The 56821-nt window shown below is 66.0% G+C and carries 51 protein-coding genes, 1 tRNA gene and 1 riboswitch (2 of these 53 cut by a window edge); of the genes, 31 read left to right on the plus strand and 21 right to left on the minus strand.

The window, feature by feature from the left end; genetic code table 11:
* On the plus strand, positions 1-1263 hold the 3' portion of the coding sequence (miaB, locus tag ACOXXX_RS03650) for a tRNA (N6-isopentenyl adenosine(37)-C2)-methylthiotransferase MiaB (protein ID WP_422825191.1). The gene continues 57 nt to the left of window position 1, outside the view; only the last 1263 of its 1320 coding nucleotides appear in the window; its start codon lies off the left edge, out of view; its stop codon occupies positions 1261-1263.
* A gap of 19 nt (positions 1264-1282) precedes the next feature.
* Here the strand turns inward: miaB and ACOXXX_RS03655 are convergent, their stop codons facing one another.
* Positions 1283-1636 carry a hypothetical protein gene (locus ACOXXX_RS03655; protein WP_422825192.1) on the minus strand — a complete coding sequence of 118 codons (354 nt, stop codon included), beginning with the start codon at positions 1634-1636 and terminating at the stop codon, positions 1283-1285.
* A 524-nt stretch (positions 1637-2160) separates the two neighbouring features.
* On the opposite strand from ACOXXX_RS03655, the gene ACOXXX_RS03660 reads away from it, so the two are divergent.
* The 12 genes from ACOXXX_RS03660 (at position 2161) to ACOXXX_RS03715 (ending at position 12788) form a co-directional block, all read left to right on the plus strand.
* The gene (locus ACOXXX_RS03660) at positions 2161-2748 is read left to right on the plus strand and encodes an OmpA family protein (RefSeq protein ID WP_422825418.1); all 588 of its coding nucleotides are present in this window, start codon (positions 2161-2163) and stop codon (positions 2746-2748) included.
* A gap of 11 nt (positions 2749-2759) precedes the next feature.
* Positions 2760-3077, plus strand: coding sequence for a hypothetical protein (locus tag ACOXXX_RS03665; protein WP_422825193.1), 318 nt, complete (start codon positions 2760-2762; stop codon positions 3075-3077).
* Positions 3078-3225: 148 nt separating this feature from the next.
* A complete protein-coding gene (locus tag ACOXXX_RS03670) occupies positions 3226-4215 on the plus strand; it encodes a PhoH family protein (protein WP_422825194.1) in 990 nt (329 codons plus the stop codon).
* A gap of 26 nt (positions 4216-4241) precedes the next feature.
* Positions 4242-4781: an rRNA maturation RNase YbeY gene (gene ybeY, locus ACOXXX_RS03675; RefSeq protein ID WP_422825195.1), complete on the plus strand. Its 540-nt coding sequence runs from the start codon at positions 4242-4244 to the stop codon at positions 4779-4781.
* A complete protein-coding gene (locus ACOXXX_RS03680) occupies positions 4781-5725 on the plus strand; it encodes a hemolysin family protein (protein WP_422825196.1) in 945 nt (314 codons plus the stop codon). Before ybeY ends, ACOXXX_RS03680 begins: the two co-directional genes overlap by 1 nt.
* The gene (gene lnt / locus ACOXXX_RS03685) at positions 5718-7205 is read left to right on the plus strand and encodes an apolipoprotein N-acyltransferase (protein WP_422825197.1); all 1488 of its coding nucleotides are present in this window, start codon (positions 5718-5720) and stop codon (positions 7203-7205) included. The genes ACOXXX_RS03680 and lnt overlap by 8 nt, the downstream gene beginning before the upstream one ends.
* Before the next feature lie 38 nt (positions 7206-7243).
* Positions 7244-7291: riboswitch (SAM-SAH riboswitch) on the plus strand.
* Between the two features lie 5 nt (positions 7292-7296).
* Entirely contained in the window at positions 7297-8475 is a 1179-nt protein-coding gene (gene metK / locus ACOXXX_RS03690; protein ID WP_422825198.1) for a methionine adenosyltransferase, read from the plus strand.
* 206 nt (positions 8476-8681) lie between these two features.
* Positions 8682-9428 (plus strand): dienelactone hydrolase family protein, encoded by a 747-nt coding sequence (locus ACOXXX_RS03695; RefSeq protein ID WP_422825199.1) that lies wholly within the window; start codon positions 8682-8684, stop codon positions 9426-9428.
* Positions 9425-9973 (plus strand): histidine phosphatase family protein, encoded by a 549-nt coding sequence (locus ACOXXX_RS03700; protein ID WP_422825200.1) that lies wholly within the window; start codon positions 9425-9427, stop codon positions 9971-9973. The genes ACOXXX_RS03695 and ACOXXX_RS03700 overlap by 4 nt, the downstream gene beginning before the upstream one ends.
* A gap of 42 nt (positions 9974-10015) precedes the next feature.
* A complete protein-coding gene (gene trmB / locus ACOXXX_RS03705) occupies positions 10016-10735 on the plus strand; it encodes a tRNA (guanosine(46)-N7)-methyltransferase TrmB (protein WP_422825201.1) in 720 nt (239 codons plus the stop codon).
* 92 nt (positions 10736-10827) lie between these two features.
* Positions 10828-12174: a 3-phosphoshikimate 1-carboxyvinyltransferase gene (aroA, locus tag ACOXXX_RS03710; RefSeq protein ID WP_422825202.1), complete on the plus strand. Its 1347-nt coding sequence runs from the start codon at positions 10828-10830 to the stop codon at positions 12172-12174.
* Positions 12171-12788, plus strand: a complete 618-nt coding sequence (locus tag ACOXXX_RS03715; protein ID WP_422825203.1) for a (d)CMP kinase — start codon at positions 12171-12173, stop codon at positions 12786-12788. The genes aroA and ACOXXX_RS03715 overlap by 4 nt, the downstream gene beginning before the upstream one ends.
* Positions 12789-12870: 82 nt before the next feature.
* Here ACOXXX_RS03715 and ACOXXX_RS03720 read toward each other — a convergent pair whose 3' ends face one another.
* The 3 genes from ACOXXX_RS03720 to ACOXXX_RS03730 all read right to left on the minus strand — a co-directional run bounded on the left by ACOXXX_RS03720 (position 12871) and on the right by ACOXXX_RS03730 (position 15834).
* Positions 12871-13656 (minus strand): ATP-binding cassette domain-containing protein, encoded by a 786-nt coding sequence (locus ACOXXX_RS03720; RefSeq protein WP_422825204.1) that lies wholly within the window; start codon positions 13654-13656, stop codon positions 12871-12873.
* Positions 13653-14720, minus strand: coding sequence for an ABC transporter permease (locus ACOXXX_RS03725; protein ID WP_422825205.1), 1068 nt, complete (start codon positions 14718-14720; stop codon positions 13653-13655). Before ACOXXX_RS03725 ends, ACOXXX_RS03720 begins: the two co-directional genes overlap by 4 nt.
* A 76-nt stretch (positions 14721-14796) precedes the next feature.
* Positions 14797-15834, minus strand: a complete 1038-nt coding sequence (locus ACOXXX_RS03730) for a sugar ABC transporter substrate-binding protein (protein ID WP_422825206.1) — start codon at positions 15832-15834, stop codon at positions 14797-14799.
* A gap of 274 nt (positions 15835-16108) precedes the next feature.
* Here ACOXXX_RS03730 and ACOXXX_RS03735 point away from each other — a divergent pair, with 274 nt between their 5' ends.
* On the plus strand, positions 16109-17254 hold the full coding sequence (locus ACOXXX_RS03735; RefSeq protein WP_422825419.1) for an ROK family transcriptional regulator: 1146 nt from the start codon (positions 16109-16111) through the stop codon (positions 17252-17254).
* Between the two features lie 16 nt (positions 17255-17270).
* On the opposite strand, the gene ACOXXX_RS03740 is transcribed toward ACOXXX_RS03735, so the two are convergent.
* The 7 genes from ACOXXX_RS03740 to ACOXXX_RS03770 all read right to left on the minus strand — a co-directional run bounded on the left by ACOXXX_RS03740 (position 17271) and on the right by ACOXXX_RS03770 (position 25189).
* Complete coding sequence (locus tag ACOXXX_RS03740) at positions 17271-17564, minus strand: hypothetical protein (protein WP_422825207.1); 294 nt, start codon at positions 17562-17564, stop codon at positions 17271-17273.
* A complete protein-coding gene (locus tag ACOXXX_RS03745) occupies positions 17548-18591 on the minus strand; it encodes a hypothetical protein (RefSeq protein ID WP_422825208.1) in 1044 nt (347 codons plus the stop codon). The genes ACOXXX_RS03740 and ACOXXX_RS03745 overlap by 17 nt, the downstream gene beginning before the upstream one ends.
* Positions 18591-18995, minus strand: coding sequence for a hypothetical protein (locus ACOXXX_RS03750; RefSeq protein ID WP_422825209.1), 405 nt, complete (start codon positions 18993-18995; stop codon positions 18591-18593). The genes ACOXXX_RS03745 and ACOXXX_RS03750 overlap by 1 nt, the downstream gene beginning before the upstream one ends.
* Positions 18992-20479, minus strand: a complete 1488-nt coding sequence (locus ACOXXX_RS03755) for an FAD-binding oxidoreductase (protein ID WP_422825210.1) — start codon at positions 20477-20479, stop codon at positions 18992-18994. Before ACOXXX_RS03755 ends, ACOXXX_RS03750 begins: the two co-directional genes overlap by 4 nt.
* A gap of 198 nt (positions 20480-20677) precedes the next feature.
* Positions 20678-21751 (minus strand): 2Fe-2S iron-sulfur cluster-binding protein, encoded by a 1074-nt coding sequence (locus ACOXXX_RS03760; protein ID WP_422825211.1) that lies wholly within the window; start codon positions 21749-21751, stop codon positions 20678-20680.
* Positions 21752-21755: 4 nt separating this feature from the next.
* Entirely contained in the window at positions 21756-22991 is a 1236-nt protein-coding gene (locus ACOXXX_RS03765) for an aromatic ring-hydroxylating oxygenase subunit alpha (protein ID WP_422825212.1), read from the minus strand.
* 137 nt (positions 22992-23128) lie between these two features.
* Positions 23129-25189 carry an FAD-dependent oxidoreductase gene (locus ACOXXX_RS03770; RefSeq protein ID WP_422825213.1) on the minus strand — a complete coding sequence of 687 codons (2061 nt, stop codon included), beginning with the start codon at positions 25187-25189 and terminating at the stop codon, positions 23129-23131.
* Positions 25190-25344: 155 nt separating this feature from the next.
* Between ACOXXX_RS03770 and ACOXXX_RS03775 the strand changes: the two genes are divergently transcribed.
* A complete protein-coding gene (locus ACOXXX_RS03775) occupies positions 25345-26229 on the plus strand; it encodes a LysR substrate-binding domain-containing protein (protein WP_422825214.1) in 885 nt (294 codons plus the stop codon).
* A gap of 44 nt (positions 26230-26273) precedes the next feature.
* On the opposite strand, the gene ACOXXX_RS03780 is transcribed toward ACOXXX_RS03775, so the two are convergent.
* Entirely contained in the window at positions 26274-29270 is a 2997-nt protein-coding gene (locus ACOXXX_RS03780) for a hypothetical protein (RefSeq protein ID WP_422825215.1), read from the minus strand.
* Positions 29271-29478: 208 nt separating this feature from the next.
* Here ACOXXX_RS03780 and ACOXXX_RS03785 point away from each other — a divergent pair, with 208 nt between their 5' ends.
* From ACOXXX_RS03785 to ACOXXX_RS03800, 4 genes are all read left to right on the plus strand, one after another.
* The gene (locus ACOXXX_RS03785; RefSeq protein ID WP_422825216.1) at positions 29479-30033 is read left to right on the plus strand and encodes a helix-turn-helix domain-containing protein; all 555 of its coding nucleotides are present in this window, start codon (positions 29479-29481) and stop codon (positions 30031-30033) included.
* A gap of 77 nt (positions 30034-30110) precedes the next feature.
* Entirely contained in the window at positions 30111-30914 is an 804-nt protein-coding gene (locus tag ACOXXX_RS03790) for a TatD family hydrolase (RefSeq protein WP_422825217.1), read from the plus strand.
* Positions 30911-31711 (plus strand): MBL fold metallo-hydrolase, encoded by an 801-nt coding sequence (locus tag ACOXXX_RS03795; protein ID WP_422825218.1) that lies wholly within the window; start codon positions 30911-30913, stop codon positions 31709-31711. Before ACOXXX_RS03790 ends, ACOXXX_RS03795 begins: the two co-directional genes overlap by 4 nt.
* A 33-nt stretch (positions 31712-31744) precedes the next feature.
* Positions 31745-32674: an AEC family transporter gene (locus ACOXXX_RS03800; protein ID WP_422825219.1), complete on the plus strand. Its 930-nt coding sequence runs from the start codon at positions 31745-31747 to the stop codon at positions 32672-32674.
* 78 nt (positions 32675-32752) lie between these two features.
* On the opposite strand, the gene ACOXXX_RS03805 is transcribed toward ACOXXX_RS03800, so the two are convergent.
* The 4 genes from ACOXXX_RS03805 to ACOXXX_RS03820 are packed head-to-tail and all read right to left on the minus strand — an operon-like array spanning position 32753 to position 36617.
* Positions 32753-33877, minus strand: a complete 1125-nt coding sequence (locus tag ACOXXX_RS03805) for a DNA polymerase III subunit delta' (RefSeq protein ID WP_422825220.1) — start codon at positions 33875-33877, stop codon at positions 32753-32755.
* Positions 33874-34500, minus strand: a complete 627-nt coding sequence (gene tmk, locus ACOXXX_RS03810) for a dTMP kinase (RefSeq protein WP_422825221.1) — start codon at positions 34498-34500, stop codon at positions 33874-33876. Before tmk ends, ACOXXX_RS03805 begins: the two co-directional genes overlap by 4 nt.
* Positions 34497-35672: a D-alanyl-D-alanine carboxypeptidase family protein gene (locus ACOXXX_RS03815; protein ID WP_422825222.1), complete on the minus strand. Its 1176-nt coding sequence runs from the start codon at positions 35670-35672 to the stop codon at positions 34497-34499. The genes tmk and ACOXXX_RS03815 overlap by 4 nt, the downstream gene beginning before the upstream one ends.
* 42 nt (positions 35673-35714) lie before the next feature.
* Entirely contained in the window at positions 35715-36617 is a 903-nt protein-coding gene (locus ACOXXX_RS03820; protein ID WP_422825223.1) for an SPOR domain-containing protein, read from the minus strand.
* Positions 36618-36832: 215 nt separating this feature from the next.
* Between ACOXXX_RS03820 and ACOXXX_RS03825 the strand changes: the two genes are divergently transcribed.
* The 6 genes from ACOXXX_RS03825 (at position 36833) to ACOXXX_RS03850 (ending at position 43602) form a co-directional block, all read left to right on the plus strand.
* Positions 36833-36922 (plus strand) — tRNA-Ser (locus ACOXXX_RS03825).
* A 436-nt stretch (positions 36923-37358) separates the two neighbouring features.
* Positions 37359-39458 (plus strand): ATP-binding protein, encoded by a 2100-nt coding sequence (locus ACOXXX_RS03830; RefSeq protein ID WP_422825224.1) that lies wholly within the window; start codon positions 37359-37361, stop codon positions 39456-39458.
* Positions 39455-40111 (plus strand): LuxR C-terminal-related transcriptional regulator, encoded by a 657-nt coding sequence (locus ACOXXX_RS03835; RefSeq protein WP_422825225.1) that lies wholly within the window; start codon positions 39455-39457, stop codon positions 40109-40111. The genes ACOXXX_RS03830 and ACOXXX_RS03835 overlap by 4 nt, the downstream gene beginning before the upstream one ends.
* A 169-nt stretch (positions 40112-40280) precedes the next feature.
* Positions 40281-40967 (plus strand): hypothetical protein, encoded by a 687-nt coding sequence (locus tag ACOXXX_RS03840; protein WP_422825226.1) that lies wholly within the window; start codon positions 40281-40283, stop codon positions 40965-40967.
* 109 nt (positions 40968-41076) lie between these two features.
* The gene (locus tag ACOXXX_RS03845; protein ID WP_422825227.1) at positions 41077-42231 is read left to right on the plus strand and encodes a surface lipoprotein assembly modifier; all 1155 of its coding nucleotides are present in this window, start codon (positions 41077-41079) and stop codon (positions 42229-42231) included.
* Between the two features lie 81 nt (positions 42232-42312).
* Positions 42313-43602, plus strand: coding sequence for a PQQ-dependent sugar dehydrogenase (locus ACOXXX_RS03850; protein ID WP_422825228.1), 1290 nt, complete (start codon positions 42313-42315; stop codon positions 43600-43602).
* Positions 43603-43645: 43 nt separating this feature from the next.
* Here ACOXXX_RS03850 and ACOXXX_RS03855 read toward each other — a convergent pair whose 3' ends face one another.
* Together ACOXXX_RS03855 and ACOXXX_RS03860 are read right to left on the minus strand one after the other, a co-directional pair.
* A complete protein-coding gene (locus tag ACOXXX_RS03855) occupies positions 43646-45538 on the minus strand; it encodes a propionyl-CoA synthetase (protein WP_422825229.1) in 1893 nt (630 codons plus the stop codon).
* A gap of 541 nt (positions 45539-46079) precedes the next feature.
* The gene (locus ACOXXX_RS03860; RefSeq protein ID WP_422825230.1) at positions 46080-48359 is read right to left on the minus strand and encodes an NADP-dependent malic enzyme; all 2280 of its coding nucleotides are present in this window, start codon (positions 48357-48359) and stop codon (positions 46080-46082) included.
* 186 nt (positions 48360-48545) lie between these two features.
* On the opposite strand from ACOXXX_RS03860, the gene ACOXXX_RS03865 reads away from it, so the two are divergent.
* The 6 genes from ACOXXX_RS03865 (at position 48546) to ACOXXX_RS03890 (ending at position 54585) form a co-directional block, all read left to right on the plus strand.
* A complete protein-coding gene (locus tag ACOXXX_RS03865) occupies positions 48546-48938 on the plus strand; it encodes a cytidine deaminase (protein WP_422825231.1) in 393 nt (130 codons plus the stop codon).
* A complete protein-coding gene (locus ACOXXX_RS03870) occupies positions 48938-50239 on the plus strand; it encodes a thymidine phosphorylase (RefSeq protein WP_422825232.1) in 1302 nt (433 codons plus the stop codon). The genes ACOXXX_RS03865 and ACOXXX_RS03870 overlap by 1 nt, the downstream gene beginning before the upstream one ends.
* A gap of 111 nt (positions 50240-50350) precedes the next feature.
* Positions 50351-51556 (plus strand): phosphopentomutase, encoded by a 1206-nt coding sequence (locus ACOXXX_RS03875; protein ID WP_422825233.1) that lies wholly within the window; start codon positions 50351-50353, stop codon positions 51554-51556.
* Positions 51553-52575 (plus strand): adenosine deaminase, encoded by a 1023-nt coding sequence (locus ACOXXX_RS03880; RefSeq protein WP_422825234.1) that lies wholly within the window; start codon positions 51553-51555, stop codon positions 52573-52575. Before ACOXXX_RS03875 ends, ACOXXX_RS03880 begins: the two co-directional genes overlap by 4 nt.
* A complete protein-coding gene (gene upp / locus ACOXXX_RS03885; RefSeq protein WP_422825235.1) occupies positions 52572-53204 on the plus strand; it encodes a uracil phosphoribosyltransferase in 633 nt (210 codons plus the stop codon). Before ACOXXX_RS03880 ends, upp begins: the two co-directional genes overlap by 4 nt.
* Positions 53205-53271: 67 nt before the next feature.
* Positions 53272-54585 (plus strand): SPOR domain-containing protein, encoded by a 1314-nt coding sequence (locus ACOXXX_RS03890; protein WP_422825236.1) that lies wholly within the window; start codon positions 53272-53274, stop codon positions 54583-54585.
* Positions 54586-54976: 391 nt separating this feature from the next.
* Here ACOXXX_RS03890 and ACOXXX_RS03895 read toward each other — a convergent pair whose 3' ends face one another.
* From ACOXXX_RS03895 to ACOXXX_RS03905, 3 genes are all read right to left on the minus strand, one after another.
* Complete coding sequence (locus tag ACOXXX_RS03895) at positions 54977-56002, minus strand: hypothetical protein (RefSeq protein ID WP_422825237.1); 1026 nt, start codon at positions 56000-56002, stop codon at positions 54977-54979.
* Between the two features lie 154 nt (positions 56003-56156).
* Complete coding sequence (locus ACOXXX_RS03900) at positions 56157-56330, minus strand: hypothetical protein (protein ID WP_422825238.1); 174 nt, start codon at positions 56328-56330, stop codon at positions 56157-56159.
* A gap of 3 nt (positions 56331-56333) precedes the next feature.
* On the minus strand, positions 56334-56821 hold the 3' end of the coding sequence (locus ACOXXX_RS03905) for an AMP-binding protein (RefSeq protein WP_422825239.1). Its footprint extends 1141 nt past the window's final position; only the last 488 of its 1629 coding nucleotides appear in the window; its start codon lies beyond the right edge, outside the window; the stop codon is at positions 56334-56336.

Genomic DNA, 56821 nt, shown 5'->3' on the forward strand with positions numbered 1-56821 from the left:
GATTCCGAACGGATGGCCGAAGCACTGGGCGGGCAGGGGTATGTCGCGACCGACACGCCGGACGATGCCGACATGATTCTGCTGAACACCTGCCATATCCGCGAAAAGGCTGCCGAAAAGGTCTATTCCGAACTGGGCCGGTACAAGGGGCTCAAGGCCGAAAACCCCGACCTCAAGATCGGCGTGGCGGGCTGTGTCGCGCAGGCCGAGGGCGAAGAGATCATGCGCCGTCAGCCTCTGGTCGATCTGGTCGTGGGTCCGCAAAGCTATCACCGCTTGCCCGCGCTCGAGGCAAAGGCGCGCAGCGGTGAAAAGGCGCTGGATACCGACTTTCCCGAAGAGGACAAGTTCGAGGTCCTGAAAAGCCGGCCCAAGGCGAAGCGCGGCCCGACGGCGTTCCTGACCGTGCAGGAGGGCTGCGACAAGTTTTGCGCCTTTTGCGTGGTGCCCTACACGCGCGGGGCCGAGGTCAGCCGCCCGGTGGATCGGGTCCTGGCCGAGGCGCGCGATCTGGTCGAACGCGGGGTGCGCGAAATCACCCTGCTGGGCCAGAACGTCAACGCCTATCATGGCGCGGGACCGGGCGGCGACTGGTCGCTGGCACAGCTGATCTGGGCGCTCAACGACATCGACGGGCTGGAGCGGATTCGCTTTACCACCAGCCATCCCAACGACATGACCGACGATCTTTATGCGGCGCACGGTGAATGCCCCAAGCTGATGCCCTACCTGCATCTGCCGGTGCAGGCGGGGTCGGACAAGATCCTCAAGCGGATGAACCGCAGCCACACGGCGGAAAGCTACCTGCGGGTTATCGAGCGGTTGCGGGCGGCGCGGCCCGACATCCTGTTGTCGGGCGATTTCATCGTCGGCTTCCCCGAAGAGACCGAGGCGGATTTTCAGGCCACGCTCGATCTCATCGAAGAGGTCCGTTACGGCTATGCCTACACCTTCAAGTATTCCACCCGCCCCGGCACCCCGGCGGCCGAGCGCGCGCAGGTGCCCGAGGACGAAAAGAACGACCGCCTGCAACGGCTTCAGGCGCTGATCGCCCGCCAGCAGCGCGCCGCGCAGGACGCGATGGTCGGTCAGGAGGTGGGCGTGCTTTTCGAAAAGCCCGGCCGGCTTGCGGGGCAGATGGTCGGCAAGTCCGATCACCTTCACGCGGTCCATGTTCAAGCAACCGGGCTGGAGCCCGGTCACCTGCGCAGGGTCCGGATTGTCGAAAGCGGTCCGAATTCGCTCGGGGGCGTCCTGGTCTGAGACCGGCCCCCGCCGTCGTTCAGTGGTTGCGGTTTCTGTGCGATGCCGCGTCGTGGAAGATGCGTTCCATCGCCGCCTTCATCGCGCCGGGATTGCCGACAAGGCTGTCGTCGCGACAAACCCGCTCGGCAATGGCGTGGGCCGTTGGATAGGTGTATCCGGCGTTGACCAGGCTATCGACGAAGTTCGAATTCGGACGGTCCCAGATGACGTCTTTCCACGGTCCTCTGAAACAACTCACCACAATGGTGGTGCGCTCGTGGACATGTGGCCGCTCAAGATGCGGGTGATCACGCTTGTTGTTCGCACCGTGCGCCCAGACCGGACCGGCAAACGCAGCTGCAAGCGCAGTGACAATAATGGTAACTTTCATGAACAGGTCCCTTGGATTGACGGTTTCGATCTCGTTCAGCGAATCGCGGGTCCGACGTGCCGCAGGTTTTGCGATCGGCCCACGCGCTGCCATAGAATAGCCACAATTCGGGTTGCGACACAGAAATTAACCTTTTTGCAACATGTCCGAAACAATCGGCTTGCGAGAGCGGGTCTGGCCACGTTCCGGAAACAATCCCCGCCTCCTTCCCATTGCAACCACCGCGTCGGGGCGCGCGCATGACGGCCACACGACCTTTGCCAATCCGGCGATCGGTTTAAGAGCATTCCCCAAGCCTCTGGAATCCGTGAATTTCAGACTTGGGCGCGCCCGGTTTTGCCTGTCCTAGGGGCGCATTCGCATTTGGCCACTATATCTGGTGGTTTTCGCTTCACAGACGCGGAATGTTTGCTAAAGTGTTGATTATAGTCAGTTTGCCCGCAGTGCAGCGATTCCGCATGACCGGGCTGGGGGAAGAAACAATAAAAGGGACAAAGGCTGTGGCGAATTTTATTACCAAAGCCATGAGCGCCGCGCTGTCTGTCGCGGTACTTGCTTCCGGGATGTGCCTTGCGGCCGCCGGGGCGGCATCCGCCGAAGAGGGGGCCGCCAACGCGCCCTTCATTTCGACGCAGAACACCCGCACGGTGCGGGGCGAACGCTACATTCCGGGCATCTGGGTCGATCCCGATGGCTGTGAGCATTGGGTCATGGACGACGGTGTCGAGGGCTATATGACCCCGCATGTCACCCGCAAGGGCATCCCGGTCTGCCGCCGGGGCAATGTCTGCGGCGTCATGAACACCGACCAGTTCTTTGCCACCGACAAGTACCGCATCTCAAAGTCCGGTCAGGCCAAGCTGGCGGAATTCTTCCGCTCCGCCTCGGCCACGGCCTACGTGATCGCGGGCCACACCGACAGCCGCGCCAGCGACGAATACAACATGCGCCTCAGCTACAACCGGGCCAATGCGGTCGCAGCCGTGGGCCGTTCCGTCGGCGCCAACATCGTTGACGTACGTGGCTACGGCGAACGCATGCCCGCCGCGACCAACGCCACCACAACCGGCAAAGCGAAGAACCGTCGCGTCGAAATCATCTGCATCCGCTAAGGGGACCGGACATGACATTCGCAAGAACTCTGCTGGCGCTGCCGCTGCTCGCATCTTTGGCGGCGTGTTCGCCGGATATTCCGATCGGCCCCGACAAAAGCCAGGATCGCAACTTTTTCGACCGTGACGATCTGAGCGGGATGCAGGCCGGTGTCTGGATCGACCCCAACGGCTGCGACCACTGGATCATCGACGACGGCGTCGAAGGCTATCTGTCCGCGCGGCTCGACAAATACGGCAAGCCCGTGTGCTCGGGCACCGCGCCGCCGACCGTCGTGACCGGCAATTTCAAGGGTGGGTCCACCAACATCATCGGCGATCCGCTGTAACCTTGCGGAGCCGGAACACAGCAAAGGCCGTGCAGTTGCCCGCTGCGCGGCCTTTTTCCGTCGGGCCCCGGCGTCATCCGGCGCATTCGCTTGCCTTACCCTTCGGGGCTTGGCACCATCGCCACGACTCGCAATCTTGGAGACATGCGTGACCACAGGTATTCAGAGCCCGCCGCTGGCCGAGGCGCTCGTAGAATTTCCCGATAACCGACTTCTCATTGAACTGTGCGGCGAATTCGACCGCAACCTGACCGAAATCGAAACCCGGCTGGGGGTGCAGATCCTGCGCCGGGGCAATCTTCTGGCGGTGCACGGCGATGCCGCCGCCCAGGCCGAGGCGGTGGATGTGCTGCAATCGCTCTACACCCGGCTGGAGCAGGGGCGCAGCGTCGACCCCGGCGACATCGACCGCGAATTCCGCATGGCGGCCCCAGACGCGCCGGGGCCCGACGCGCAGCTTGAGATGTTTCACGGCGGCAAGGTCGAAATCAAGACCCGCAAGAAACTGGTCGAACCGCGCACCGACGCGCAAAAGGCCTATGTCCGCGCGCTCTTTCATAACGAACTGGCCTTCGGGATCGGGCCTGCGGGCACCGGCAAGACCTACCTGGCCGTCGCTGTCGGCGTGAACATGTTCATCACCGGCCAGGTCGACAAGATCATCCTGAGCCGCCCGGCGGTCGAGGCGGGCGAAAAGCTGGGTTATCTGCCCGGTGACATGAAGGACAAGGTCGATCCCTACATGCAGCCGCTTTATGACGCGCTGAACGATTTCCTGCCGGGCAAGCAGCTGGCCAAGATGATCGAGGAAAAGACCGTCGAGATAGCACCCTTGGCCTTCATGCGCGGGCGCACGCTGGCCAATGCCTTTGTGGTGCTGGACGAGGCGCAGAACGCCACTTCGATGCAGATGAAGATGTTCCTGACCCGCCTGGGCGAAGGCAGCCGTATGGTTATCACCGGCGACCGCACGCAGGTCGATTTGCCCCGCGGCATGCCGTCGGGTCTGGCGGATGCCGAACGGCTCTTGGGCAAGATCACGAAGATCAGCTTCAACTACTTCACTTCCAAGGACGTGGTGCGCCACCCGCTGGTCGCCGCGATCATCGAAGCCTACGAGAAAGAGGGCGGGGTCTGAGCGCCGCGTCTCAAGGGATACCGCCCGTGCTGACGGAAACGATCCTCGAGGAGGACGGCTGGCAGGCGCTCGATCTGGAGGCGCTGGCCGAAACCGCCGCCTGCGCGACCCTGAGGCATCTGGGCCTTGATCCCCAGGGCTATGAGATTGCGGTTCTGGGCTGTGACGATGCGCGCATCGCCGTGCTCAACGCCGATTTCCGCGGCAAACCCGTGCCCACCAACGTGCTCAGCTGGCCCGCCTGGGACCTGGCACCCGAGAGCCCTGGCAGTGCGCCCGACATGGTCCCTTCAGGGACCGCGGAGGCGCCTGAACCGCTGGGCGACATCGCCATCGCCCTGCAGACCTGCCTGGCCGAAGCGAAAGCGGCGGAAAAGCGCCCGTCGGATCACGTGACGCATCTTGTCGTTCACGGGGTGTTACATCTGCTGGGCTATGATCATATTCGTGACCCGGATGCCACGTTGATGGAATCGCTTGAACGGTCGATACTTGGCAAACTGGGTATCGCAGACCCATATAGCATGCAGGAAGGGCCGTTGCGGCCCGATAACGGACAGGATTGATGGACGACACAGACGGCTCGTCTAACGCAGCGCACAGCGCGCGTGAGACTGAAGAGAACAGCAAGCACCAGGGTTTTTTCTGGCGGATCGTCGGGGCGCTCAGCCCGTCGGACGATGCCGCCGACGGCGTCAACGGGGCCAAGGCCGACGCGCCCCGACCGGTGACCCACGGCATGATCAACCTGCGCCGCATGCGGGTCGAGGATGTGTCGATCCCCAAGGCCGACATCGTTTCCGTGCCCGACACCATCACCAAGGACGAACTGGTCAAGGTCTTCCGCGAAAGCGGCCTGACCCGGCTGCCGGTCTATTCCGGCACGCTCGATACGCCTGTGGGCCTCGCGCATCTCAAGGATTTCGCGCTCATGCACGGGTTCAACGGCGGCGGCGCGCGGTTCTCGCTCAAGAAGATGCTGCGCCCGCTGCTCTTCGTGCCGCCGTCGATGCCCATCGGGGTGCTGCTGACCAAGATGCAGACCGAACGCCGCCACATGGCGCTGGTGATCGACGAATACGGCGGTGTCGACGGTCTGGTCACGATCGAGGATTTGATCGAACAGGTCATCGGCGAGATCGAGGATGAGCACGATACCGACGAAGGCAAGTTCTGGACGCGCGAGAAATCCGGCTGCTACCTGGCGCAGGCCAAGACTCCGCTCGAGGATTTTGAGGCCGAGATCGGCTTGCGCCTGACCGATCACGAGGAAATCGACGGCGAAGAGATCGACACCCTTGGGGGGCTGATCTTCATGCTGGCGGGCCACGTGCCCGCGCGCGGCGAAATGGTGCCGCATCCCTCGGGCATAGAATTCGAGGTCGTGGACGCCGATCCGCGCCGGATCAAGCGCGTGCGTGCCCGGATGCCGGGCAGCCCCGGCACCGCCGCCGCGGCCGCCGCCAGCGCATCCGCCACAAAACCCGAGGCCGGATTGGGCCGTGCCTGACACCGCATCGCGCTGGCCGCTGTGGCTGCGCCTGCCGCTGGCGATTGCCGCGGGGGCGGTCTTTGCCCTGGGCCAGGCGCCATACGATCTGTGGTACCTGGCGCTGGCCGGGCTGGTGGTCGGCGTGGTCCTGCTGGGCCGCAACCTGGTGCCGGGCCGTGCCACCGGCGTCGGCTGGGGCTTTGGTCTGGGGTATTTTGCCCTGGCGCTTGGCTGGATCATCGAGCCTTTCCAGATCGACGCCGCCGCCACCGGCTGGATGGCCCCCTTCGCGCTGATCGGCCTGTCGGGCGGGCTGGCGCTGTTCTGGGCGCTGGCCTTCTGGTGCACGGCGCAGACCGGGCGGCTTTGGGCGCTGGCGCCGTTCTGGGCCGCGGCAGAGCTCATGCGCAGCTATGTGCTGACCGGCTTTCCCTGGGGGCTCTTGCCCTATGTCTGGGCGCCCAGCGACGCGATCCAGTGGGTGTCGGTGATCGGCCCGCACGGGCTGAGCCTGGCCACCGCGGCACTGGCCGTCCTCGCCGCCACGGCGATCCTGCACCGCAGTGCGATGCCCGCCATCGGGGCCCTGGTGCTTGGCGCGGTGCTCTTGGGCGGGGGCATGCTGATCAAACCGGCGCTGCAGGCAGAGGAGGGGCGGCCCGTGGTCCGCCTCGTGCAGCCCAACGCCGCCCAGCATGAAAAGTGGGACCGCAGGCTGATCCCGATCTTCTTCGACCGTCAGGTCGCGCTGACCGCTCAGTCGCCGCGCCCCGACCTCGTGGTCTGGCCCGAAACGGCCCTGCCGATGCTGCTTGACCAGGCGTCCGAGGCGCTGGCGGTGATCCGCGACGCGGCAGGCCCTGTGCCGGTGGTGGTGGGCGTGCAGCGGCGCGATGGCCCGCGCTATTACAACTCTCTGATCGCGGCCATGGCCGGTACCGAGGTCGTGCAGATCTACGACAAGCACCACCTGGTGCCCTTCGGCGAATACATGCCCGCCGCCGGTGTCTTTGCCCGCTACAACATCTTCGGCCTCGCCTCGCGCGCAGAGGGCGGATATGCGCCTGGCAAGGGGCCGGGGCTGCTGGACCTGGGCCCGCTTGGCATGGCCCTGCCGCTGATCTGTTACGAGGCGGTCTTTCCGCAAGATGTAGGCGGCACGGCGGCGCGGCCGGACATGCTCTTGCAGATCACCAATGACGCGTGGTTCGGCGACTGGTCCGGGCCGTATCAGCACCTGGCGCAGGCCCGGATCCGCGCCATCGAGCAGGGGCTGCCGATGCTGCGGGCGGCCAACACCGGCGTGTCGGCGGTGATCGACGGGGCAGGGCGGGTGCTGGCCGCGCTGCCGCTGGGGCAGGCCGGTGCGCTGGATCATCCGCTGCCGCCGCCGCTGCCGCCCACGCTTTACGCACGCACCGGCGATTTGCCGGCGTTTCTGGTGCTTTGCTTGCTTTCCGGGCTCGCGCTTTGGCGCCGACGCCGGAATGCGCATTGACGCGCCCCCGGCCCCCGCGTACTGAGCGTCAGTCAATAACCCTGTCACAACGGCTTCCTGGCGTGACGGGCGACCCTAATGGAGCGTTTTCATGTCACGTAATAACTATATCTTCACTTCGGAGTCCGTTTCCGAAGGCCATCCGGACAAGGTCTGCGACCGGATTTCCGATGCGGTTCTGGATGCCTTCCTGGCCGAGGATCCGCTGGCCCGCGTTGCCTGCGAAACATTTGCCACCACCAACCGCGTCGTCATCGGCGGCGAGGTCGGGCTGACCGATCAGGCGAAACTGTCGCAATTCATGGCGTCGATCCCCGATATTGCCCGCGAGTGCATCAAGGACATCGGCTATGAGCAGGACAAGTTCCACTGGAACACCTGCGAGATCACCAACCTGCTGCATGAACAGTCCGCGCATATCGCGCAAGGTGTCACCGGTGAACGCGGCGACGAAGGTGCAGGCGATCAGGGCATCATGTTCGGCTATGCCACGGACGAAACCGACGCGCTGATGCCGGCGCCCATCCAGTTCAGCCACGCGATCCTGCGCCGGCTGGCCGAGGTGCGCAAGGACGGCTCTGAGCCGCTGCTGCGCCCCGATGCCAAGTCGCAGCTTTCGGTGCGCTATGAGAATGGCAAGCCCGTGGGCGTGACGCAGATCGTGCTTTCCACTCAGCACGCGGACGAACGCCAAAGCAGCGACGACGTGCGCGCGATTGTCGAGCCCTACATCCGCGAAGTGCTGCCCGACGGCTGGATCACCGATGCGACCGAATGGTGGGTCAACCCGACCGGCACCTTCGTCATTGGCGGCCCCGACGGTGACGCCGGCCTGACAGGCCGCAAGATCATCGTCGACACCTATGGCGGCGCGGCCCCGCACGGCGGCGGCGCGTTCTCGGGCAAGGACCCGACCAAGGTGGACCGTTCGGCGGCTTATGTGGCACGCTATCTGGCCAAAAACGTCGTGGCGGCCGGCATGGCCGGGCGCTGCACCGTGCAGCTTTCCTATGCCATCGGCGTGGCCAAGCCGCTGTCGATCTATGTCGACACCCACGGCACCGGAGAAGTCGACGCCGCGGCGATCGAAAAGGCGATCCCCAAGGTCATCGACCTGACCCCGCGCGGCATCCGCACGCATCTGGAGCTGAACAAGCCGATCTATGCACGCACCGCGGCCTATGGCCACTTCGGCCGCGACCCCGAAGCCGACGGCGGCTTCAGCTGGGAACGCACCGATCTGGCGGACGCGCTGAAAAAAGCGGTCTGAGGCGACATCATAACCAGACAAGGGCGGCCTTCGGGCCGCCCTTTCGCGTTTGGGCATGCGGCGCTTGCGCGACCGGCCGATGCTCCCCCCGGCCCGGCGCGGTCACGGCGGAAAAGGCGCTGGCCAAGACATCGAAGCCCCGCCTTTCCTTTTGCCCCACGGCTCTATCTTTCCCCTAAGGCATCCAAAACCGGGAGGAAAAACAGATGATCCGCACCAGCCTTGCCATGCTCGCGTTGACCGCCGCCACCGCGGCGCAGGCCGAACTGACCGCCGATTACCACCGCTACACCGTCGGTGATCGCGAATACGAAGGCTATGTTGCAACCAACAGTGCGATCACCCCCAAGGGCACGATCCTGATCGTGCACGATTGGGACGGCATGACCGCCTACGAAGAACGCCGGGCCGAGATGCTGGCGGCACTGGGCTACACAGCCTTTGCAATCGACGTCTACGGCGCGGACGAGAACCCGCAAAGTGTGGATGAAAACCGCGCCCTCTCGGGCGCGCTTTACGGCGACCGCGAGGAGTTTCGCGCCCGGCTCATGGGCTCCATCGCAGAGGCGGCGAACATCCCCGGGGCGACCGACGCCATGGTGATCATGGGCTACTGCTTTGGCGGGGCCGCAGTGCTCGAAGCGGCGCGGGCAGGTGCCGAGATGGACGGCTTCGTGAGCTTCCACGGTGGCCTTGGCACACCCGAGGGGCAGGATTATTCCGGCGTCACCGCCCCCGTCATGCTGTTCCACGGCAGCGCCGACCCGGTGTCGGGCATGGGCGATTTGGCGGCCCTGCTGGACCAGCTGCAGGCGGCGGGCGTGACACACGGGGCCGAGGTCTTTGGCGGCGCGCGCCACAGCTTTACCGTCTACGGCTCGAACGATTACGACCTCAACGCCGATCAGGGAAGCTGGGAAGGTCTCCAGGACTTCCTTGACGCGCAGCTTTGAGGCTGCTGGCGCATTTCATCCTGATCCTCGGCTTGCTCTGGCCGGGGATCGTCGCGGCCAATGATTGGGAGGCGTTGGAGCAGCCCGGCGCCTTCGCGATCATGCGCCACGCGCTTGCCCCCGGAACGGGCGATCCGGCGGCCTTTGACTTGGACGACTGCAGCACCCAGCGCAATCTGGATGACGCGGGCAGCGAACAGGCCCGGCGCATCGGCGCGGCGTTTCGCGAAAGGGGCATCGCCTTTGACGCCGTGCTGACCAGCCAGTGGTGCCGCTGCCGCGACACCGCGCAGTTGCTGGAGCTTGGCCCGGTCACCGAGGTGGCGGCCTTCAATTCGTTCTTCCGCGACTTCGATGCGCGCGCGGCGCAGACCGGGGCCGCGCTGGCCGAAATCGACGCCCGTGGCGGGCGGCCTATCATCGTCACCCACCAGGTCAATATCTCGGCGCTGACAGGCACCGGCACTCGGTCGGGCGAGGTGCTGGTGGTGCGGCGCGGCGACACCGGGCTGGATGTGCTGGGCAGCATTCTGATCGCGCCCTGACAGCCGTTGCGCAGGGCCCGCGGCCCCGCTACACCCGCGCCCATGACAAAGATCGCTGACAAACACCCCTCGGGCGCGCCTTGGCGCAACTTTTACGGCCGTTTCAAGGGCAAGACCCTGCGCCCTTCGCAAGAGGCGTATCTGGACGAGGATCTGGCCGCGCTGTCGCCCGGGGCCATCGACTGGGACATAAACCCGGAGCGCGCGCCGGTGGACCCGGAGGGCGTATGCGCCGGCAAGCCGTTGTGGCTCGAGATCGGGTTCGGCGGCGGTGAACATCTGGTGCATCAGGCGGGACAAAATCCGGGGACCGGTATCATCGGATGCGAGCCTTTCATCAACGGCGTCGCCATGCTGCTGGGCAAGGTGCGCAAGGCGGGCGTGGACAATCTGCGCATCTATCCTGGCGACGTGCGCAATCTGTTCGATGTGCTGCCGGATCAAAGCATCGAAAAGGCCTTTCTGCTTTACCCCGATCCCTGGCCCAAGAAACGCCACCACCGCAGGCGCTTTGTCACGCCCGAGTTCCTGGAGCCGCTGCACAGGGTATTGAAGCCCGGAGCGGAGTTCAGGGTGGCCACGGACATTTCCGACTACGTTCGCCAGACGCTGGTCGAGGTGCCCAAGGCCGGCTTTGACTGGCTGGCCGAAGGCCCGGACGACTGGCGGCGGCCCTGGGATGACTGGCTCTCGACCCGATACGAACAAAAGGCCCTGCGCGAAGGCCGGGTGCCGCATTACCTGACCTTTCGCAGACGCTGAGGGCGGCGGTTTATCCGCCGATTTGCCCGCCAGAGCGATGGACGATCCTCAGAGGCGTTGCTATCACGCGTCGAGCAACAAGGAATTTCCGCATGTCCGCACATGGCACCCCGATCCCGATGACCGCCGCGCGGTCCGGCCCGTTGACCGGCACGGCGGATGTGCCGGGGGACAAGTCGATCTCGCACCGCTCGCTGATCCTGGGCGCGATGGCCGTGGGCGAAACGCGCATCACCGGGTTGCTGGAAGGGCAGGACGTGCTCGACACCGCCAAGGCGATGCAGGCCTTCGGTGCCGAGGTGACGGATCACGGCGGCGGCGAGTGGTCGGTGCAGGGGGTCGGGGTGGGCGGCTTTGCCGAGCCTGAGAACGTCATAGATTGCGGCAATTCCGGCACCGGCGTACGGCTGATCATGGGGGCGATGGCCACCTCGCCCATCACCGCCACCTTCACCGGCGACGCCAGCCTAAACAAGCGTCCCATGGCGCGGGTCACCGACCCGCTGGCGCTTTTCGGCGCGCGGGCGGTCGGGCGCACGGGCGGGCGGCTTCCGATGACCATTGTGGGTGCCAGCGATCCGGTGCCGGTGCGCTATGCCACGCCGGTGCCGTCGGCGCAGGTGAAATCCGCCGTGCTGCTGGCAGGGCTGAACGCCCCGGGCGACACGGTGGTCATCGAACGCGAAGCGACGCGGGATCATTCCGAACGCATGCTCGCAGGGTTCGGCGCGCAGGTGCAGGTCGAGGACAGCACCCAGGGGCGGGTGATCACCCTGACCGGCCAGCCAGAGCTGAAACCGCAGACAATCGTGGTGCCGCGCGACCCAAGCTCTGCCGCCTTTCCGGTCTGTGCGGCGCTGATCGTCGAAGGCTCTGACGTGCTGGTCCCGAACATCGGGCTCAACCCGACGCGTGCGGGGCTCTTCACCACGTTGCAAGAGATGGGCGCGGATCTCGTCTTTGAGAACATGCGGGAAGAGGGGGGAGAGCCTGTTGCCGATCTGCGCGCAAGGTTTTCGCCCGACCTCAAGGGCATCGAGGTGCCGCCCGGCCGCGCCGCGTCGATGATCGACGAATACCCGATCCTGTCGGTGGTCGCGGCCTGCGCGACCGGGCAGACCGTCATGCGCGGCGTCAAGGAGTTGCGCGTGAAGGAAAGCGACCGGATCGACGCCATGGCCACCGGCCTGCGCGCCTGCGGGGTCGAGGTCGAGGAGGGCGAGGACTGGTGGATCGTCACCGGGCGCGGCCATGGCGGTGTCAGCGGCGGGGCTTTGGTGCAAAGCCATCTGGATCACCGCATCGCCATGTCCTTCCTGATCCTGGGCTTTGCCGCAAAGGCGCCGGTGTCGGTGGACGACGGCGGCCCGATCGCCACGTCCTTCCCGATTTTCGAGCCGCTGATGACCCAGCTTGGCGCGCGGATCGACCGGACATGACCCTCACGGTGGCCATCGACGGGCCTGCGGCGGCGGGCAAGGGCACGATTTCCAAGGCCGTGGCGGCGCATTTCGGTTTCGCGCATCTGGATACCGGCCTGCTATACCGCGCCGTGGGGCGGCGGACCCTGGACGGCACGCCCGCGCTTGACGCAGTACTTGCACTGGTGGCCGCCGATCTTGAGGCGGGCGATCTGCGCAGTCCCGAGGTGGCCCGCGCCGCATCGCAGGTGGCCGCCATCCCCGAGGTGCGCGCCGCGCTGGTGGATTTCCAGCGCGCCTTTGCCCGGCGGCAGGGCGGCGCGGTGCTGGACGGGCGCGATATCGGCACCGTCATCTGCCCCGAAGCCGAGGCAAAGCTGTTCGTCACCGCCAGCGCCGAGGTACGGGCAGAGCGGCGGCTGGCGGAACTTCTGGCCGCCGGGGTGGAAACCGACCTGCCCGAGGTGCTGGCCGATGTCCGCGAACGCGATGCCCGCGACGAGGGCCGGGCCGACGCGCCGATGCGCCCGGCGGATGACGCGCATGTGCTTGATACCTCGACGCTCGACATCGACGCGGCAGTGGCGCGGGCGGTGGCGATTGTCGAGGCCGCGCGCACCGCGCAGGACTGAAGAAACCTGCGGCAAAGCAAGGAAAAACCCCGCCCTTCGCTGTGAAGGACGGGGTCTTGGGTCATTCGGAAAGGTCCGATGATCAGGCCGCCGACATCGCCCCTTCGGGCGGCTTCTTCGCCCCGGTCATGAAGGCCACGGCGTCGGACATGGTGTAATCGCCCGGGCGGACCACGCAGAGCCGTTTGCCCAGCCGGTGCACGTGGATGCGATCGGCCAGTTCGAACACATGCGGCATGTTGTGGCTGATCAGGATGATCGGAATGCCGCGCGATTTCACATCCTGGATCAGCTCCAGCACCCGGCGCGATTCTTTGACGCCAAGCGCCGCCGTCGGTTCGTCGAGGATGATCACCTTGGACCCGAAGGCCGCGGCGCGGGCCACGGCCACGCCCTGCCGCTGACCGCCCGACAGGGTTTCGACCGCCTGATTGATGTTCTGGATCGTCATCAGACCCAGATCGCTCAGCTTCTTGCGGGCGAAATCCTCCATCTTCTTCTTGTCGAGCTGGCGGAACACCTTGCCCATGATGCCTTCCTTGCGGATTTCGCGGCCCATGAACATGTTGTCGGCGATGGACAGCGCAGGCGACATGGCCAGCGTCTGGTACACGGTTTCGATGCCCGCCTCGCGCGCCTCGATGGGGCTGTGAAACAGCACCTTCTTGCCCTCGAGCCAGATTTCGCCGGAGTCGGGGACAACCGCCCCCGACACGGCCTTGATCAGGCTCGACTTGCCGGCGCCGTTGTCGCCGATGACTGCCAGGATTTCACCCGGGTAGAGGTCGAAATCGCAATGGTCGATGGCCGTAACCTTGCCGTAGCGCTTGACCAGGTTGCGAGCCTTGAGAATGGGTTCCTGTGTCATGCCGATACCTTTCTGATCCATTGGTCCACAGCCACGGCAGCGATGATGAGCACGCCGATCAGCAGATAGGTCCACTGCGCATCAGCGCCGGCCAGGCGCAGGCCCATCTCGAAACAGCCGACGATCAGCGCGCCGAGGAACATGCCCACGATCGTGCCGCGCCCGCCAAAGAGCGAGATGCCCCCGATCACCACCGCGGTGATCGCCTGGATGTTGCCCAACTGCCCGGTCGAGGCCGAAGGCGACACCGATCCGAAGCGGCCGATCATCACCCAGCCTGCCAGCGCGCAGAAAAAGCCTGCCAGCGTGTAGACCTGTATGAGCTGTCGCGATCGGTTGACGCCCGAGAGCTGTGCCGCCTCTTCGTCATCGCCCACCGCATAGACATGTCGGCCCCAGGCCGTCTGTCGCAGCACGTAGGCCATGATCGCCACCAGTGCCAGCAACAGCACCACCCCGTAGGTCACGCGCGCGTCGCCAACGTTGAAGGTCGAACCCCAGAATTTCAGCGACGGGGCATTGGCGTCGATGTCCTGGCTGCGGATGGTTTCGTTCGCGGAATAGATATAGTTGGCGGCAAGGAAGATCTGCCAGGTGCCCAGCGTCGTGATGAAGGGCGGGATGCGCAGCTTGGCCACCAGATAGCCGTTGATTGCCCCCATGCAGGCCCCGGCGACCAGCCCGATGCCGATAGCGGCGGCGGGCGGCACCCCGTAGCGGAAGGTGAACTGCCCCATGATCACCGAACTCAGCACCGCCATGGCGCCGACGCTCAGGTCGATGCCCGCGGTCAGGATCACCAGCGACTGCGCGATGCCCAGAATGCCGACGATGCCGATCTGCTGAAAGATCAGCGACAGCGTGGAAACACGCCAGAAATTTTCGTTCAAAAGGCCAAAGATGATCACGGCGACCACGAGAACGATCAGCGGCACCAGCGCCGGGGCCGCATGCAGAACGTTGTGGATTTGCCCAATGACGCCCTTGTGGTTCTGTTCAAATTCGGCCTGCGCATCGGCATCGCCGCCGCGCGTGCTTTCTTCGTAGTTGTCCGCCTCTGCCATCGTCCGTTCCTCCCGAAGTGCGTGGGCGGGAGGCCCGAAGGCCACCCGCATGAGCGTTTTGCGTCAGGGCGTCAGCTCAGCCCCAGCAAAGCTCCAGGCCTTCTTCGACCGAGATCGACTCGACGCCGTCGACGGGCGCGTCGGTGACAAGGGCCACGCCGGTGTCAAAGAAGTCCTTGCCTTCGGTCGGCTCGGGCACGGTGCCGTCTTCGGCGAACTTGGCAATCGCCTCGATGCCCAGCGACGCCATGCGCAGCGGATACTGCTGCGAGGTGGCGCCGATCACGCCGTCCGCGACGTTCTGCACGCCCGGGCAGCCGCCATCGACCGAGGTGATCAGCACGCCGTCGGTGCTGCCCATCTGTTGCAGCGCCTGGTAGGCGCCCGCGGCGGCGGGTTCGTTGATGGTGTAGACGACGTTGATGTCGGGGTCCTTCACCAGCAGGTTTTCCATGGCGGTCCGGCCGCCTTCTTCGTTGCCGGCGGTCACGTCATGGCCAACGATGCGGGCATCGTCTTCGTCGCCCCACTTGTTGGGGTCGCCCAGTTCGATGCCAAAGCCCTGAAGGAAGCCCTGGTCGCGCAGAACGCCGACGGTGGGCTGGCTGATCGCGAGGTCCAGCATGGCGATCTTGGCGTCAGCCGCCGCGTCGCCCATGGTTGCTGCGGCCCATTTGCCGATCAGCTCACCTGCCAGGAAGTTGTCGGTGGCAAAGGTCGCGTGCGCGGCGTCGATGGGGTTGAGCGGCGTGTCGAGCGCGATGACCAGCAGGCCGGCCTCTTTCGCCTTTTCGACAGACGGCACGATGGCGGCGGTGTCCGACGCGGTGATCAGGATGCCGGATGCGCCATCGGCGATGCAGGTTTCGATCGCGGCGATCTGGGTTTCGGTATCGCCGTCGATGCGGCCCGCGAAGGTCTTGAGCGAAACGCCCAGCTCATCCGCCTTGGCCTGCGCACCTTCCTTCATCTTCACGAAGAAGGGGTTGGTGTCGGTCTTGGTGATCAGGCAGGCGCTGGTGCCGTGCGCTGCGGCCTGAGCCTCACCGGCCAGGCTGACGACGCCTGCGGCGGTCATGCCAAGCAGGGCTGCTTTGGTAAAGGACATTTTCATTTGGTTTTCCTCCCGTTTAAATTGCAGGGGGCAAGTGCCCCGGAGCATCCGGATTCTGATTCCCGGCTCTGCCCACACTGTGCACAAAAGAACACGATTCGGACGAAAGTCAATAAATCATTCTCTCTGACTTATTCTTGACAAGGGCGGTTCGACCCGCTCAAGATGTTGTAAAAGGGGGGGAAATCACGTGGACCGAACTGCGGGTCAGCAGGGGGCGGACCGTGACCGGCGCATCGATCAGCCTGGTGTGCGCGGGTCGAACCAGTCCGGCATGCGCGCCCACAACGAACGCCTTGTGCTGTCCATCCTACGCCGACAGGGGCCAATGGCAAAGGCGAATATCGCCCGGCTGACCGGCCTTTCGGCGCAGACCGTATCGGTGATCATGCGCTCGCTCGAGGAAGACGGGCTGCTGAGCAAGGGCGAACCGGTGCGCGGCAAGGTGGGCCAGCCCTCGGTTCCGATGCACCTTGCGCCGGACGGGGCCTTCTTCTTCGGGCTCAAGGTCGGGCGCCGCAGCCTGGTCTTGGTGCTGACGGATTTCCTGGGCCAGGTGCAGGGCCGTCTGCAGCGATTGCATGCCTACCCAACGCCGGATGCGACGATAGACTTCACGCTCAAGGGCATTGCCGAACTGACCGCCGACCTGCCGCCGCGCAGCCGCGCGCGGATCGCCGGACTGGGCATCGCCATGCCGTTCCAGCTGTGGGACTGGGCGAAGGCGCTTGGCCTGTCGCCCGAAGCCATGTCCGCCTGGAAGGACCGCGACACCCGGGCGGAACTGGCCGAGCACCTGAAGATGCCGGTCTATCTGCAAAACGACGCCTCTGCCGCCTGCGGGGCAGAGCTGGTGTTCGGCACCTCGGACCGGCCGCAGGATTTCCTGTACTTCTACATCGGCTATTTCATCGGTGGCGGCGTGGTGCTGAACGGCAGCCTGTTCACCGGCCGGTCGGGCAATGCGGGCGCGCTTGGATCGATGCCGGTGCCCGATGGCCAGGACGTGGTGCAGCTTATTGATATCGCGTCGCTTTCGGTCCTGGAACGGCTCGTGTCCCAAGCCGGGGACAGCGCTGACAGCCTGTGGCCGTCGGCCGACGGATGGGAGATCGACGCCACCATCCTGCAAGGCTGGATCGACCGGACCGCCGCGGGCCTGGCCGCAGCGGTGGTCGCCGCTTGCACGCTGATCGATTTCGAGGCGGCGCTGATCGATGGCTGGATTCCGGCCTCGGTGCGGGCGGCGCTGGTGGCGCGCACCGCGGAGCACTTGCAGGCGCATAACCTGGCGGGAATCCAGCCGCCTCACATCCTGGCAGGCACCGCCGGGCCCGAGGCGCGGGCGCTGGGGGCCGCAAGCCTGCCACTGTCGGAACGCTTCCTGGTCGATCAGAACGCGATCCTGAAACAGACCTGATCCGGGCTTGCCGCGCTTAGTCTGGCAGGGGCAGGCAGCCCGGAAGCCCGGCGGGCAGCACCAGCCGCGCCCCCGCGCCGTAAAGCGCCGCGCCAAGGTCGGGCAGGTCGCTGCGGATGGCGACCCAGTAGGCCCCGCCGCCGACCACCGCGGCACCATCCGGCAGGCGCTGGACGAAATCCCGCGCGGGCAGCAGCGCCACAGCACCGGGTGCGGCGTCGCTCAGCAGCATGACCGTCGCCAGCACCGTCAGCCAGCCTACCACCACCAGCGCGAGGTAGCCGGTCCAGCGTCTAATAGTCGTGAACATGTTCCAGCGTCATCTGTGTGCTTTGCATCGCGCGAATCCGCCCCGCCAATTCACGCACCTTGACCAGAAACAGATGCCGCGTGTCTCCGTATCCCTGTCGCGCAAAGCTGAAAAGCGCCCCATCCGCCTGCGGAAACAGCGATGTCGCGGTAAAGAGGATGTCGTCGTTGCCCGCAATCTCGGTGAAGTCGGCCCCGTTCAGCGCCATGTCGCGCAGCAGCCGGGTCAGCGCGCGGTAGCGCGGCGTCTCGATCTCGATGCCGTCGCTGCGCGGGCCGATGACGGTCACGCCGTCGATCTGCGCAAGCTGATCTGGCGTCAGCCCGGTGACGATCATGCGCAGGGTCAGCTGATCCGCGCCGACACTGTCGACGGCGGCGGCGATGACGCCTGCGTAGGCGGCCTTGAACCGGTATTCCAGGCCGATGGCGACATTGCGTTCGCGGTCGCGCAGCACGTCTGTCGCAGCCGCGGACAGCGCGGCGCGGGCGGCGGTGAAATCCCATTTGTACCAGGGCACCTGCTGCAGGAACTGCGCATAGTCGGCGGCCTGCTGTGCTGTCAGTTCGTCCAGCGGGGCGTGGGTCGGCCCGCGCAGCGCGGTGAAAAGCCGCCCCAGCGTTTCCTCATAGGCGGCCTTGGCCAGCAGTTCGGCGGTAAAGCTGACCCCGATGGTGTAGACCAATTGCTTGGTCGCCGTGGGCACCCCGCCGTGATCGGCGGCGGCGGAAGTAAGCGCGCAAAGAGACGACCAGTAGCCGGTGATCGCGGGCAAATAGGCATAGTCGTGCGGATCGGCGTCGCGGATGACGTGGGCATAATCGTCATAGGCATGCACGATGTGCCATTCGGGGTAGGTCAGCAGGGTCCGGCCTTCGTTGCGGTGATGCTCGGGCGGCAGGGTCGCGTCGTAACTGTCGGGCTTGACCGGCGCGGTGCAGGCCAGTTCGGTATAGGCCACGGGCGCCAACAATCCGGCGATGACGATCACCAGGACCAGCAGCAGCCGAAGCATCCAGCGCAGCATCAGCGGCGGTCCAGTTTCAGGCCCGCCCAAAGCGCAAAGCCCCCCAGCAAAAGGTGCGGTACATTTGCGAAAAGCCGGGGCAGGGTGAACGACAGGCCCGCGCTGGGGTTGGTGAAGATGCCGAAATCCAGGTAGCCGTAGCCGGTGAAGAACCCGAACACCCCGTCGCCCAGGTAAAGCGCGCCGAAGAGCAGCAGGAAAATCTTCGACGCGCGGTGACTGATCAGCGCCGCCGCCAGCGCCCACAGGGCCGACGCCACGTGCAGCGCATCGTCAAAGAGATCAAGTTCGAAGATCCCGAAGGCCAGTCCGTCGTCATCGGTCAGCCCGGGGATGTAGTTCAGCGACGCCGCCCCCAGCAGGGCGACCGTATAGCCAAGGCAGATCTTTTGCAGCGTGGTCATAGCGTCTCCAGATAGCGGTCCCAAAGGGCGTTGCGGTACAGCAGATCGGGGTCGAGTACGCGCTTGGCTTCGGCGAATTCGATGCTGCGGGGGTAGGCGCGGGCGAACTGGTTCACCGTCGCGTGCGGGCGGTAGGGCAGGTAATAGGTGCCGCCGATATCGGTGATCCCCTCGATCAGCGCGCGGGTCATGCGCGCCATGTCGGCCTCGGCCCGCTGGGTCAATTCCTGGCTGAAGGACATGACCGCGGCGATCCGGGGGACCGGCGCGTAGGACAGCCAACTGGTGGCGTCGGTGTCGATGTAGCGCAGCGTGACGTTCAGAAACTCCTGATACGATGCCGGGATCACATCGCGGCAGACCTGCAAAAACTCTGGAAAGCGGTCGGGGCTGACGAAATATTCGTGCAGGATGTCGGTCCGGTCGGGGTTGCGGTCATCCAGCGTGACCACCGGTTCGTTGATCAGCGAATTGCGCGTGAACGGGCCGCCCGCAATGGCCGGGCCGACGGTGGTTTCGGTCCACCAGCGGAACCGCTTGAGCCGCTCGTTGCCCAGCTGCGCGCGATAAAGATAGGACGCGAGTTTCGACACCGCCCCCGATCCGGAGGCGGGCGGGATGTCGGACTGGTCGGCCGAGGGGCGCATGGTGATCATCAGCGCCTCTTGAAAGAAATCCGCGCGACCGACGTTGAGCCGCCCGTAGGCCATGTTGACCTCGGGGTCGTTGATGGCCTCGATGAAGCGGGTGCCGAACTCTTCGGCGGCAAAGGTTTCATAGCTGGGATCGAGGTTGCGGTTCGGCGCCACCTCGACCTCCATCGCGGTGATTGCGCCCGTCAGACCGTAGCCGCCCATGGACATGGCGAACAGCTGCGGGTTTTCGCTGCGCGAACAGGTGACCAATTCGCCCGAAGGCAGGATCAGGTCAAAGGCGCGCACGGTGGCGCCCATCGGGCCCAGCTTGACCGGCCAGCCATGGGCGTTGACGCAGAAGGTCGCGGCGACACCGAAATCGTGGTTCGACTGCATGACCTTGGGCCCGAACCCCTGCGGGTCGAGCGCGGCGATGACCTGGGACCAGCGCGCACCGGCATTGACCCGCATGGTCTGGTTGGCGCTGTCAAGCTCCACGAACCCGTTGTCGAGGGTGAGGGCGTGGCCGTCGCGGGGGATCGCCTGGCCCCCCATCGAATGCCGCGCGGCGGACAGGTTGACCGGCCGGCCCGCCGCGCGCGCCTCGGTCATTTCGGCGCGGATGGCGTCGGTCAGCGCGGCACCGGGATCCTGCGTAAGCGTGGTATGGCGGAAGATCGGCGTTTCGCTCAGGCCGCTGGCGTCGTTGAGCGTGTTTTCGGCGGCAGGGGGCTTGAGGCTTTGCGTTCCGGCAAGGCTGGGGTTGGACGCGGTATAGCGCTGGGTGAGCCATCCGCCGATGACAGCGCCGGTGCCGAACAGGGCGGCGCGTCTGGTAAAGGTCTTCATGCCCAAAAACAGTCTTTGTTGTCGTTCCAGGCAGTTTGGCGGGCTTGGCTGTCCGGCGCAAGACGGCTGGCGGTCGGGTATTCCCGACTGCGCTGACGCCTGTCATCATTTCGAATTGGCGCACAGACCGGGGTCGCCCTGTTCGACACGCCAGAAGGCTCTGACCCGTACTCCGGTTCTGCCGATGCGACTCCGGCCTTAGACCGCCACCTCGACCTTGCCGACGGGTTTGGAACAGCAGGCGAGGATATAGCCGTCGGCGATGTCATCCTCGGAAATGCCGCCGTTGTGGACCATGTGCACCTCACCGGCGGTCTTGCGCACCTTGCAGGTGCCACACACGCCGAAGTTGCAGCCCGACGGGATGTTGAGCCCGGACGCCTTGGCAATCGCCAGAACGGTGTCCGTTTCCAGGCATTCCGCGGTGACGCCCGAGGTGCCAAAGACGATTTCGGCCTTCGCTTCTTCGCCCGGCACATAGTCGTCGAGGTCGGGCACCTCGTCGATAGTGGTGGCAGCGGCGTGGAAGTTTTCCTGGTGATACCGGTCCATGTCGAAGCCGAGCGAGATCAGCATCTCGCGCACCGAATCCATGAACGCCTCGGGCCCGCAGCAATAGACGTCGCGGTCCAGGTAGTCGGGCGCCATCAGACCCAGCATCAGCTGGTTGAAGCGGCCCCGGTAGCCGGTCCAGGCGTCGAAAGGATCCTCGTCCTTGACCACGAAAGCAAGGCGGATGCCCGGCGCGCGGCTGGCCATATGCTCCAACCTGCGGCGAAAGATCAACTCGGACGGGCGGCGCGCGACCGAGATGAAGGTGATGTCCGGCATCTCGCCGCGTTCCCAGAGCGCGGCGGTCATCGAATGCAGCGGCGTCACGCCGGAACCTGCGCCGATGAACAGGTACTTGCCGTCAGGCTGGCGCGGCAGATGAAAGATGCCCGCGGGCCCGTGCGCGGTGATCCGCATCCCGGGCCTGAGGTGATCCAGCATCCAGCGCGACCCGACGCTGCCGTCCTGCGCCTTGACCGTGACCGACACGTAGGCGGTCGAGGTGGGCGAGGACGAGATCGTGTAGGTCCGGCTGACGGGATTACCGGGCACCGGAAGATCAAGCGTCAGGAACTGGCCCGCGCGGAAATGGAACGGCGCGCCGGAGGGCGGGCGAAACCCGAAGGTGACGACATTCGGCGCCTCTGGGATGACGGCCACGCATTCCAGTGGTTCGTCATCGGTCCAGGCGGGGGCGTTTTCGCGCGGCAGCGGAATCATCGGCTCACTCTGCGGCGTAGAGTTTGCGGCCCGTGAGGCGCCGCGTCATGGTGCGGGCGTACCAGTCGACGAACTGGATCACGCCGGATTCCTGCACCGCCGAATAGGGCCCGGGGGTATAGGCTGGGGTGTTCACGCCCTTCTGGTTTTCCTCGACCACGGCGCGGTCTTCGGCGTTGGTGTTCTCCCAGACCTCAGTCAGGCGGGTCAGGTCGTAATCCTGCCCCTCGACCGCGTCCTTGTGCACCAGCCAGGTGGTCGTCACCTCGGTCTGGGTCTCGCTGATCGGCAGCATCCGGAAGATCAGGTTCTGATCAGACAGGAAGTGGTTCCAGGAGTTCGGGAAATGGAAGAACAGCAGCGATCCGGCATTGTCGAAGGGCATGTCACCCACCCGCTTGGACACCGCGGGCTTGCCGTCCATCGTGTAGGACGAGGCATTGCCCAGGAACGGGATGCGGATAAAGCGCCACTGTTCGTCATGCGCGATGGTGAATTTCGACGGCAGACCGGCGTCTTCGCAGCGGGCGATATGCGCCTCGAGCTGGGGGGAGCCCTTGCCATCCGAACCGCCGAAAAGGTTGGGATCCTCGGGGAAGGTGCGGCACAGCGACGGATGCGAGCCCGCGCAGTGATAACATTCGCGGTTGTTCTCCATCACCAGCTTCCAGTTGCCCTGCTCGACAATGGTGGACTGGTGCGCGACCTTGCAGTCGTTCAGCTTTTGCGGCGCCAGGTACTTTTCCGCCTGCGCGCGGAACGGCGCGAAATCGGGGGCGGTGTCGGCAAGACAGATGAACACCATGCCCGCCACCTCTTCGCAATGAACGGATTTCAGCGGGAAATCGGCGGGGTTGAAATCCGCGCCCATCTCGCGCGCATAAAGCAGACGGCCATCCAGCTCATAGGTCCACTGGTGGTAGGGGCAGACCAGTTTCGGCGCGTTGCCGCGGGCCGCCGAACAGATGCGGCTGCCCCGGTGGCGGCAGGAGTTGTGGAACGCGCGGATCTTCTGATCCGCCCCGCGCACGATGATCACCTCGTAGGCACCGATCTTGAGCGTGTTATAGCTGCCGGTCTTTGGCATTTCCGCCGCGGCGGCGGCGACCAGCCAGTCGGCATACCAGATCTTTTGCAGGTCGATCTGGTAGAGGTCGGCATCGGTATAGAAGGGCTGCGCCAGCGAATACCCGGGCTGGCGGGCCATCAACATGGAAAGGACGTCGGCGTCGCGGATCATGGAAAGTGTCCTTGTTGAGTCCCCCCTCTGGGGACGTGTCGTGGGCAGATGTACGGCGCGCGCGGCGCGGGCTCTGGCGGAAATGCGGCGGGTGCAGCGATCTTTCCGACATCGGCGATATCGCACGCCGCCGCGGTTCAGATATCCTTCATCAGCCGCAGCGCGTCATAGACCGCGGCATGGGTGTTGCGGGCACTGACCGCGTCGCCGATGCGGTAAAGCTGGAAACTGCCGTCGTGCTGCCCGGCGGGCTGCGGACGGGCCGCCACCATCGCATCCTGATCCACCGCGCCGCGGTTCGTGCTAAGCGGCTTGAGGTCGAAATACAGCTCGTCCAGCGGAATGGTGCCGTGGTTGACGACGACCTGGTCGAAGTCGCGTTCTTCACGATGGTTCGAATAATCGGTGCCGATCACGGCCGTGAGCATGTTGCCGTTGCGGCGCACATCCATCAGCCGGTAGGTCACGGTAAACTTGACGTCCTTGTCCTGAAGGCTGCGCATGTAGGGCACCAGGTTCATCGCCATCACGTCGGGCGAAAAGCTGCGGTCGGGGGTCATGATCTCGACATGCGCGCCGGTTTTCGCAATCTTTTCGGCAGCTTGCAGGGCAGGGTGGTCGCCAGCGTCGTCATAGACCAGAACTCGGGAGCCTGGCTTCACATCGCCCGATATGATGTCCCAGCTTGACACGACGAGGTCGTTGCCGGTCTCCAGCACCTCGGTATGCGGCATGCCGCCGGTGGCCACGATCACCACGTCCGGGTCGAGCGCGGTGACGTCGTCTGCCTCGGCATAGGTGTTGAAGTGAAAGGCCACATCGCGGGCGGCGCATTGCGCCATGCGCCAGTCGATGATGCTGATCATCTCGCGCCGCCGTTCGGACTGCGCGGTCAGGCGGATCTGCCCGCCCGGGTTGGGGGCGGCTTCGAACACCGTCACATCATGGCCGCGTTCGGCGGCGACACGCGCGGCCTCGAGCCCGGCAGGCCCGGTGCCGACGATGACCACCTTCTTTTTCACCTCAGCAGGGGAAATCTCGTGCGGCATGGTCAGCTCGCGCCCCGTCGCGGCGTTGTGGGTGCAAAGCGCATCGCCCGCCTGGTAGATCCGGTCGAGGCAATAATTCGCACCGACGCAGGGCCGGATGTCGTCCTCGCGGCCCTCCATGATCTTCCTGACCACCATCGGGTCTGCCATGTGCGCGCGGGTCATGCCCACCATGTCCAGCAGGCCCGAGCTGACCGCATGGCGTGCGGTGGCCACATCGGGTATTTTCGCGGCGTGGAACGTGGGCATCCCGGTCTCGCGACGAATGGTGCCGGCGAAATCCAGGTGCGGCGCGTTCTTCATCCCCTGCACGGGAATCACGTCCGTCAGCGCCGCGTCGGTTTCGATATGGCCGCGGATCACGTTGAGGAAGTCCACCTGGCCGGTGTCGCGCAGGCGCTTGGAAATCTCGATCCCTTCTGAGGCGGTGATGCCACCGGGGGCCGCCTCGTCGGCGGTATAGCGCAGGCCGACGATGAACGCGTCGCCGACGCGCCTGCGGATGGCATCGAGCACGTCGAAGGTAAAGCGCAGGCGGTTGTCCAGCGACCCGCCATAGGGCCCGTCCAGCGTGTTGGTCCGCTCGGACCAGAACTGGTCCATCAGGTGGCCGTAGGCCTGCAATTCGATCCCGTCGAGCCCCGCCGCCTGCATCCGCTCTGCCGCATCGGCGTAATCGGTGATGATCCGCGCGATGTCGTAGTCTTCGAGCTTTTTCGGAAACGCCCGGTGCGCCGGTTCGCGTTCGTGGCTGGGGGAAACTGCGGGCAGCCAGTCGCCCTTGTTCCAATGGGTGCGCCGGCCCAGGTGGGTGAGCTGGATCATCACCGCGCAGCCGTGTTCGTGGCAGGCATCGGCCAGCTTTTTCATCCACGGCACCACCTCGTCCTTGTAGGCGAGGATGTTGTTGAAGACGGGCGGAGAGTTGCGCGACACCGCCGCCGACCCGGCGGTCATGGTCAGCGCCACACCGGCCTTGGCGCGCGCCTCGTGGTAGGCGCGGTAGCGGTCCTTGGGCATCCCGTCCTCGGGATAGGCCGGCTCGTGGCTGGTGGTCATGATCCGGTTCTTCAGGGTCAGATGCTTGAGCTGATAGGGCTGAAGCAGTGGGTCGCGGGATTGGACGGCGGCGGTGGCTGGCTGGGACATGGGGACTCCGCTCAAGATGTTTCGCCCTCTCTGCGGCGTGGGGGCTGAGTCGCACAAGCGCGAAAAAATTCATGGAGGCTTAGCCTGAATAATGCTTTCATGCGGCGCGGCATGCTATAGCCACGCGGAACCGGGGTTATGGCGAAGGACACCTAATGGGACGGCGGCCTTACGATCTGCCCTCGCTCAGCGCGCTGACCGCGTTCGAGGCGGCGGCGCGCCATGTGAGTTTCAAGCGCGCGGCTGCCGAACTGAACGTGACCCCCGCCGCCGTCAGCCACCAGATCAAGGCGCTGGAGGCGGAACTGGACCGGGTGCTGTTTCAGCGCAATCCGCGCGGGGTGGAGCTGACCGAGGCAGGCGCGGTGCTGCTGGTGGCCCTGCAGCGCGGGTTCGAACAGATGTCCGACGGCATCGCCCAGATCCGCCTGCAACCGGATGCAGAGGCGGTCAGCATCCAAGTCACCACGGCGATGTCGTCGCTCTGGCTTACTCCGCGGCTGTCGCAGTTCTGGAAAGTACACGGCAACATCCCGGTGTCGCAGAACGTGACCGACACGCCCGGCACGTCGGTGCGCACCGACCTCAGCATTGTCTACGGCGACGTCGGCGACGAAGCGGCGGACCAGCGGTTGCTCTTCAAGGACCGCATTTCCGCCATGGCGAGCCCCGCCTTTGCCGCCACCGCCGACATCCGCGGGCTTGACGATCTGGCGCGGTTACCGCTCATCCATCTGAGCGCCGCGAACCGCAGCTGGACGGGCTGGAACGGTTGGGCCGGGGCGCTGGGCTATGACGGGCGGCTGGGCGGCGGGTTGCAGGTGAACAACTACTTCACCGCGCTGCAGGCGGCCTGCGACGGCATGGGCGTGGTGCTGGTCTGGGAACGGCTGACGCGGGGCATGATCGAAAGCGGCAAGCTGGTGCGGGTGCTGCCCGACGTGGTCGAGGCGCCGCTGGGCTACCGCATCGTGGCCCGGCGCGGTGCGCCCGCGCGGGCGTTGCGCCTGCGCGATTGGCTCGTCGCGTCGGCGGGGTAGGGGCGGCGTTGCCGCCCCTTGGTGCCGTCGCTGCTGCGGACCGGCTATTCCGCCTGGGCCGAGGCTGAGGCCGTCCGCAGTTTCCAACCCTCGATCAGCGTGCCCTCGGTCTTGAGCCGTGAGGCCAGGTAGTAGAGCCGCTGCGTGGCGGGGCCGCCGGGCGCGGTTTCGAACCGTTGTTTGAGGTAATAGGGCGGGATCGCTTGGGAATAGAGCGTCGCCGTCACCGTCACCTGCGTCGGGTCGGTGCCCTGCGGCAGGGCGATCCGGTATTCGGTCTGGTCCGATCCGGGGATGAAATCCGGATCCTGCGTCGCGTTGCCTTCGGGCAGGGTGGCCTTCATGAAGGCGGCGCTGACCTCGCTCTTGCCGAATTTGGCCTCGAACGCGGGCGTGCCCGGCGTCAGCGTGCCCAGCGGGGTCAGGCGGTTGTCCTTGGGGTGGAAATCGCGGTGCACGAAGCTGGTGGTGAACTCCTTTTTGGCGTTCTGGCTCAGCTCTTCATAGATCTGCACCTGGGTCTGGTCGGAAATCACCCGGTGGTGCGGCTGATAAAGCGCCACGGTTTCGCCCGGCGGGACAACATCCAGAAATTCGGTATCAAGCGGCTGGCCATCCGGCCCGGTGATCACCCCGGCGGCGTTGGAACAGCCCGAACACCACAGCGTGTCGCCGTCCTGCCCGACCGCGCGCACCTCGAGGAACGCGCGGCGGAAACCGACGCCCGAGGGCAGCCGATGGCCGGTCTTGTTGCTGACGCCGACCTCTGCCACCAGACCGCCGTAGCCTTGGCTGACCGTCAAAGTCACGTCCGCGGTTTCATTCGCGGCCTGCAGCGCCATGGTGTCGAGCGCCAGCTGCGCCCCGTTGGTGGCCGAGGTCATGGGGTCGGTGCGGCTCATCCCCATCTCGGTCGAGAACTGGCGGATCATCTCGACCATATAGGCGTTGAGCCCGACGAAATTGTGCCGCTTGTAGCCGTCGCGGAAGGGCACCGTCACCTCGTCCGTGGGCAGCAGGTTGGCCACGTCCGGCAGGGTCGCATCCTGGATCGACGCGATCTGCGTGGTGATGCTGTCGAGGCTGATCTTGCCGTCAACGCTCTGGAAACTGCCCTTCATGTGACAGTCCTGACAGGATTGCGCCGTGCCCTCTTCGTTGTAGATCGAATTGACCCATTCAATATAGGTTGCCTGTTCCACCGAATGCTGGAAATCCAGCAGGCCCTGCGGAAAGGTCACGCCGTATTCGGCATTCAGGAACGCGGCGCCATTGGCGGCGGCGTCGTTGAACACCTTCTGATCGGCCTCGGTATAGGGCTCCAGCGGCGTGTCGGTGGGCGCGTCGACATTGGGCAGGTTGATCGTGTGGCACGCGCCGCATAGCTGGCTGTCCTTGATGTAGTCCGACTGCACCGGAGTGATGCCCATGGCGTTCTGCATCGGTTTCACCGCCACGTCCGAAAACGGCCCCTGCAACTCGTCCGACTTGTTCAGACGAAAGACGCCGGTGGTGCCGTTCATCAGGTAGGTGTCCAGCCGGTTGTAGTCTGGCTGGCCTTCGGCTTTTTCCGGCGGGGCGATGTGGTGGCAGACCGCGCAGGAAATGCCTTCGCGCGCCAGATTGCCGTATTCGTGGTAATCGAAGGTTCCGTCGTCTTTCTGCTTTTTCAGCTCCGTCTCGTTCAGCGGATCGTGCAGCAGGGTGTAGGCGACCTTGAAATTGTTCGGATCCAGACCTTTGTCCGGCATCGCATGGGCGTCGATCTGCAACTGCCGCTGGCCCATTGCCCCATGGCAGGACAGGCAGGTCGTGCCCAGGTTCGACGACAGTTCTGGCGTTCCGGCGGCTTCGAGCAGGGCGAATTCGGATTCGAGCTGTGCGAAAAAGATCGGATCGCGCCCCGCAAGGCCCATCGGCGACCACCGCCATTCACCGTATTCCGAGATGTTGTAGCCGTCGCCGTATTTCGGCCCGGTCTGCAGGAACATCGTGTTGCCATAGGGCGCGCCGCCCAACCCGCCGTGACAGCCCAGGCAGTTGTCAGAGCTCAGGAAATGCTGCGGCTCACCGGGGCGCGCGGCGACGTGATCCAGCCATTCGCTGGGCAGGCGCTGCACATCGCCGGGCGGGACATCGACGCCGCCGGTGGGCGGGAACATCTCTAGAAAGACTGGATTGACCGCCACCGGCGACGGTTTCGCCTCGAGGTCGGAAGCGGCCAGCGCTTCGGGGTCGTGGAAATAATCCTCGATCAAGGCGATCTCGCTTTCGCCCATGGCGGGGCGCTGCCAGGGCGGCAGGTTGAAGGGGCCGGGCTTGAAATTCTCGAGCTTGCGCCAGCTTTCGTCGACGCGGAAGATCAGCGGCTCGCCCTCGTAACCTTCGACATTGTCGAGGGAGGAAAAGATCAGTTCTTCTGCGGCAGAGGCGTGACAGCGCATGCAGGTGCCCGCACCGACCTGGCCGGTGGGCGGGGTATAGGGCGGCTCGAAACTGTCAAGTGTCGCCTTCTGATCGACCGAGGCAAAGAACCAGCCGCCGTGACTGACCGAACTGTCCTTGACCATCACCGTCCAGTTGAGCCCGCCAGCCTCGCGCAGGTAGGCCAGCATCTCTTCTTCGACGCGGTCAGGATCGTCGGGGTGTTTGCGCACCAGATCGGCGCGGAATTCGGTGTAATGGGCCGATGGCGAGGCCACCATTTCCTTGACCACCATCGCCCCGTCGGGAATGGCGCCCTTGCGCCCGCCCTCAAGCCAGGTCAGCACCTGCGGGGAATAATAGATGCGCACCGCCGGGTGCACGCCGTAGTTGGTATCAAGGACGAAAGGCCCGGTGTCGCGCCAGGATTTGTCGCGCACCCATCCCAGATCGGCGAATTCGCGGTCCGCGATAAAGGGATAGAGCTGACGTTCGTAGTTCAGCAGCGGCAGGGACGACGGCAGCGGCAGGCCCCCGGCGCCGGTTTGCGTCTGCGCCAGGGCCGGGGCGGTGGCGAACCCCAGAAAAAGAGCGGCGAGGGCGGCAATGCGTGTCATGAAATGGCTCCTTGCTATGGGCGAAGGATGCCGGGACAGGGGCGTTGTGACAACTCCTAATTGCATAAAATGTCGCACCTGCACCGAAGTGGTGCATCCTGGGCTTTTCGGGCGCCCGCAGGCGGCCCCCGAATCCGCCCTTTGCAATGCGGCCCCATCCCCCTAGCATCCCGGATCAGAGAAGACTTCCCAGGAAACCGGAGGCAGAATGGACGATGTCACACAGCGTCTGGCCGACCGGCTGGCGCGGATCCGGGCAGAGCGGAACCTATCGCTGGATCAACTGGCGGCGCTCAGCGGCGTCAGCCGGGCAACCCTGTCGCGGCTGGAAAAGGCCGAAGCCAGCCCCACGACAGCGGTTCTGTCGCGGCTTTGCGCCGCCTACGGCCTGAGCCTGTCGCAGCTCATGGCGACGGTCGAAGACGGATTTGCCGCGCATATCCGCCGCGCGGACCAGTTCGTGGCGCGAGAGGGCGGGCAGGGCTACGTGCGCCGCCAGGTGTCGCCCGCAGGCGGCGGGCTGGCGGCAGAGGTGCAGGATTGCCGCCTGGCCGCCGACACCGAGTTGCGCCAGGACGCGCCATCGGTGCCGGGGCAGGAACACCACCTGATCCTGACCTCGGGCAGTCTGCGGGTCGAGCTGGATGGCCGGGCGCATGACCTCGAACAGGGGGACAGCCTGCGCTACCGGCCGCATGGGCCCTTGCGCATCGCTGCAGGACCGGAGGTGGCCAAGTACCTGCTGATCCGCGTGTCGCACTGACGCGTTTCGGGGCCCGCCTTGACCCTTGCCACCACATCCTAGATATCAGGGCCAACGCGACCCAAGGCGGGACTTTCATGACCCAAAGCGTCATCACGGACAGCCATTGCCACCTGGATTTCCCGGATTTCGACAGCGAAAGGCCGGAGGTGATCGCGCGCGCGGTCGCGGCCGGGGTGCACCGGATGGTCACGATCTGCACGCGCCTGCGGCTGGAACCCCAGGTGCGTGCCATCGCAGAGGCACATGACCCGGTCTTTTACGCCGCTGGCACCCACCCGATGAGTGCGGCGGACGAACCCATGGCCACGGTCGATGAGCTGGTGGCGCTCGCGGAGCATCCCAAGTTCGTGGGCATCGGGGAATCGGGGCTCGACTATCACTACACAGCCGACAGCGCCGAGGTGCAGCAGCGGTCCCTGCGGGTGCATATCGAGGCGGCGCAGGCCACCGGCCTGCCGCTGATCATCCATGCCCGCGCCGCCGACACGGACATGGCGCGGATCCTGACCGAAGGATACCGCGCGCAACCCTACGCCTGCGTCATGCACTGCTTTTCCTCCGGCGCGGAACTGGCGCGTGCGGCGCTTGATCTGGGGTTCTACCTGTCGATGTCGGGCATCGCCGCCTTTCCCAAAAGCCAGGAGCTGCGCGATATCTTCGCCGCCGCCCCGCTGGACCGGGTGCTGGTGGAAACCGACAGTCCCTACCTTGCCCCGCCGCCCTATCGAGGCAAACGCAACGAGCCTGGCTACAGCGTGCACACAGCCGCGGTCGGGGCAGAGGTCTTCGGCATCGACTACGCGGACTTCGCCGCCGCGACCGAACGCAACTTCGAACGCCTGTTCGCCAAGGCCGCCGCGCACAAGGCCGCCGCATGAGCGGCGAGATGCGGTTCACCATCCTGGGCTGCGGCTCCTCGGGCGGGGTCCCGCGGCTGGGCGGGCACTGGGGCGACTGCGACCCAGAAAACCCGCGCAACACCCGGCGCCGCTGTTCGATGCTGGTCGAACGCGAGACAGAGGATGGCCTCACCCGGGTGCTGATCGACACCTCGCCCGATCTGCGCGCGCAGCTTCTGGGCGCAGGCGTCGGAGAGCTTGACGCGGTGGTCTACACCCATGCCCATGCGGATCACGTGCACGGCATTGACGACTTGCGGATGATCGTCTTCAACATGCGCGCGCGGTTGCCGGTCTATGCCGATGCCGACACGCGCGCAGCGCTGCTCGATCGGTTCGGCTATGCTTTCGTGCAGCCCGAGGGCAGTTCCTATCCGCCGATCCTCGACATGAACGACATCGACGGCCCGTTCGAGATTTCCGGCGCGGGCGGGGCGGTGCCCTTCGCGCCATTCCGCGTGAATCACGGTGGCATGGATGCGCTGGGGTTCCGCATCGGCGGGCTGGCCTATCTGCCGGACGTCGCGCAGATCCCCGAGACGGTCTGGCCACAGCTCGACGGGCTGGACTGCTGGGTGCTTGACGCGCTGCGCCGCACGCCGCATCCGACCCATGCGCATCTGGCGCGGTCGCTGGAATGGATCGACCGTGCCGCCCCGCGCCGCGCGGTGCTGACCAACATGCACATCGATCTGGACTATGCCACGGTCGAGGCGGAAACGCCCGACCACATCACACCCGCCTATGACGGCATGGTGCTGCGGTTCGCGCTGTGACCGGACCTGCCGCGCAGGGAACGGAGGTGCGCCGTGCAAGCCCTGCTTGACGTGATCCTGCCGGTTTTTCTGGTGATCGGTTTCGGCTATGCCGCCGTCTGGCGCGGGCTTTTCGCCGACAGCGCCGTCGACGGGCTGATGTCCTTCACCCAGAATTTCGCCATTCCCTGCCTGCTGTTCCGCGCCATCTGGACACTGGACCTGGGGCAGAATTTCGACCCGCTCATGCTGGTCAGCTTCTACACAGGTTCGGCCACCGGCTTTGTCCTCGGCCTGTTGGGCGCGCGCTATGTCTTTGGCCGCGACTGGGAGGATGCGGTGGCCATCGGCTTTTGCTGCCTGTTCGCCAATTCGCTGCTTCTGGGCCTGTCGATCACCGAACGGGCCTACGGCGATGCGGCGCTCGAGGCGAACTATGCCATCATCGCGCTGCATTCGCCGTTCTGTTACGGCATCGGCATCACCGCGATGGAGATCGTGCGGGCGCGCGGCACGTCCGCGGCGCGGCTTCCGGTGACGGTGCTGAAGGCGATGTTCCGCAACGCGCTGGTGATCGGCATCGCTCTCGGGGTGATCTTCAACCTGGGCGGGGTGGACCTGCCCGCGCCGGTCACCGATGCGCTGGACATGATGATCCGCACCGCGCTGCCCGCGGCGCTGTTCGGCATGGGTGGGGTGCTTTACCGCTACCGGCCCGAAGGCGACGGGCGCGTGATCGCCTATGTCTGCGTGGTGGTGCTGATCGTGCACCCGGCGATCACCTGGACACTGGGGCGGGTCTTCGATCTGCCGGTGGCGGCCTTCCGGTCGGCGGTGGTGACGGCGGCGATGGCCCCGGGGATCAACGCCTATGTCTTTGCCAACATGTACGGCCGCGCACGGCGTGTGGCGGCATCTTCGGTGCTGGTGGCGACGGGGCTGTCACTGGGCACAACCTGGGTCTGGCTGGCGATCCTGCCGTAGGGATCGCCCGTACCGGGCGATACGAGAGACGCTGTCTCTCGTGCTCTCTGGAGTTTCAGCCAAGAAGAAGGGGCGACCTCAGGGGCGGGCGGTCGCCTGCATGTGCAGCAGCGTGTCGAGCACGAGGTTGGCCGGGTCGAGGTTGACGGCGCGGCCGTGGCGCAGCCGGTCGCCCGAAGTCTGGGCCAGCTGCGCCCAAAGGCGGCCCGCACGGGCGTCGGGGGCAAGGCGGGACAGGATGCGCGCCTCGTCCGGGGCGGCCTGCAGGTCCGGAGGCGCGCCGATGACGCCGGTGCGCGCCAGCCGGGCCAGCGCGATGTCCAGCAGAGTGACGAGCAGGTCGAGCCGCGCCTCGGCCCCGCGCCCGGCGGTGGACTCTGCCAAGGCGATGGCGCGGGGACGGTCGAGGTCGGGCAGGCTGGCCAGCACCGCCACGAGGCTCGCGTAGAGTGCGAGGCCATCAAGGTTCAGCAGCCGGATCGCATCGCCCACCGACCCGGCGGAGAGCTGCGACAGCGCCGCCGCCTGGTCGGGAAGCACCGTGACCCCCGCCTGTTGCAGGGCCGTCGCCATGTCGTCCGGGCTGAGCGGCGACAGGCGCAGTTCGCGGCAGCGCGAGCGGATGGTGGGCAGAAGCCGCGCGGGCTGGTGGCTGACCAGCAGCAGCGTCGTCCGGGCGGGCGGCTCTTCCAGCAGTTTGAGGATGGCGTTGGCGGCATTGGGGTTCATCTCGTCGGCGGCATCGACGATCACCACCCGGCGCCCGCCGTCGGTCGAGGAGAGCGCGAAGAACTGCTTCACATCGCGCACCTCATCGACCGTGATCACCGCCCGCAGCCGCTTGGCCTTGTCGTCCCAGCCGCGCCGGACCAGTTTCAGCCCTGGTTCGGACATCGCGAGCGTGCGGCGCATCACCGGGTGGTCCGCGGCGATGTCGAGGGTTTGTGGCGGCGGAGGCGCGCCGAAAAGACCGTCGTCGCCCGCGGCTGGGGTGGCCAGCAGGAACCGGGCGATACGCCAGGCCAGCGTCGCCTTGCCGAGGCCGCGCGGGCCGGTGATCAGCCAGCCGTGATGCAGCCGGTCGGCGCCGTAGGCGTCGAGGAAAGCGCGTTCGGCCGGGCCCTGACCGATGAGGGCGGGCGTTTCGCGCGGATGCGGCGCGCCGTCGACGCGGTCGGGTTCCGGATGCACGTCATCGCTCATGCCAGATGCGCCGCGACCGTGGCGGCCACATCGCGGGCCACCGCGTCTTCGTCCCGGTTGCCGTCGATGACGCGGATGCGGTCAGGGAATTCATCCGCCAGCGCCAGGAACCCGGCGCGCATCCGGTCCTGCAGGCCCTGGCCGAAATCCTCGAACCGTTCCTCGAGCGTGGCGCGGGCCTTGGCCCGGCCCAGAGCCTGTTTCGGGTCCATGTCGATGAGCAGGGTCAGGTCGGGCTCTGCCCCGATCATCAGGTCGTGTAGTGCGTCGACCTTGCCGCGCAGATCGCCGCGCGACAGGCCCTGGTACATCCGCGTGCTGTCGGCAAACCGGTCGCAGATCACGATCCGGTCGGCGGCGAGCGCCGGGCGGATGGTGCGTTCCAGGTGGTCGCGGCGCGCCGCAGTGAAAAGCAGAAGCTCGGTTTCCGCCGACCAGCGGTCGGGATCGCCCTGCAGGACAAGGGCGCGGATTTCCTCGGCACCGGTGCTGCCGCCCGGTTCGCGGGTCAGCACGACCTCGCGCCCCGCCGCCTGCAGGGACGCGGCCAGCCGCCGCGCCTGAGTGGATTTGCCGGAGCCGTCGATCCCTTCGAAGCTGACGAAAAGGCCCTGTGCCGTCACATCGTTCCCTCGGGCGCGGGGCCGTTGTTCAGCCGCCGCAGCAGGGCGGTCGAGACGTTGATCATCCGATCGACGAACCCGCCGCGTGGCACGGCGCTTTCGGCCACCAGGCTCACGCGGTGTTCGGGCAGGCCTTCGGGGCGGATGATCAGCTCGGCCAGCTGCTGACCCGCGCTGATCGGCGCCTGTAGCGGGCCGGTATAGACCACCTCGGCATCGAGCGGCGCGCCGGTCAGGACCGGCACCAGCAGGGTCACATCTTCGGTCGTGACCAGCCCCACCGTGTCTTCGGCGCCCATGAAGACCTGCGCATCGGCCACGCGCTGCCCGGCGGTTGTCAGCTTCTTCTCGGCGAATTGGCGAAAGGCCCAGTTCACGATCGCCTCGGATTCCTCGGCGCGTTCGCGCGTGCTGCCCAGCCCGGTGATGGCAAAGATCACCCGGCGGTCGCCCTGCTTGGCCGATCCGACAAGGCCATAACCCGCCGCCTGTGTGTGCCCGGTCTTGAGCCCGTCGGCCCCGATGCCAAGCCCCAGCAGCGGGTTGCGATTGCTGACGTTCTGCGGCGCGCGGCCGTCAAAGGCAAAGGTCTGTTCGGCGAACATCGGGTAGAAGTCGGGAAAGTCGCGGATCAGGTGGCTGGCCAGCAACGTCAGGTCGCGCATCGACATGTGGTGGCCTTCGGCGGGCCAGCCGTTGGAATTCTTGAAGGTCGAACTGGTCATACCCATCTGCTGCGCCCTGCGGGTCATCAGCTCGGCAAAGCCGCGTTCGGTGCCATCGGGGCTCAGCGCCTCGGCGATGACGGCGCAGGCGTCGTTGCCCGACAGGACCACGATGCCGCGCAGCAGATCCTCGACCTTCACCCGGTCGGTGGTGTCGAGGAACATGGTCGAGCCGCCGTAGGACATCGCGTGCTGGGACACCGGCAGACGTTCGTCAAGCTGCAGCCGCCCGTCGCGCACCGCCTCGAACGCCATGTAAAGCGTCATGAGCTTGGACATCGACGCCGGCGGCAGCGCCTCGTCGGCATTCTTGGCCAGCAGCACGGTGCCGGTGGTGAAATCCAGAACGAAGGCGGCGCGCGCCTTGGTGTCGAAGGCCTGTGCCGGCAGCGCAAGGCAGACCAGCGCGGCCAGGGCGGCCAGAAACGGGCGAAGGGCGGGGATCATGGGCAGCTCCCTTGAGGAATGTGGCGTCAGGCCGGGGCGGCGTCAGTCGGTGACGGCATAGGCGTCGCCAAAGCCGCTGGCCTTGATCTTTTTCAACAGTGCGTCGATTTCGGATTTGGTCTGCGCCGGGCCGACCAGCACGCGCCAGAACGTCTTGCCGCTCGACGATTGCTTTTTCACCGTCGGCACCATGCCCGCCTGCCGCATCGCGGTGGCAGTGTTCTCGGCATTGGCCTCGACGCTGAAGATTCCGATCTGAATGAAAGGCTTCGCCAGGCTCGAGGGTTGCGGCTGCGGTCTGGGGGCAGGCGCGGCGGCCGGTGCGGGGGCCGCGGCCGGGGCGGCGGCGATGGCCGCGGCGGCTCCGGTGGCCACCGGATCGGCGGGTTCGATGGTGCCTGCGTCCACGTCCGACGGGGCGGCCAGAGTGGTCGTGGCAGGTTGCGGCGTGGCGGGGGCGTCGGTCACGGGCTCTTCGGCCTCTTCGCGACGCAGAGCGACGACGTTGAGGTTGGTGGGCTGGCCCGCCAGCATGCCAAGGGCCGCGGCGGCGTCCGAGGAGATCTGCAGGCGCGGTCCTGGGGTTTCGCGTTCGCGGCGGAAAAGCGCGCCGATCACGAACTTGCCGTTCTGTTCGTTGCGAATGATGATCCGCTCGGGGGCCTTGACGTCGGGATGCGCGGCCCAGACCCCGCCCAGCGACGGGCGGCCATCCCACAGCCCTGCTTCGGTGGCCTCAAAGACCTCGGGTGCCTCGATGTCACGCTCGACTGTGCGGGAGGCGCGGCTTGCCGGTTCAGAGCCTGCGGCATCCGTCTCACGCGGCTGCAGGAAGCCCGGCATCTGGCCGTCTTCGCAGGCGGTCAGGGCGGTAAGGCCCACGAGCAAAGCCATGCTCCGCAGCGTCCAGCCATGCTGCCGCGTTGTTCCGAAATCCCTGCTCATTCCGTGCCCCTTAGCCTGATATCGTGCATCCGGTCCGGGGCTTCGCTTTGCCGGGTTTTCCCGGTCCTGGACCCCGTTTGCAGATGTAACTGCGCCTCGCGTGCGCGCAGCTTAGCGGCAATGGCGCGCCAAGAAAAGACCACTGCCCCGTCTCGGCGGATTTTCCCGACCACCGGCTTTCAGAATCGCGTGAGCGGGGCTATTCCCGAACGACCGGAGGTTTGGCAGAGTGGTCGAATGCGGCGGTCTTGAAAACCGTTGGGCGTGAGAGCGTCCCGTGGGTTCGAATCCCACAGCCTCCGCCACGACATGCGCTGGCGCACTGAATTCAGATGGTAGCTCTTGGAAGCCTTGGCGTTTCCGCCTTTTTTGAGGTTACCCGATAACGTCCATCTGGATGCGCGCGTTATGACCAAAGACCGACTGCCGCATCTTTGACCGGACAGAGTAGGATTTCCGGCGCCTGCACCAATCGGCGGCACTCTCTGTGTCCATCCGCATCCCCTCAGCCAGGCCAGCGCTGACCGCCTCCCGACGACACTAGCGCGCCTACCCGGGCGAGAGCTGTTTCCGTCAGGGTTGGCGCCGCTGTCCGGGCCACCCGCCAAAATACCGATCTGATGCGTTTTCCGGCTTGTCGGATGCGCGGACCCGTCGCAGATTACGGCACCCCCCATTTCGGGGGATTTACTTTGGTTGTGCGTGGATTACCCGGTTACGATGACACCCCGAAATTACAGATTGTCCCCGGCCTTCGTCTTTCTGGGCGTGGTGCTTTTGGGGTGCGCCATGTCGCTGGTCAGCATCCTCGTGGCGCTATCGCAGCCGCAGATCGATCTGCCGCGGGGCGCGGTCCCGGTCGAGGTTGGCGGGATCGAGATCCTGCCCACCGACCTGATCGAGGAGCCCGACCAGCTGGGCACCAATGCCGCCATCGCCGCGTTTCGCGAACGGCAGTCGCTGATCCGGGCGCAGTTGGACGAGCCCCGGGTCGAGGTTGCCTACCGGCTGCCGGACGACCGCGTGGAAACCCGGGAATTCGAGGTGCGCGCGCGGCAGCTTTCGGATCTGCCCTGGGCGTTCTGGTTCCAGATCGTGGTCGGGCTCGTATCGCTCTTCATCGGTGGCTGGATCATTGCGTTGCGCCCGGGCGATTGGGGCGCGCGGATGTTCGCGCTGACGGCGCTTTTCGTGCCGGTCTTTGCGCAGTCCGCGGCGATCTATTCGACCCGGCAGATCGCGCTGGACGGGGGGCTGTTCCACACCCTGTCGGGCATCAACGCGCTTGGCGCGGTGTCTTTCGGCATCGCGCTGGTGGGGCTTTTCTCGCAATATCCCAAGCCGATGTTCCGGCCGGTCTGGCTGTTGATCCCGGCCGCCCTTTACAGCGTCGCCATTGTGCTGAGCTATCTGGGCACGGGCCCCGACAACATCGCCGGGATGGCGGTGCTGTCGCAGATGCTGATCGCGCTGGTGCTGGGCACGATCCAGTGGTTCCGCAGCAGGCGCGAGCCGCTCAACCGTGCCGGGCTGCGCTGGTTCATCCTGGTGTCGCTGGTGGGGTGTTCGCTGTTCGTCTTCCTCAGCTCGGCGCCGATCACGCTGGGCATCGCCGACGAGGGGTTCATCCCGCAGGGCATCGCCTTTGCGTTCTTCAACATCATGCATGTGGGGCTGGCGCTGGGGGTGATGCGCTACAAGGTCTTCAACCTCGACCGCTGGTCCTATTACATCTGGCTCTGGCTCAGCGGCATGGTGATGATCTTTGTGCTCGACGTGCTGCTGATCCGATTCCTGCAAGGCCAGCCCTGGCTGTCGCTCAGCGTGGCGCTGCTGATTGCCGGGTTCCTGTACTTTCCGCTGCGGCAGATGTTGCTGAGGCTGCTACTGCACCGCCGGTCGGCCACGCTGCAGGGGCGCATGGCCGATATCGTGAGCGCGGCGCTGTCGCCCACCAGCCGCGAACACGGGCTGCGCTGGGATGCGCTGCTGACGGACGTGTTCGCCCCCCTGGCCCCGCCAGAGCCGCTGAGCGAGCCGGTGCCAAGCCCGCGGATCGAAGAAAACGGCCTGGCGCTGCTGATCCCCGGCATCGACGGGCTGGCACCCCGGCGGCTTTATTATGCGCAGAAGGGCAGGCGGCTCTTTTCCCGCGATGATCTGGAGATCGTGGCCAACATGGTGCAGATGCACGACCTGGCCACCGAAAGCCGCCGCGCCTATGAACGCGGCGTGATCCTCGAGCGGGACCGGATCAGCCGCGACGTGCACGACAACATTGGCGCGCAGCTTCTGAACGCGCTGCACTCGCGCGAGGTGTCGCGCAAGGACGATCTGCTGCGCGACAGCCTGTCTGACCTGCGCGCCATCATCAATGACGGCTTTCAGGCCGAATTCGCGCTGCAGACCATGCTGGCCGATCTGCGCACCGAAACCGCACAGCGGCTCGAGGCGCATGACATCGCGCTGCGCTGGACCGGTCCCGCTGACAACGATGCCGACGACGGCCCGATCATTTCTTTCGAACTGGTCAACGGCCTGCGGTCGATCCTGCGCGAGGCTGTGTCGAACGTGCTGCGCCATTCGCAGGCCGGCAGGCTGGAGGTCGATATCGCTCTTGTCGGCGACGACATCACACTGGAGATCGAGGATGACGGCATCGGCCTGCCACCGGGCGTGATCGACGCGGGCGGCAATGGCATTCCCAACATCATGGACCGCGCGCAGGTGCTGATGGGCCACGCCCGGATCGACAACCGGGAAGAGGGGCAGAGCGGCACCCTGATCAAGGTGACACTGCCGCTCGATCCCGACCAACTGCGCGACAAGGCGGCGGAATGATCGGCAATATCCTGATTCTCGAGGATGTGCGCCAGTCTCGCGAATGGCTGGCCGAGATCGTGCAGAAGATCTTTCCCGAGGCCTTTCTGGCCAAACACGCGACGCTGCGCGAGGCGGAACACGCCTGCTCCGATCAGCGGTTCGATCTGGCGCTGGTCGATCTGAACCTGCCCGACGGCGAAGGCACGACGCTCTTGCGGCGGCTGGCCCGGGATCAGCCCGACTGCATGAGCGTGGTCACGACGGTCATGGCCACCGACAGCGCCATCGTGTCGGCCCTGGCGGCGGGCGCGCAGGGCTATCTGCTCAAGAGCGACCCCGAGGACGTGCTGGAACACCAGTTGCGCCTGCTGCTGAGCGGGGTGCCGCCGCTCAGCCCGCAGATCGCCCGGCGGATCATGCGGCATTTCCAGATGACCGGCCCCAGCTACGAGGCCAAGTCCAAGCTGACCAAGCGCGAAACCGACGTGTTGCGCCTGATCGCGCGTGGGCTGCGCGTGGCCGAAGTGGCCGAGGTTTACGGCCTCGCGGACAGCACGGTGATCACCCATATCAAGTCGATCTACCGCAAGCTCGAAGTGTCCAACCGGGCCGAGGCGGCGATTCACGCCAGCCGCCTCGGGCTCTTGGCGGATGACACCGCAAATGACTGACTTTTATCGTGAAACCTGAAAATCCCCCCCAAACGGGGGAGTGACGGATTTCGACGCTTGGTGAAAAAAGGCGGTGTTCGGCGGGTCGGCATGCGACCCGCTGGCAACCCAGTAGATTGTGCACCCGCCTTGTCGGCGCACCGCGCAAAAGTTGTTCAAGGGGAATGTAATGAACACGTCCAAGATCCTTCGCGGGACCGTTGCGGTACTCGTTTGCCTGTCTTTGAGCGCCTGCCTTAAGGCCACCAACAACGGTGGAGGCGGCGGCGGTGGTGGCGGCGGTGGCGGTGGAGGCGGCGGCGGTGGTGGCACGCCCCCCATGACCGCGTACCAGAACAACGCCGACCGCGTTCAGCAGCTTGGCCCGCAGACCATCCGGCAGACCGGCACCGTCAACTACGAAGGCAAGACCAAGATCGATTCGCTTGATCCCGAGACGCAGGAGATCAACGGCTTCTTCATCGGTGACATCGAACTGGCGGCCGACTTCGACGACGGCAGCCTGTCGGGCACGGCCACGAACTTCGAAGGCGAGGTTGACGGCGAGGATGTGACGCTCGACGGCACGCTCGACACCGCCAATACCGACGATCCGAACGTGGTGACCCAGACCGACATCGAACTGCCCGCCAACGCAGGCACGATCACCCAGGGCAACCTGATCGCCAACATGCGCGGCGACCTGACCGAGTCGATCAACAACCAGACCTCGACCGTGCAGCTGAGCCTGATCGGCAGCTTCAGCGGCTCCAATGCCGAAGGTGCGCACGGCGCAGCTGCGGCGCTGGTGGGCGACGAGAATTCTGTCGGGTTCGGCTTTGCAGGCGGTGGCACCTTCTATCTGGAACGCCAGTAATCCGAATATGGGAATTTCGAAGAAGTCATTTCGAACATCCTCTGTGGCTCCCCGAAAGGGGAGTCATTTTTTTCTTTTGCTACGGTGGCTTGTGCTGTGTCTGGCACTAATGACCCCGGTGGTGGCCGCGGCGCAGGCGGGCCAGCCCGCGGATTGGCTGCGTGCCAACCAGCAGATGCAGGCCGACAACCCCGAAGCAGCACTACCCTACCTGGAACGGCTGGTGCGCGACTATCCCGACGTGGTGCTCTACCGGCTGGAACTGGCCTACGTCCTCTATCTGCTGGAGCGTGACGGGCGCGCGCGGTATCACTTCGAACTGGCGCGCGGGGCCAACCTGACGGCGCGCCAGCGCCATTCCGTCGATGCCGCCCTGGCCAAGATCGCCGAACGCAAGGTCTGGTCCGTCCGCTTCGGCTTCAGCCTGGAACCGGCCAGCAACGCCGGGCGCGGCACCGCGGCGGGCAGCGTCGATGTCGGCGGGCTGGATTTCCGGGTGCCCCGCAACCTGCGTGCCGAACCCGCCACCGGTGCCGTGATCAGCGCCGGGGTCACCTACCGCCCGCGGCTGACCAAACGGCTCGAGGCGACGTTTTCGCTGGATGCGCAGGTCAAGTATTACGATGAGGTCGCTTTGCGGGAAACGCTCGTGATCGGCCGCACCGGTCTGCGGTTTTCGCCTGCGCCCAACACCTTTGTCGAGGCGGGGTTGCTGGCGGGCACGTCCTATGCCGCCGGAGAGCACTACAGCGACCGCACCGGTATCTATGGCGAATATTCCCGCCCGCTGGGCAACCGTGCGCAGGCTCAGATCGGGTTCGAGGCCTACGAGATCCGCCACAAGACCTTCACGCTGGCCGACGGGCCGCGCCTGCAGCTCAACGCGCAATTCGCCTATGCGCTGGCGCCCAATGCGCTCTTGCGCGCGCGCGGCTACGTGCTGCGCACTGATGCCGAGGGCGATTTGCAGTCGGGCTGGCAGGGGGCGCTGACGCTGGGGGGCACCTACGCCTTCAAGGGCGGGCTGGTGACCATGCTGGATTTCACCGTCGGGCGGGACGAGCGCGACGGCACCAATGCCCTGCTGGGCAGCCGCCGCCGCGACGATTCCCGCGCGGTCGAGGCGCAGTTCTTCAACTCCAAGTACCAGATCGGGCGGTTCCTGCCGGTGCTGAAGATGAAGTTCGAGGAAAACAAATCCAACCAGCCGCTCAACAGCTATACCAACAAATCCATCAGCATCGGCCTGCGCACGACCTTCTGATCGGTGCCCGCCCGCGCAAAGCGGCTGTTGCCCCTGACGGGCCAGGCGCTAGGGTTGCGGGGATCGGATTGGAGACCAGACATGGATATCATCGCGAAAGCCACCGAGCTTGTGGGCGGCGCCGTGGCCGCGGCGCGCCGGATCGGGGCACCGTCACATCAGGCCATGGGCACCGCGCCGCAGATCCCGGATGCCAAGAAACAGGGCATAATGACGCTCAAGATGCCCGTCGCCTACGGCTGGCGGGATGGACGCCTGCCGACCTGCGCGCCGGGGCTCAAGGTCAATGCCTTTGCCAGCGGGCTGGACCACCCCCGCTGGATCGAGGTGCTACCCAACGGCGACGTATTGGTGGCGGAATCCAAGGAACAGGCGGGTCCGCCCAAGACCCTGATGGACCACGCCGCGCATGCGACGATGCGCCGGGTCAAGGCCATCGGCAAGAGCGCCAACCGCGTCACGCTCTGGCGCGATGAGGATGGCGATGGGGTGGCTGAAACCCGCGAGGTCTTTGTCGAGAACCAGAACCAGCCCTTCGGCATGGCGCTGATCGGCACCACCTTCTACCTGGGCAACACCGATGGCATCGTCCGGTTTGACTACACACCCGGCGCCACGTCGCTGACAGGCGAAGGCACACGGCTGGTGGAATTCAAACCGCACGGCCATTGGACCCGCAGCCTGCTGGTGTCGCCGGACGAGAGCAAGATCTACGCGGGCGTCGGATCGCTGTCCAACATCGCCGATGACGGGATGGAGGTCGAAGAGGGCCGCGCCGCGATCTGGGAACTGGACGTGGCCAGCGGCGATGCACGCATCTTCGCCTCGGGCCTGCGCAACGCGGTGGGCATGGCGTGGGAGCCTGAGACCGGCGTGCTTTGGACCGTGGTCAATGAACGCGACGGGCTGGGCGATGAAACCCCGCCCGATTACCTGACCTCGGTGAAAGAGGGCGGTTTCTACGGCTGGCCCTATTGCTACTGGGGAAAGACGGTGGACGACCGCGTGCCGCAGGATGCCGCGATGGTCGACAAGGCGATCACCCCCGACTATGCGCTTGGCGGGCATACCGCGTCTTTGGGCCTGTGCTGGCTGCCAGACGGAACGCTGCCGGGGTTCGGCAATGGCATGGTGATCGGCCAGCACGGATCGTGGAACCGCTCAAAGCTCAGCGGCTACAAGCTGATCTTCGTGCCGTTCGAGAATGGCAAACCCAGCGGACCGCCGCGCGATATCCTCAGCGGCTTTCTCTCCGACGACGAAAAGCGCGCCTATGGCCGTCCGGTCGGCGTGACCATCGGTCCGGACGGCAAATCGCTGCTGATGGCCGACGATGTGGGCGACATCATCTGGCGCGTGACCGCCGCTTGAACCGTCGTGGCGGCCCCGCCCGGGGCCGCCCCAGGGGCCAGGGTCAGCCCTTGGCGTAGCCGATGTCCTGCAGCGCTGCCTTGATCTCGTCCAGGATGGTCGGATCGTCGATCGTGGCGGGCATCTTGAACTCGGACCCGTCGGCGATCTGGATCATCGTGCGGCGCAGGATCTTGCCTGACCGCGTCTTTGGCAGCCGGTCCACCACGGCGCAGAGCTTGAAGGCCGCAACCGGTCCGATCTGGTCTCGCACCAGTTTGACGCATTCGCGGGTGATTTCGTCATGCGGGCGGTTCACCCCCTTGGTCAGGCAGACAAAGCCCATGGGCAGCTGGCCTTTGAGGTCGTCCGCCACGCCGATCACCGCGCATTCGGCCACATCCGGGTGGCTGGCCAGCACCTCTTCCATCCCGCCGGTGGACAGCCGGTGCCCTGCCACGTTGATCACATCGTCGGTGCGCGCCATGATCCAGACATAGCCGTCGGCATCTTTCATCCCCGCATCGCCGGTCTCGTAATAGCCGGGGAAATGCGACAGGTAGCTTTTGCGGAACCGATCCTCGGCATTCCAGAGCGTCGGCAGCGTGCCCGGGGGCAGGGGCAGCTTGATGGCGATGGCGCCCAGCTCGCCCGGCGCGACCTCGTGGCCCGCCTCGTCGAGGATGTGGATGTCGTAGCCCGGCATCGGCACGGTGGGGGATCCGATCTTGACCGGCAGCGGTTCGATCCCCACCGGGTTTCCGGCAATGGTCCAGCCGGTTTCGGTCTGCCACCAGTGATCGTAGACCGGTTTGCCGGTCAGGGCCTGCGTCCATTCAATGGTGTCGGGATCGGCGCGTTCGCCCGCCAGATAGATCGCGCGCAGCCCCGAAATATCATACTTCTTGAGGAACTCGCCCTTGGGATCCTCGCGTTTCACGGCGCGAAAGGCCGTGGGCGCGGTGAAGAAGCTCTTGACGTCATGTTCAGCGATCACCCGCCAGAACGTGCCCGCATCCGGCGTGCCGATGGGCTTGCCCTCGAACACGATGGTGGTGTTGCCGTGCACCAGCGGACCGTAGCAGATGTAGCTGTGCCCGACGACCCAGCCCACGTCGGACGCGGCCCAGAAGACCTCTCCGGGATCGACGTTGTAGATGTTCTTCATTGACCAGTTGAGCGCGACGAGGTGCCCGGCGGTGGGGCGTACCACGCCCTTGGGCGCGCCGGTCGTGCCCGAGGTATAGAGGATATAGGCCGGGTGGTTGCCGCTCACGGGCACGCAGTCGGCCGGTTCGGCGCCTTCCTGGAAGGCGTGCCAGTCGAGGTCGAAGCCGTCGCTCAGCTCGCACGGCGCCTGTTCGCGCTGCAAAAAGACGGTGAATTCGGGCTTGTGTTTTGCCTGTTCGATGGCCCCGTCGACCAGCGGCTTGTAGGCGACGACGCGCCCCGGTTCGATGCCGCAAGACGCGGCGAGGATGGCCTTGGGCTGCGCATCGTCGATGCGCACCGCCAGTTCGTGCGCCGCAAAGCCGCCGAAGACCACCGAATGAATCGCCCCCAGCCGCGCGCAGGCCAGCATCGCCTCGAGCGCCTCGGGTACCATGGGCATGTAGATGATGACCCGGTCGCCGGTGTCGATGCCGCGCGCCCGCAGCGCCCCGGCCAGCCGCGCGACGCGGATCTGCAGCTCGGCATAGCTGATTTTGGTCTGGGTGCCGGTGATCGGGCTGTCGTGTATGATCGCGGTCTGATCGCCGCGACCTTGGGCCACGTGCCGGTCGACGGCGTTCCAGCAGGTGTTGACTTTGCCGTCGGCGAACCATTCGTAAAGATCGTTGCCGGTGTTGAAGAGCGCCCGCGACGGCTTTTCGTCCCAGTCGATCGCCTCGGCTGCCTGCATCCAGAAGCCTTCTGGATCGGCCTGCCAGCTTGCGTAAACCTCTGCATATCCCATGACGTGTCTCCTCCACCCGGTGGCAAGAAGCGTTACGAACCCGGATGGCCCGCGTCCAGTATCTTGCCGTGACGCGTGGCAGATTGGCGCAGGAAAATTTGCGGAAATGCGCTGTTGGCGCCTGCAAAGATTTGCAAAGCACTTTAATTTATGCGGTTAGACGTATTTCTGGATAGATTTTGCAAATCTGCATACAGATTGTTGCGAAGTGTGATTCGCGAAGCCGACGACGTAGCCCGCCGCCAGCAGGTACGCCGTATGGGATTTGTCCGCAGCGGGGGGCGAAAGGTGTAGCTGCCGGAGCGGTCCCTCGGAGGAACGACGGGGGACCGCCCCGGATCAGCCAGTCTGCACCGAACCGGGTTCCTGTCGTGAGTAGGGGGGACGTCAGGCAGTGGTCGGTGAATGTGCGGCGAAATAGCCAGCGCGGAGTTGATCTGAAATCCATTTACCGTTGAGAATGAATCAACCCTAGCGCGAAAAACACGCCGAGTCACTCCCATTCTTAACCTTGCGTCAACGAATGCGCGGTCGCCCGCTGTCAGCCGTAGTGCGATACCGGCGTGCCCGCGATGGCCGCCATGTTGAGCAGACCGCGCGCGGTGATCGCCGGGGTCACGATGTGGGCGCGGTTGCCCAGCCCCATCAGGATCGGCCCGACCTCGAGCCCGCCTCCCTTCATCTTGAGGATGTTGCGCACGCCGCCCGCCGCATCCGCATGACCGAAGATCAGCACGTTGGCCGCCCCCTTCATCCGGTTGCTGGGCAGCAGCTTTTCCCGCAGCTCGGGGTCGAGTGCCGCGTCCACGTTCATCTCGCCCTCGTAGCAGAAATCCCGCGGCTCGGAATCGAGGATCGCGATGGCCTCGCGCAGGCGGTTGCCCGACCCGTCGCCCTGGTTGCCGAACTGCGACTGCGAACAGAAGGCGATGTTGGGCGTATGCCCGAACCGGCGCACGTGGCGCGCGGCGGCGCAGGCGGTTTCGGCCAGCTGCGCGGGGCTGGGATAGACATGCACATGAGTGTCCGCGATGAAAAGCGGCCCGTCCTCGAGGATCATCAGAGACAGCGATCCCACCGCATGCCGGCCCTCGGTCGCGAGCACCTGGCTGACGTAGTTCAGGTGCCAGCGGAATTCGCCGAAGGTGCCGCAGATCAGGCTGTCGGCCTCGTCGCGATGGACCATGACCGCGCCGATGGCGGTGGTGTTGGTGCGCATGATCGCCCGCGCGAGGTCGGGCGTGACACCGCGGCGGCACATCAGGTTGTGGTAGCTTTCCCAGTAGTCGCGGTAACGCGGGTCGTTTTCCGGGTTCACGATCTTGAAATCGCGGTCGGGCCGGATTTCAAGTCCCAGCCGTTCGCACCGCGCCTCGATCACCTCGGGGCGGCCGATCAGGATCGGCTGTTCGGTGGTTTCCTGCAGGATCGCCTGCGACGCGCGCAGCACCCGCTCGTCCTCGCCCTCGGCCAGCACGATGCGGCGCGACGCGGTGCGCGCGGCCTCGAACACCGGGCGCATGATCAGGGCGGATTTGTAGACGCTGGCGTCAAGCTTGGCCTTGTAGGCGGCCATATCATCGATGGGCCGCGTCGCCACGCCGGTTTCCATCGCGGCCTTGGCCACGGCGGCCGACACCACGCCCGACAAGCGCGGGTCGAACGGTTTCGGGATCAGGTAGTCGGGCCCGAATGTCAGCTGTTCGCCCTTGTAGACGGCAGCGGTTTCGGCGCTTGTCGTGGCGCGCGCCATCGCGGCGATCCCTTCGACGCAGGCGATCTCCATCTCGTCGTTGATGGTCGTGGCGCCGACATCCAGCGCCCCGCGAAAGATGAAGGGAAAGCACAGGACGTTGTTGACCTGGTTGGGAAAATCCGACCGTCCCGTGGCGATGATGGCATTCGGGCTGACGGCGCGGGCGTCGTCGGGGGTGATTTCCGGATTGGGGTTGGCGAGGGCAAAGATGATCGGACGCACCGCCATCTTCTCGACCATCGCGGGCTTCAGGACATTGGGCCCCGAGAGCCCTAGAAAGAGGTCGGCCCCGTCGATCACGTCTTCCAGCGTGCGCAGGTCGCTGGCCTGCGCGAATTCCGCCTTCTGCGGGGTCATGTCCTCGGTCCGGCCTTCGTAGACCAGCCCGTGAATGTCGCACAGCCAGATGTTTTCGCGCTTCACCCCCAGTTTCACCAGCATGTTGAGGCAGGCGATGCCCGCCGCCCCGCCGCCGGTGGACACGATCTTGATCTCCTCGAACCGCTTTTCCGCGACCAGAAGCGCGTTGAAGGCCGCAGCCCCCACGACGATGGCGGTGCCGTGCTGGTCGTCGTGGAAGACCGGGATGTTCATCCGTTCGCGGCAAAGCTTTTCCACCACGAAACAGTCGGGCGCCTTGATATCCTCAAGGTTGATCGCGCCGAATGTCGGCTCCAGCGCGCAGACGATATCGGCGAGCTTTTCGGGATCGCTCTCGTTCACCTCGATGTCGAAACAGTCGATGCCCGCGAATTTCTTGAAGAGGACGGCCTTGCCCTCCATCACCGGTTTGGAGGCGAGCGCGCCGATGTTGCCCAGCCCCAGCACTGCGGTGCCGTTGCTCACCACCGCCACGAGGTTGCCGCGCGCGGTGTAGTCGCGGGCGGTGTCGGGATCGGACTTGATCTCGAGGCAGGCCTCGGCCACGCCGGGCGAATAGGCGCGGGCCAGGTCGCGGCCATTGGCCAGCGGCTTGGTGGCGCGGATTTCCAGCTTGCCGGGTTTCGGATGGCGGTGATATTCCAGCGCCGCTTCGCGCAACGTCTTGTCGGGGGTGTCGGCCATGGGTCCCTCTTTCGCGTTTGCCTTGGGTTAAAGCACTTCCCGCGGGTCAGGGAAAGGTGCTGTCCGTCGCAAACATTGGCGCTTTGGGTGAGAAAGTTGGCGGGCAGGCGCACTGGCTGACGCGACAGGCCGCTTGCATCCTGTCCGACCCCGGCACACTCTGCCCCGGCAAGACGGAGGTGCCAGATGTCCCTGATCGACGATGCCCGCGCGGTGCGCGAAAACGCCCATGCGCCCTATTCCCGCTTCAAGGTCGGCGCGGCGCTGCGCGCGACCTCGGGCACGGTGCATGTTGGCTGCAATGTCGAGAATGTGGCCTATCCCGAAGGCACCTGCGCCGAGGCGGGCGCCATCGCGGCGATGATCGCCGCAGGCGACACGCGGATCGCGGAAATCGCGGTGATCGCAGACAGCCCCAGCCCGGTGCCGCCCTGTGGCGGCTGCCGCCAGAAGATCGCGGAATTCGCCGATGGTGATGTGACGGTGACGCTGGCGACAACGGCAGGGACGACCTTGCAGACCACGGTGTCGGCACTTTTGCCCGGCGCCTTTGGCAAAGGCCATATGGAGGGGGACTGATGGACGCCCGCGCGATCATCGCCGGGCTGCGCCGGGGGCAGGAGCCGGGGCCGGAAGCGCTGCGCTGGTTCGCGGAGGGGCTGGCCGATCAGGGAGTGAGCGACGCGCAGGCCGGGGCCTTTGCCATGGCGGTCTGCCTGCGCGGCCTGTCTGACGCCGGGCGCGTGGCGCTGACCGAGGCGATGCGCGATTCGGGGCAGGTGCTGACCTGGGATCTGGACGCGCCGGTCCTGGACAAGCATTCCACCGGGGGCGTGGGCGATTGCGTGTCGCTGGTCCTGGCCCCGGCGCTGGCGGCCTGCGGCGTCTACGTGCCGATGATCTCGGGCCGCGGGCTGGGCCATACCGGCGGCACTCTGGACAAGATGGAGGCGATCCCGGGCTGCGTCACGGCGCTGGACGAGGCGCGGTTTCGCGCCGTGGTGGCCGAAGCGGGCTGCGCCATCGTGTCGGCGAGCGCCGCCATCGCCCCGGCGGACAAGCGGCTTTACGCGGTGCGCGATGTGACCGGCACGGTCGAAAGTCTGGACCTGATCACCGCGTCGATCCTGTCGAAAAAGCTGGCCGCCGGGTTGGGCGGTCTGGTGCTGGACGTCAAGGTCGGATCTGGGGCCTTCATGAAATCCGACGCCGACGCGCGGGCGCTGGCAAAAGCGCTGGTCGGCACCGCCAAGGCCGCCGGGTGCCCCACGACCGCGCTGATCACCGACATGGATCAGCCGCTGGCCTCGGCACTGGGCAATGCGCTTGAGGTCGACGCGGCGCTTCAGGTGCTGACGGGCGCGGCAGAGGGCCGGCTGGGCGCGCTTTGCGCCGCGCTGGGCGGAGAGCTTTTGGCCAATGCGGGCGTGGTGGCGGATGCGACAGAGGGCGCGGCGCGGATCACCGCCGCCATCGCCGACGGCGGCGCCGCCGAACGGTTCGGGCGGATGATCTACGCCATGGGCGGCCCCGTCGCCTTTGTCGAGAACTGGGCGCGGTTCCTGCCCGAGGCGCCGGTGATAAGGGAGGTCGAGGCGCCCGCCGACGGCACCGTCACGGCCATCGACGGCGAGGTGCTGGGCCTTGCTGTCGTGGAACTTGGCGGCGGGCGGCAGGTGGAAAGCGATGTGGTCAACCCGGCGGTCGGCCTGTCCGAGGTTATGGCGCTGGGCACCGAGGTCCGCAAGGGCCAGCCGCTGGCCCGGGTGCATGCCGCGCGCGAACACGAGGCCGAGGCCGCAGTGGCCGCTGTGCGCGCGGCGGTGACACTGGGCGGGGCCGCGCCCAAGGCAAAGCTGGTGCGGGAGCGGGTGGCGTGAGTGCAGGGTGTCATCGCCGGAGCGAGGGGCCAGCCCCTCGCGCTCCCCGAAGTATTTACGGGCAGATGATGCAGCGTGTCGGTTCCCGGATGTTCGGGGCAGGGGGATAGAATGCGGGCGTTTCTGGTGGTGATGGATTCGGTGGGGATCGGCGGCGCGCCCGACGCGGACCGCTATTTCAACGACGACCGCCCCGATACCGGGGCCAACACGGTCGCGCATATCGCGCAGGCCTGTGCGGCGGGCCGGGCCGAAGAGGGGCGCAGCGGACCATTGCGCATCCCGCATCTGGATGCGCTGGGGCTGGGGGCGGCGGTGCGGCTTGCCTCGGGCGACGACGCGCCGGGGCTGACCGCCACGCCCACCGGCCTTTGGGGGGCCGCGACCGAGGTGTCGCGCGGCAAGGACACGCCGTCGGGCCATTGGGAGCTGGCAGGCCTGCCGGTGCCCTGGGACTGGCACTATTTCCCCAAGGCCGAACCGGCCTTCCCGTCCGAGGTGACGTCGAGGGTCTGTGCGCTTGCCGGGACCGACGGCATTCTGGGCGATTGCCACGGCTCCGGCACGGTGATGATCGACCGGTTCGGAGCCGCGCATCTGCAAAGCGGCTGGCCGATCTGCTATACCTCGGCCGACAGCGTGTTCCAGATCGCCGCCCATGAGGAGACGTTCGGTCTGGACCGGCTTCTAGACCTATGCGCGCGGCTGGCGCCCGACCTGCACGCGATGAAGGTGGGCCGCGTCATCGCCCGACCCTTCGTCGGTCAGGAGGGCGAATTCCGCCGCACCGCCAACCGCCGCGACTACGCCATCGCGCCGCCGTCCCCGGTGCTGACCGACTGGGTGCAGGGGGCAGGCGGCAAGGTCTTTGCCGTCGGCAAGATCGGCGACATCTTTTCGATGCGCGGGATCGACGATCTGCGCAAGGGGACGGATGCGACTCTGATGGACCATCTGGGAGATCTGGTGCGAGATGCCCCCGACGGCAGCCTGACCTTTGCCAATTTCGTGGAGTTCGACAGCCTCTATGGCCACCGTCGCGACGTGTCGGGCTATGCCCGCGCGCTGGAATGGTTCGACGACGGCCTGGGCCGGATCCTTCCGCAGCTGCGCGACGGCGACCTCTTGTGTCTGACGGCGGATCACGGCAATGACCCCACGTGGTCCGGCACCGACCACACCCGCGAAAGGGTGCCGGTGCTGATCCACGGGGGCGGCGCGGGCGAGATCGGGCAGGTGGCCTTTGCCGATGTCGCCGCCAGCATCGCAGCGCATCTGGGCGTACCGCCGCAGGGACCGGGAAAGAGCTTTCTATGACGGATCGTGAGCCGCTGACCGAAGAGGACCTGGCCGGGATCGAGACCCTGCCCAAGGTCGAATTGCACCTGCATATCGAAGGCGCGGCGCCGCCTGATTTCATTCGCGGGCTGGCGCAGGAAAAGTCGGTCAACCTGTCGGGCGTGTTCCGGCCCGATGGCGCTTATGCCTTTCGCGACTTCGGGCATTTTCTGCAGGTCTATGAGGCCGCGACTAGCGTGCTGAAAACGCCCGAGGATTACGCCCGCCTGACCACCGCCGTGCTGGAACAATGCGCCGACAACGACGTCATTTATGCCGAGACCTTCCTGAGCCCGGATTTCTGCGGTGGCGGTGATCTTGGTGCCTGGCGGGACTATCTGGCCGCGATCCAGGACGCCGCCACCCGGGCCGAGGCGCAGATGGGTGTCACCTTGCGTGGTATCGTGACCTGCGTGCGCCATTTCGGCCCCGACAGGGCCAGGGCCGCCGCCCGGTGCGCGGCGGAAACCGCGGGCGACTGGCTGGTGGGCTTCGGCATGGCAGGGGACGAGAACCGCGGTGCGCAAAAGGATTTCGCCTACAGTTTCGACATGGCGCGCGAGGCAGGGTTGCGGCTGACCAGCCACGCCGGGGAATGGCGCGGGCCGTCCGAGGTGCGCGCCGCGCTGGACGACCTGCGGGTCGAACGCATCGGCCACGGCGTCCGCGCGTTCGAAGATCTGGCGCTTGTCGATCGGCTGGCAGAGGACGGGGTGGTGCTCGAGGTCTGTCCGGGCTCGAACGTGGCGCTGGGGGTCTATGGCAACCTTGCCAAGCACCCGATCGACCAGCTGCGCCAGCGCGGTGTGACGGTGACCGTATCGACCGACGATCCGCCGTTCTTTCACACCAGCATGCGCGCCGAATACCTGAACCTGGCGCGGACCTTTGACTGGCGGGCCGAGGATTTCATGGAGATCGCCCGCAATGCCGCGCGCGCCGCGTTCTGCGACAGCGCCACCCGCGACCGCATCCTCAAGACCCTGGAGGGATCATGACCGAGCATCTGACAATCGTCGATCACCCGCTGGTGCAGCACAAGCTGACCCTGATGCGCGAGGCCGACACTTCGACCGCCGTCTTCCGCCAGCTGCTGCGCGAGATCAGCCAGCTTTTGGCATACGAGGTGACGCGCAACCTGCCGATGACGACGCGCAGCATCAAAACCCCGATGGAGGAGATGCAGGCGCCGGTGCTCGACGGCAAGAAGCTGGCGCTGATCTCGATCCTGCGGGCGGGCAACGGATTGCTGGACGGGGTGCTGGAACTGATTCCATCGGCCCGCGTCGGGTTCGTCGGGCTTTACCGCGACGAGGAAACGCTGCAGCCGGTGCAGTATTACTTCAAGGTGCCCGAAGCGCTGGAGGACCGGCTGGTGATCGCCGTCGATCCGATGCTGGCGACGGGCAATTCCTCGGCCGCGGCGATCGACCTTCTGAAGCAGGCAGGGGCCACAAATATCCGGTTTCTTTGCCTTTTGGCCGCTCCCGAAGGGGTTGCGCGCATGAAGGAGGCGCATCCCGATGTACCGATTGTCACCGCGGCGCTGGACGACCGGCTGAACGACAAGGGCTATATCGTGCCCGGACTAGGGGATGCGGGTGACCGCATGTTCGGCACAAAATAAGCCATTTCAACGCTTTACTTGGGTCAGGTGATGTTGCATCCTGCACAGGTCATCTGTGGGGGAAGACATGCGATATGCAGGATTTTTTGCCTTGGCCATCGTGGCCGGGGCGCTTGGGGTCACGTCCGCGCCGGTCAGTGCGCAAAGCCGCCAGTCGACAGAGATTCCGGCGGAATTTCCACCGGCCTCGTACACCGGTCGGCAATACGTCGACAGCCGCGGCTGCGTCTATGTCCGCGCCGGGATCGACGGCAACGTCAACTGGGTCCCACGCGTGAACCGTGCCCGCGATCATCTGTGCGGGGCGCGGCCCACGGCAACGGCGGCTGCCCCGGCTCCGACACCGCGCCGCGCGGAAAACGTCGTTCAGATCACGCCCGATCCGGAACCTGCCGCGGCCCCGGCCCCGCAGGTCCGGGCCGCAGCGCCCGCCCCGCGGCCACAGCCCGCGCCGCGGGCGACCGCGCGCCGCGCACCGGTAGCGGCCGCCGTCCCCAAGCCGGTGGTGCGCCGGGTTGAAACGCCGACGCCGCAGAGAGTGGTGCGTGCCGCCCCCAAACCGGCTCCGCGTATCGTCGCCCCCAAACCCGCCGCGCCACCGCAGGCGGTGCAGCAGGCCGCGCGTCAGGCCTGCCGGGGCGCGTCGCCGATCAGCGCGCAGTACATTCACGACGGTAGCCGCTACAAGGTGCGCTGCGGTCCGCAATCCACTCCGCACGTCACGCTCGTCCGGCGCGGCGAGGCGCCGACGCCCGACAAGAACGTGCACCGGCTGCAATATGGTGACAGCGGGACACGGGTCAGCGGCAACACCCGCATCGTGCCGCGCCACGTCTACGAAAACCGCGACGATCAGGTGGTGCGGACGCCCAAGGGCTATCGCCCGGCGTTTGACGACGACCGGCTGAACCGCAAGCGCGCCAACCAGACGGTCGAGGGGTATCTCAAGACCCAACTGGTCTGGACCAACACGGTGCCGCGCCGTCTTGTCGACCGACGTACGGGCCGCGATGTCACCGCGAAATACCCCAAGCTGATCTATCCCTACACCGATTACGCCACGCAGAAGGCGCATACCTCGACCAAGGGCGCGGCCAAGGCGGCAGAGCCGCGCATGGCCTCCAGGTCGGTGCCCAACAAACCGGCCGCCGTGGCCAAGGGCAGATACGTGCAGGTCGGAACCTTCGGCGTGCCCGCCAACGCCGAACGCACCGCGCGGCGGTTGCAGGGCATGGGCCTGCCGGTGCGCTATGGCAAGTACAGCAAGGGCGGCAAGTCGTATCGCATCGTCATGGCGGGTCCGTTCAGCAGCCAGTCCGACCTGAGCCGCGCCCTGTCGGCCGCCCGCCGTGCCGGTTTCGGCGACGCGTTCGTGCGCTAGCGGTTCGGTCGGCGAAGGTCTTGAAGGTCGCCTCCTTTCTCGCGTTGGACGATACAGCGCGAGGCGGGGGGCGTTTACCAATCCATCAGGCCAACCAGCTTTTGAAGACATCTTCGGGAGCAAGTGTGATGGATGTCAGCTTTTAGGTAGCGAGCGGTCATTGCCCCACCGCGACTGCGTCGGGTCCACGGGGCCTTGTCGGCGCTGGCACGGCGGCCGCCGAGGGCGGCTTTGATTCCGTGCCGGGATACAAGGGTCATCGGCCGCTCAGCGCGATTTCGGCCAATGCTTGTATTGAAAGCCGACCGATTTCGATGTCGTTCACTCTGTCCTAACGGCCTTTCCTGTCAGAAGGAACCCTGCCCTTGGACGTCCCATTAGGCGGTAAGCGTCACCCGCCGCAGATGCCCTGCAAACGCACCCAGTCGGCGTCGGTCAGCACAAGGCTGCTGCTGTCCCCGGCCAGCGGATCGGCTTCGATCAGCGGCAGGCTGCTTTCGCCGGTCACGTCCAGCGCATAGGCATAGGGCGCGGTACGCAGCTGCGCATTGGCAAAGGCGGTGACCAGCACATCCGTCGGGATCGCGGCTTGCGGGCTGGTCAGCAGGCTCTCTGCATAGGCGTCCAGCACATCGTCGGGCAGGCTGCCGGTGGTGAGCAGTTGCAGGCTGGCCATGAGCCCTGCGTCGCGCAGCAGGGCGGCCAGCGGATCCTGCCGCGCGGCGCGCACCGCCTCGGCCAGAACGTAGCCTGCGGTCACATCCGGGTCTTCGGGGTCTTCGACCAGCGCGCGGTTCATCAGGATCATGCCGCCGGGCAGATGTTCGGTGGTCTGCACCCCGTCGCGCAGCACGACCAGCGCGTTGCGGCGGGTTTCCCCCAGGATGCGCAGGGCCAGGTGGCGCAGCGGGTCGCGGGCGTCGGGCGCGGCGCAGGGCTGACCGGCGACCCGCGCGATGCGCGTCAGCAGGGCTTGCCCGATCTCGACCCGCTTGACCGTGGGCACGACCTTGACCGTATGGCGCAAGAGCGCGTCGGGCAGCCAGAAAAACGCCAGCGCCGCGATGATCACGGCGGCCCCGAGGCTCAGCACCCAGCGCAGCTTGCCGGGGCGGGGGCGGCGGCGGTCGATAACGCGGCGCACCTTTTCGATACCCGCGATCATGTCGTCCTCGCTCGCGGGCAGTTCCAGGGTTTCGCCGGGGTCGCCGTCGGGATGGTAGATGACCGGGTCGTCGCTGCCGCCCGCCCGCGCGATCGCCGCCAGCGACCAATGCGCCAGCACCCGGTCCTGCATGTCGCTGATGGTAAGGGTGGCATCGCCCAGGGACACCACCACCTCGCGCCGCTGCGCCTGCGGGTCGGCCCGCCAGAGGCCGGTGCCCTCGAGCCGTTGATATTCGTTCAGCGCTGTCATTGCGGGCTGCTCTGCCTCTTTGCTGGGCCAAGACTAGCATCGGCGCAGCGGTCGGGCAATGCGGCAGGCGTGACGTGCGCCGCGATGCCTGCGGCATGCGAGAGACGCTGTCTCTCGCGCTCTCTGAGGTATTTTCGAACCAGAGAAGGAGGGATCAGGGCGGCTGGCAGCCTTGCGCCCGGCTGTCCCAGGTTCCGCCTGACGCGAGGCAACGCTCCAGCGCCGTGGGGCCCATGATCCAGCCCGCGCCGAACTTGGCCGCGATGACCAAGACGGCGAGACCGAAAAAGCCCAGGATCAGCACGGTCGTGCCGCGGGTCTGCGACATGGCTCAGAGGGCCTTGGCGATACTGCGCAGCTCGAACTTCTGGATCTTGCCGGTCGAGGTCTTGGGCAACTCCTGGAACACCACCCTTTTGGGGGTCTTGAATCCCGCCAGCTTGCTGCGGGCAAAGGCGATGAGCTCGTCCTCGGTCACCTCGGCGCCGTCTTTCAATTCGACAAAGGCGCAGGGTACCTCGCCCCATTTCTCGTCCGGCTTGGCCACCACGGCGCAAAGCGACACCGCCTCGTGGCCCATCAGCGTGCCCTCGACCTCGACCGACGAGATGTTTTCGCCGCCCGAGATGATGATGTCCTTGGCGCGGTCGGCGATCTGGACATAGCCGTCTTCATGCATCACAGCGATATCACCGGAATGGTAATAGCCGCCGCGGAACGCCTCGGCCGTGGCGTCGGGGTTCTTGAGGTAGCCTTTCATCACCGCGTTGCCGCGCATGACGATTTCGCCCTGCGTGCCGCCGTCGCGGGGCACCTGGG

Source organism: Thalassococcus sp. BH17M4-6, assembly GCF_049323015.1.
In the GTDB taxonomy this organism is placed as follows: domain Bacteria; phylum Pseudomonadota; class Alphaproteobacteria; order Rhodobacterales; family Rhodobacteraceae; genus Puniceibacterium.

Excerpts from the sequence above, each read along its gene's own strand:
- ACOXXX_RS03815 (WP_422825222.1), bottom strand. The coding sequence starts at position 35,672 with ATGATCCCCGCCCTTCGCCCGTTTCTGGCCGCCCTGGCCGCGCTGGTC.
- ACOXXX_RS03665 (WP_422825193.1), top strand. The coding sequence starts at position 2,760 with ATGACATTCGCAAGAACTCTGCTGGCGCTGCCGCTGCTCGCATCTTTG.
- ACOXXX_RS03840 (WP_422825226.1), top strand. The coding sequence starts at position 40,281 with ATGAACACGTCCAAGATCCTTCGCGGGACCGTTGCGGTACTCGTTTGC.
- ACOXXX_RS03870 (WP_422825232.1), top strand. The coding sequence starts at position 48,938 with ATGGACGCCCGCGCGATCATCGCCGGGCTGCGCCGGGGGCAGGAGCCG.
- ACOXXX_RS03725 (WP_422825205.1), bottom strand. The coding sequence starts at position 14,720 with ATGGCAGAGGCGGACAACTACGAAGAAAGCACGCGCGGCGGCGATGCC.
- metK (WP_422825198.1), top strand. The coding sequence starts at position 7,297 with ATGTCACGTAATAACTATATCTTCACTTCGGAGTCCGTTTCCGAAGGC.
- ACOXXX_RS03655 (WP_422825192.1), bottom strand. The coding sequence starts at position 1,636 with ATGAAAGTTACCATTATTGTCACTGCGCTTGCAGCTGCGTTTGCCGGT.
- ACOXXX_RS03770 (WP_422825213.1), bottom strand. The coding sequence starts at position 25,189 with ATGTCCCAGCCAGCCACCGCCGCCGTCCAATCCCGCGACCCACTGCTT.
- ACOXXX_RS03900 (WP_422825238.1), bottom strand. The coding sequence starts at position 56,330 with ATGTCGCAGACCCGCGGCACGACCGTGCTGATCCTGGGCTTTTTCGGT.
- ACOXXX_RS03780 (WP_422825215.1), bottom strand. The coding sequence starts at position 29,270 with ATGACACGCATTGCCGCCCTCGCCGCTCTTTTTCTGGGGTTCGCCACC.
- ACOXXX_RS03730 (WP_422825206.1), bottom strand. The coding sequence starts at position 15,834 with ATGAAAATGTCCTTTACCAAAGCAGCCCTGCTTGGCATGACCGCCGCA.
- ACOXXX_RS03740 (WP_422825207.1), bottom strand. The coding sequence starts at position 17,564 with ATGTTCACGACTATTAGACGCTGGACCGGCTACCTCGCGCTGGTGGTG.
- ACOXXX_RS03865 (WP_422825231.1), top strand. The coding sequence starts at position 48,546 with ATGTCCCTGATCGACGATGCCCGCGCGGTGCGCGAAAACGCCCATGCG.
- ACOXXX_RS03715 (WP_422825203.1), top strand. The coding sequence starts at position 12,171 with ATGACCCTCACGGTGGCCATCGACGGGCCTGCGGCGGCGGGCAAGGGC.
- ACOXXX_RS03890 (WP_422825236.1), top strand. The coding sequence starts at position 53,272 with ATGCGATATGCAGGATTTTTTGCCTTGGCCATCGTGGCCGGGGCGCTT.
- ACOXXX_RS03820 (WP_422825223.1), bottom strand. The coding sequence starts at position 36,617 with ATGAGCAGGGATTTCGGAACAACGCGGCAGCATGGCTGGACGCTGCGG.
- ACOXXX_RS03720 (WP_422825204.1), bottom strand. The coding sequence starts at position 13,656 with ATGACACAGGAACCCATTCTCAAGGCTCGCAACCTGGTCAAGCGCTAC.
- ACOXXX_RS03660 (WP_422825418.1), top strand. The coding sequence starts at position 2,161 with ATGAGCGCCGCGCTGTCTGTCGCGGTACTTGCTTCCGGGATGTGCCTT.
- ACOXXX_RS03855 (WP_422825229.1), bottom strand. The coding sequence starts at position 45,538 with ATGGGATATGCAGAGGTTTACGCAAGCTGGCAGGCCGATCCAGAAGGC.
- ACOXXX_RS03755 (WP_422825210.1), bottom strand. The coding sequence starts at position 20,479 with ATGAAGACCTTTACCAGACGCGCCGCCCTGTTCGGCACCGGCGCTGTC.
- ACOXXX_RS03735 (WP_422825419.1), top strand. The coding sequence starts at position 16,109 with ATGCGCGCCCACAACGAACGCCTTGTGCTGTCCATCCTACGCCGACAG.
- ACOXXX_RS03835 (WP_422825225.1), top strand. The coding sequence starts at position 39,455 with ATGATCGGCAATATCCTGATTCTCGAGGATGTGCGCCAGTCTCGCGAA.
- ACOXXX_RS03680 (WP_422825196.1), top strand. The coding sequence starts at position 4,781 with ATGGACGACACAGACGGCTCGTCTAACGCAGCGCACAGCGCGCGTGAG.
- ACOXXX_RS03875 (WP_422825233.1), top strand. The coding sequence starts at position 50,351 with ATGCGGGCGTTTCTGGTGGTGATGGATTCGGTGGGGATCGGCGGCGCG.
- ACOXXX_RS03845 (WP_422825227.1), top strand. The coding sequence starts at position 41,077 with ATGACCCCGGTGGTGGCCGCGGCGCAGGCGGGCCAGCCCGCGGATTGG.
- ACOXXX_RS03795 (WP_422825218.1), top strand. The coding sequence starts at position 30,911 with ATGAGCGGCGAGATGCGGTTCACCATCCTGGGCTGCGGCTCCTCGGGC.
- ACOXXX_RS03695 (WP_422825199.1), top strand. The coding sequence starts at position 8,682 with ATGATCCGCACCAGCCTTGCCATGCTCGCGTTGACCGCCGCCACCGCG.
- trmB (WP_422825201.1), top strand. The coding sequence starts at position 10,016 with ATGACAAAGATCGCTGACAAACACCCCTCGGGCGCGCCTTGGCGCAAC.
- ACOXXX_RS03850 (WP_422825228.1), top strand. The coding sequence starts at position 42,313 with ATGGATATCATCGCGAAAGCCACCGAGCTTGTGGGCGGCGCCGTGGCC.
- ACOXXX_RS03745 (WP_422825208.1), bottom strand. The coding sequence starts at position 18,591 with ATGCTGCGCTGGATGCTTCGGCTGCTGCTGGTCCTGGTGATCGTCATC.
- aroA (WP_422825202.1), top strand. The coding sequence starts at position 10,828 with ATGTCCGCACATGGCACCCCGATCCCGATGACCGCCGCGCGGTCCGGC.
- ACOXXX_RS03880 (WP_422825234.1), top strand. The coding sequence starts at position 51,553 with ATGACGGATCGTGAGCCGCTGACCGAAGAGGACCTGGCCGGGATCGAG.
- ACOXXX_RS03805 (WP_422825220.1), bottom strand. The coding sequence starts at position 33,877 with ATGAGCGATGACGTGCATCCGGAACCCGACCGCGTCGACGGCGCGCCG.
- upp (WP_422825235.1), top strand. The coding sequence starts at position 52,572 with ATGACCGAGCATCTGACAATCGTCGATCACCCGCTGGTGCAGCACAAG.
- ACOXXX_RS03895 (WP_422825237.1), bottom strand. The coding sequence starts at position 56,002 with ATGACAGCGCTGAACGAATATCAACGGCTCGAGGGCACCGGCCTCTGG.
- ACOXXX_RS03765 (WP_422825212.1), bottom strand. The coding sequence starts at position 22,991 with ATGATCCGCGACGCCGACGTCCTTTCCATGTTGATGGCCCGCCAGCCC.
- ACOXXX_RS03760 (WP_422825211.1), bottom strand. The coding sequence starts at position 21,751 with ATGATTCCGCTGCCGCGCGAAAACGCCCCCGCCTGGACCGATGACGAA.
- ACOXXX_RS03775 (WP_422825214.1), top strand. The coding sequence starts at position 25,345 with ATGGGACGGCGGCCTTACGATCTGCCCTCGCTCAGCGCGCTGACCGCG.
- ACOXXX_RS03860 (WP_422825230.1), bottom strand. The coding sequence starts at position 48,359 with ATGGCCGACACCCCCGACAAGACGTTGCGCGAAGCGGCGCTGGAATAT.
- ACOXXX_RS03750 (WP_422825209.1), bottom strand. The coding sequence starts at position 18,995 with ATGACCACGCTGCAAAAGATCTGCCTTGGCTATACGGTCGCCCTGCTG.
- ACOXXX_RS03790 (WP_422825217.1), top strand. The coding sequence starts at position 30,111 with ATGACCCAAAGCGTCATCACGGACAGCCATTGCCACCTGGATTTCCCG.
- ACOXXX_RS03785 (WP_422825216.1), top strand. The coding sequence starts at position 29,479 with ATGGACGATGTCACACAGCGTCTGGCCGACCGGCTGGCGCGGATCCGG.